Source organism: Novosphingobium piscinae, from assembly GCF_014230355.1.
Lineage (GTDB): Bacteria > Pseudomonadota > Alphaproteobacteria > Sphingomonadales > Sphingomonadaceae > Novosphingobium > Novosphingobium piscinae.
Genome location: NZ_JACLAX010000017.1, coordinates 1 through 56,594 on the forward strand (window position 1 = coordinate 1; position 56,594 = coordinate 56,594).

Sequence of the window (56,594 nt, forward strand, 5' to 3'; positions counted from 1 at the left end):
AATGCCGACGCCAAACTTCGCCAGCAGCTCCTTCGCCTGGTATTCGTGGATGTTCATCGCCGTGCCTCTTTCCGCAAATGAGGCCCCGCGGCAGGCAGCCGCAACGGGCAGGAAACCGGATTAAGCGGGCGGTTCAATCGCCCCGCCGGCTGCGCATAGGCGATGAACACGCCCTTGAAAAGGGCTATAAGCCGGGCGGACCAGCGGTGGACAGGGGCAAATCAGCAAATGCAAATCAATAGCAACAAGCGGGCGGTGAGCGGCGATGATTGATCGCCAGCGCCTGCACGACCTGGTCCGCGAGGCCGGGCGCATCGCGCTCGATGCCTGGCCGGGCAATGGCCATGCCCTGCAGGTCTGGGAGAAATCTCCCGACAACCCGGTCTGCGAGGCCGATCTCAGGGTCGATCGTTTCCTCCGCCGCGAACTGACCCGGCTGCTGCCCGCCGCCGGTTGGCTGTCAGAGGAGACCACTGACGCACCCGAGCGGCTGCAGGGCGGCCTGATCTGGCTGGTCGATCCGATTGATGGCACCCGCGACTATATCCGTGGGCGGACCGGCTGGGCGGTGTCGGTCGCGCTGATCAGCGCGGGGCGGCCGTTGTTCGGCCTGCTCTGCGCCCCCGCCCGGGGTGAGTTCTGGCATGCGGAGGCGGGGCAGGGGGCCTGGCGCAACGGCCGCCGGCTGGTCGCCAGCAGCCTTCGCAGCCTGGCCGGTGCGCGGGTCCCGGCGGACAGCCTCACCGCCGAGGACGCGGACCTGGTGCTGGTCGACAAGCCCAATTCCATCGCGCTGCGGATCGCCATGGTGGCCGCCGACGAGGCCGACCTCGTCGCGACGCTGCGCTGGGGCTGGGAATGGGACATCGGCGCCGCGGCGCTGATCGCGCGCGAGGCCGGCGCCGCGGTGAGCGACGCCTTCGGGGAGACGCTGGGCTACAACAAGCCCGACCCGCGCGCCTTCGGGGTGCTGGTGACCGCGCCGGCGATCCACGCCGCGGCGGTGGACCGCCTGGCCCAACGGGCGGCGCGGCTGTCGGCGGGGTAGGGGGATTGCGGCGGCGGTTGGCGCGCCGGCTTCGCCAGGCTCAGCCTGAGCGGAGCTTGGGAATGCTCCTGTTGAGATAGGCCATCCGGTAAGGTCGCCATCTTCCAACCGGCCCGACCATGCAAACCCGCTCAGGCTGAGCCTGTCGCAGCCCACGCGCTCGTGCCAGCCCCACGCACCAACCCCAACGGCGCCCCGGATCACCCCGGAGCGCCGCCCGTCACGCAAACAAGAGCTTACTGGCCGGACCGCGCCCGGGCGACGTCGTCGGTGGTCACCGGGACGATCTTGATCTCGACCCGGCGGTTCTTGCGGCGGCCCTCGTCGCTGGCGTTGTCGGCCACCGGCATGGTTTCGCCCATGCCCTGGCTGCGGATCCGTGCCGGTGCGACCCCCTGCATCGACAGGTAGTTGGCCACGGTGCGTGCGCGGTTCTCGGACAGGGTCTGGTTGTAGGCGTCCGAGCCGGTCGAATCGGTGTGGCCGTAGACGTCGATCAGGCTGTCCGGATACTGCTTGAGGCTCTCGGCCACCGTGTCGAGCGTGGCGCGGAACTGCGGCTTGAGGCTGTAGGAGCCGACGTCGAAGGTTACGCCCTCGGGCAGGTTGACGAGGATCGCCTGGCCGTTGTCGACCGCCGAGACATCCACGCCCGAACCCGCGGTCTGCTCGCGCAGCTGCTTGATCTGCTTGTCCATGGTGTAGCCCACCGCCGCTCCGGCGATGCCGCCGATCCCGGCGCCGATGATGCGCCCGGTGCCGCCGCCGATCAGGCCGCCGAGCAGCAGCCCGCCGAGCGCCCCGACGCCGCCGCCGATCGCCGTGCGCGACACCTTGCGCTCGCCGGTGTTCGGATCGGTGACGCAGGCCGAGAGGCTGAGCAGCGACACGGCGCAAAGGCTGGAGACAAACACGCGGCTCTTCTTCATGCGAGGTCCTTCCTGGCGGCCGGCGCAAATCCCGGCGATCCCCTAGACTGGTCCGCGCCATTACTCGCGCGGACCGCTTGCCCGTTATCTGGCGCGGGGAAGATGATCGCGCAATGAACGAGCACGTGGCAAGCAAAGTTCCCGATTACTTTCGGGTCGGACGGCCCGGACCGGTCCGGCGGCCGCGACCCCTTCGCTGCGCTGGTACTTTCTGCTAGCGCGGCAGGCGTGAATCCACCTGGCGCCCCGTTCCCCTGGTCCGACGTCCTCGTCATTGCCGCTCTGATTCTGCTCAACGGCGTGTTTTCGATGTCGGAGATGGCGATCGTCTCGGCCCGGCCTGCCCGGCTCAAGCTGGCGGCCGAGCGCGGTTCGCGCGGGGCGCGCTGCGCGCTCGCCCTGGCCGACAATCCCGGCAAGTTCCTGTCGACCGTGCAGATCGGTATCACCCTCGTCGGGATCATCGCCGGCGCCTATTCGGGCGCCAGCCTGGGCGGCCCGGTGGGCGAACGGCTGGCCGGCCTGGGCCTGCCGGCGCGCTATGCCGACGATGCCGGCTTTGCCCTGGTGATTGCAGCGACGACCTATCTCAGCCTGGTGGTGGGCGAGCTGGTCCCCAAACAGGTGGCCCTGCGCCTGGCCGAGCCGATCGCGGTGATCGCCGCCCAGCCGATGCGGGTGCTGGCCCGGGTCACCGCCCCGGTGGTCTGGCTCCTCGATGGCTCCTCGATCCTGCTGATGCGATTGATCGGCCTGCGCTCGGCGTCCGAGCAGGAGGTGACCGAGGAGGAGCTGCACATGATGTTCGCCGAGGCGACGCGCTCCGGCGTGATCGAGGAGGACGAACGCGCGATCATGACCGGGATCATGCGTCTGGCCGATCGCCCGGTGCGCGAGCTGATGACCCCGCGGACCGAGCTCGACACGATCGACCGCCGCGCCACCGAGGTCGACGTGCGGGCGCTGCTCAAGGAATCGCCGCATTCGCTCTGGCCGGTCACCGACGGTGCGCCGGACCGGATCGTCGGCGTGGTCAAGGCCAAGGACGTGCTCGCGGTGCTGCTGGCCGGGAAGCGCCTGCAGATCGCGCGCTTGATGCGCAAGGCCGAGATCGTGCCCGACCAGCTCGATGCGATGGACGCGCTGCGCATCCTCCAGAACGCCGACGTGGCCATGGCCATGGTCCATGACGAATACGGCCACCTCGAAGGGGTGGTAACCCCGGCCGACCTGCTGGCGGCGATCGTCGGCGATTTCGCCTCTTATCAGGACGAGGGCGCTGATCCGATGATCGTCACCCGCGAAGACGGCTCGCTGCTGGTGTCAGGGGCGCTCCCCGCCGATGCTCTGGCCAGCCGGTTCGCGATCGCCCTGCCCGATGACCGCGACTTCGCCACGGTGGCTGGCTTCGTCCTCTCGGTGCTGAAGCGCCTGCCCGCTGAGGGTGAGCACTTCCGCGAGCAGGGCTGGCGGATCGAGGTGGTCGACATGGACGGCCGCAAGATCGACAAGCTCCTGTTCGAGCGGGTCGAGCCCGAGGCCGCGGACGCGGGGTAGCCATTCCCTGGTTCGCCCACCGTCATCCCGAGACGGTTGCAGGACGATAGCGTGGCGGGTGCTGGCCCCTTGCGCCAGCGCCCGCCCACTTCCACCGTTCCAGTTTCAGCGGCCCAGCAGGTTGCGCGCCTGGCTGGCGATCTGCGCCAGCATCGCCGGGCTGGCGCCGAGTGCGGTCTGGGCCCGGGCGACCATCGCGCGGAACTGACGGATTGCGGTATCCTGCGCCGCCGCCCAGGCGGCGACCTCGCCGACCGGATTCTCGCTCCGTCCGGTGGCGTGCTGGCGCAGGAAATCGAGCCGCATCTGCTGGAAATCGCGCGCCAGTCCGGCCACCAGCAGGCGCTCCCAGGGGTCCGCCGGATCGAGCCGCGCGGCGGCCCCCTGAGCCCAGTCGAGTCCAAGGCGGAAGCCGAGATCGATGAAGGCGCGGGTCAGCGCCACCGGCTCGGCTCCGCCATCGCGGGCGAGCCGGGCGAGCCCGACCGATCCGTCAAGCGCATAGAGCCGTGCCACCTGGGCGGCCAGCGCTGCCGGAGCCCCGATTGCGGTGAGATCGGCCTCGCGCCGCGCTGCCAGGGTCAGGGTGTCGCCGGCCAGCAGCGCCTCGGCGGCCGCGGCGAGCGCCGTTACCCCGGGCTGCAGATCGGCGACCAGCGCGGAGGGCACCAGAGTGCCGCCACCCGCGCGCAGCAGATCGGCCATGTGCGCGCGCGTCGCCAGCGCAGCCTCGCTGAACAGGCGCAGCCGGGCCGGCTCGGGCATGGCACTGTCCTCGATCGCCTGCCATAATGCCGTCAGCCCGAACAGCTGCTCGGCGGCGTAGAAGGCGGCGACGACCTGCGCCGCGGTGGCGCCTTCCTCGTCCATCAGCTCGAACGGGTGGACCATGCCGATGCGGTTGACGATCCGGTTGGCCAGCCGTGTCGCGATGATCTCGCGGCGCAGCCGGTGCCCCTCGATCTCGGGTGCGAAGCGTTCGGCCATGGCGGCGGGGAAGGCCGCCAGGAGCTCGCTGCGCAGCGCCGGATCGTCGGGCAGGGCCGAGCGTTCGAGCGCGTCCTGCACGGCGAGCTTGGCGCTCGACAGGATCACCGCCAGCTCGGGCCGGGTCAGCCCTCGGCCCTCGGCGGCGCGACGGGTGAAGGTCTCGCGGTCGGCCAGACCCTCGGTGCGGCGGTCGAGCTGACCGTTCGCCTCGAGCACGTCGATCAGGCGCAGCTGGGTGGCGGCGACGGTCGGACCGCCCGCCTCGGCGATCGACAGGGCCAGTGCCTGGAGCCGGTTGTCCTCCAGCACCAGGCCGGCAACGGCATCGGTCATCTCGCCCAGCAGAGTGACCCGGTCGGGCTCGCTCAACCGGTTGGCGCGCTTGGCGGCGGCCAGCGCGATCTTGATGTTGACCTCCTTGTCCGAGCAGTCGACCCCGGCGGAGTTGTCGATGAAGTCGGTGTTGTTGCGCCCCCCGGCGAGCGCGAACTCGATCCGCCCGGCCTGGGTGCAGCCCAGGTTGGCGCCCTCGCCGATCACCCGCGCGCGCACCTCGCCGCCGTTGACGCGCAGCGCATCGTTGGCCGGATCGCCGACATCGACGTTGTTTTCGCTGGCGGCCTTCACATAGGTGCCGATCCCGCCGAACCACAGCAGGTCGACCGGGGCCTTGAGGATCGCCGTGATCAGGCTGTCGGGATCGATCGTCTCGGCTTCGATTCCCAGCGCGGCGCGCGCCTCGGGGCTGAGCGGGATCTCCTTCTGGCTGCGGGGGAAGACCCCGCCGCCCGGGCTGATCAGGGCCTTGTCGTAATCGTCCCAGCTCGAGCGGGGCAGGGCGAACAGCCGCGCGCGCTCGTCCCAGCTCTTCGCCGCGTCGGGGTTGGGATCGATGAACACGTGACGGTGGTCGAAGGCGGCGACCAGCCGGATCGCCCTGGACAGCAGCATGCCGTTGCCGAACACGTCGCCCGACATGTCGCCGCAGCCGACCACCCGGACCGGATCGGCCTGCACGTCAACGCCCAGTTCGAGGAAGTGGCGCTGCACCGACAGCCAGGCCCCGCGCGCGGTGATGCCCATGGCCTTGTGGTCATAGCCCTTCGATCCGCCGCTGGCGAAGGCATCGTCCAGCCAGAAGTCGACGCTGTCGGCAATGGCGTTGGCCGTGTCGGAGAAGGTCGCCGTGCCCTTGTCGGCGGCGACCACGAAGTAGGGGTCCTCACCGTCGCGCACTTCGACGCCCTGCGGGTGGACTACCCGGCCGTCGACGATGTTGTCGGTGATGGTCAGCAGCGTGCGGATGAACAGCTGGTAGCTGGCCTTGCCCTCGGCCAGCCAGCCGTCGCGGTCGCGCGTCGGGTCAGGCAGGCGCTTGGGATAGAAGCCGCCCTTGGCTCCGGTCGGCACGATCACCGCGTTCTTGACGCGCTGTGCCTTCATCAGGCCGAGGATTTCGGTGCGGAAATCGTCGCGCCGGTCGGACCAGCGGATCCCGCCGCGCGCCACCGGGCCGGAGCGCAGGTGGATGCCCTCGACCCGGCCGCCGTAGACCCAGATCTCGCGCCACGGCAACGGCTTGGGCAAGCCGGGCACCAGCCCCGAGTCGAGCTTGAAGGCCAGAGCCTCGGCGGCGTGGGGGGTGAAGGCGTTGGTCCGCAGGATCGCCTCGACCAGCGCGTGGTAGCGGCGCAGCAGGCGATCGTCGTTGATCGCGGCAACCTTGGCGAGGCCATCGCGGATTCGGGCTTCGGCCGCTGCCGCCAGCGTCTCGCGCTCGCCGCGCCCGGGTTCGTGGCGGGCGCGGAACAGGTCGACCAGCCCGAGCGTGACCTCGGGGGCATTGGCCAGGGCCTCGACCACCGTGGCCACGCCGAAGCTGAGCCCGGCCTGGCGCAAGTAGCGGTACCAGGCGCGCAGCCAGTTCGCCTCGCGCGCGGAGAGACCGGTGACGGTAATCAGCCGGTTGAAGGCGTCATCCTCGCCTTCGCCGTTGAGCACGGCGGCGAGGGCGTCCTCGACCATCGGCGCGTGGCTGGCGAGGTCAGCGCCCGCCGCAGCGGGAAGGTCGAGCAGGAAATCGTGGATCGTCGCCAGGGTCTCTCCGCGCGCGGCGAGGGTGGTGGGCACGTCCTCGATCACGCGGAAGCCGAAGTTCTCCAGCGCCGGGACCGCCTCGGTCAGGGCCAGCGAGCCGCGCCGCTGATAGAGCTTGAGCCGCAGGCGGGTGCCGTCGCGGTCATGCCGGTGGAAACGCACCGCGCGGCCGGTGCCGCGATCGCCCAGCCGGCGCAGGGTGGCGATGTCGACCGCGGCCTCGGCCGGGCCGTGGTCGCTGCGGTAGGCGAGCGGGAAGGCCTCGGCATAGCGCCCGGCCAGGGCGGCGGCGCGGGCTGGTTCCTCGGTACGGGCGATCTCGGCCTCGACCGCCGCGGCCCAGCCGCGCACCAGCGCCTGAAGCTGGGCATCGAGCGGTGCCTCCTCGGGCACGACCGCGTCGAGCTCGAGATCGAGCACGAAGCGCAGCAGCGCAACCGGGCCCTCGATCTCCATGGACCAGTCGAGCACCGGGGCGGCGCAGCCCTGCTCGACCAGGGCCTGGATCTGCAGGCGCGTGGCGGTGGAGATCGTCTCGCGCGGGAGCCAGACGAACACGAACAGATGCCGGGCCAGCGGCGCGGCGACGAGCACCAGCCGCGGCCGCGGACGGTCGATCAGGCTCATCATCGCCGTGGCGGTGCGCTCCAGATCAGCATCGTCGAACGAGATGACGATGTCGTGCGGCAGGGCCGTGAGGGCATGGACCAGCGCCTTGCCGGCGTGACCGCCCGGATCGAACCCGAACTTCTGGGTCAGCGCGACCAGGTGCTGACGCAGCCGGGGGACCTGCATCGGCGGGGCGGCCAGGGCCGCACTGGTCCAGATCCCGGCATGGACCGAGAGCGCGGTGACCCGGCCCTGCTCCACCACCGGGACCAGGAACAGGTCGAGCGGGGCGCGGCGGTGGACCGTGCTGAGCCGGTTCGACTTGACGATCAACGGCGCCCGCGCGCCGGGCCGCTCGAACCAGGCAAAGGCGCGTTCGAACGATTCCGTCCCAAGGATGCCGCTGGCCCCGCGCCGGCAGATCCCCAGCGCATCATGCTGGGTGCCGTCGCGCTGATGGATGACGTGGCCGAGCTGGGTCAGCATCCCGTCCTTGAGCCAGCGCAGCAGGGCCGCACCCTCGCTGTCGCTGGTGCGGTCGGCATCCGCTGCCATCGCGGCTTGCATCGCCGGCCAGTCGCGGACTGCGGCCTGGACGTCGCCGAGCGTGTCGGTGATGGCCGCGGCAAGCGCCTTGCGGCTGCGCGCGTCGACCCGTTCGGTCTCCATGTAGATCATCGATTCGCGGCGCTCGCCCACCGCCGCTGCGCCCTCGGGCAGGTCGGTCAGGTGGTGGTCGGCAGCGCGGCGCACCGCCAGCACCGGGTGGACCAGCCGATCTATCCCGATCCCGCGGGCTGTCACCGTGCTGGCCAGTGAATCGACGAGGAAGGGCATGTCGTCGTTGATCACGGCGATGCGCATGAAGCGGCGCTGCCCGGCGGCGTCGCCGGCCACGGTCTCGATCGCGATGGCCGGCTCGCCCGGCGCGCGTGTCGCGGCCGTGGTGAGGATGAAGCCGGCGACCGCAGCGAGCGCATCCTCGGCAAGCGGCTGGTCACCAGGCAGCATGGCGGCGCGCAGGCGCGCCGCCAGCACGGGGAGCAAGCCGGCGGCCGCCGGGTCCGACGAGGCCGTGGCGGGGGCGGGCGCGAGCTTGGTCATGGGATCGGTCCTCTCGAACGGTGTGGGCGGTTGGATCCGCCGGGTTGTGTTGTCACGCCGCAGCCCACCTCTAGCGCAGGGTTCTTACCGCTTGGCGTAGGGCCGGATCGGGATAGGTTCCGAGCCGGCCGGAAGGAATCAGGGAGCATTGCGCCGGGCACTCACGCTGGGCCGGGTCAGCCTGGGACGAAGGCGAGGGCCGCGCCGTTCATGCAATAGCGGTCTCCGGTGGGCATCGGCCCGTCGTTGAAAACGTGGCCGAGGTGACCGCCGCAGCGCGCGCAGAGCACCTCGACCCGCTCCATCCCGAGCGAGCTGTCGCGCGCGGTCACCACTGCGCCGGGCAGCGGCTTCCAGAAGCTGGGCCAGCCGGTGCCGCTCTCGAACTTGGTGGTCGAAGCGAACAGCCGGTGGCCATCAGCGGCGCAGCAGAAGGTGCCACGGCGGTGCTCGCGCAGCAGCGGTGACGAGCCTGGGCGTTCGGTTCCGGCCTCGCGCAGGATATGGAACTGTTCGGGGGTCAGCCGGCGGCGCCATTCGGCCTCGCCGAGCTGGAGGGGGAATGTCCGGGCAGGGCGGGCCTTGACCGGCGCGGTGCCGCGCAGGGCGACCAGCGCGGTCACGGCGGTGCCGCCCAGCAGGGTCAGGAAGGTGCGGCGGGAGGGGATCATCGCAGGGGCTTCCGGGGCTTGAGGCGATTCGTAGTTAACGTAACTTTCTTTCCCACGAAAGCACGTTTCGTACTGAGCGGCTCAGGTCCGGCCGAACAGCCGCGCGAGGCCTGCGCGCGGTTTCCCGTTGCCCCCACCCGCCGGGCCGGATTTCATCACGCGGCGGCGGAACAGCTGGGCGCCGAAGCGCACGAACAGCGCCACCCACAGCCCCTGCCAGCCGAGCGCGAGCAGGTGGGGGGTCAGCCCGGGCTCCATCGCGGCGCGGGCCAGCATGGTGAAGGGCGAACTGAACGGCAGCACCTCGGCTGCCCGCGCGCTCCACGAATGCGGTGCGCCGACCGCATAAGTGGCGAAGAAGAACACCAGCAGCTGCAGCATGGTGACCGGCATCGACAGGGTCTGCACCTCGCGCACGGTCGAGGCCATCGAACCGATCGTCAGGAACACCGCGCCGAGCAGCAGGTAAGCCATGGCGAAATAGACCACGCCCAGCAGCAGGAACAGCGGCCAGCCCACCGCCGGGGCCGGCAGATCGGCCAGGCTGTGCCCGCCGATCACCAGCACGCTGCCGGCGGCGATGCCCCACACTGCAATGCCGACAAACGAGACCGCCAGCATGGCGAACAGCTTGCCCAGGAACACGGCGTCCATCGGCACGGCTGCAGCGAGGATCTCGATGATCTTGTTGGCTTTTTCCTCGACCAGGTTGGACAGGACCATGCCTGCGAGCAGCATGGTGAGAAGGAACAGCACGGTCTGGCCGAGCTGCGCGGTGCGCATCCGCCCGACCTTGTCGAGCCCGGCGGGGACTGTCACCGGGGCGAGGGTGACCGGGGGCAGGGCGCGCGGAGATGGCTCGCGGGCGGCACCGGCGATCAGCCGCACCGGACCCTCCAGCGATTCGACGAGGCCTGAGGCGCCGGTCAGCACCGGGCGTTCGGGGGTCCCGGTCAGCAGCGCGTCGATCGCGCCATGCTGCGCGACCAGCACCGTCTGGGGCGAGGCCGGGTCGCGCGCGGGTGGGGCAACCGGCACCAGGTCGGGCAGCATCCCCGCCAGATCGCGGTCGATCCGCCGCGCCGCGCCGGTCATCGCGGCCGTGTCGGCCGGCGCCATCAGCACACCCAGCCGGGGCCGCCCGGCGGTCTGTTCGACCTGCTGGCCGACGCTGCTGGCCAGCGCGCTCACCGCGAGCATGAACAGCGGACCGATCAGGAAGGCGAGAAAGCTGCGCGAGAAGAGCACCGCATGGAAATCGCGCCGGGCGACAACCAGCGCCGCCTGCAAGGTGGAAAGCCGGCCTTGGCTGGACGGTGGGGTCATCGGCCCTGTTCCTCCTGGGGATTGGCTTCGAGCGCACGCGCCGCGGCCTCGCCGGCGATGGCGACGAAGGCATCGTGCAATCCGGCGCGTTCGATCGACAGCGAGAGGATCCCGGCCTCGCCCTGGATCAGCGCGCGCAGCAACGGCTCGATCCCGCTGTCAGGCAACGGGAAGTAGAAGAACGAGGAACCGTCGAGCTTGCGGTCATGCCGGGCCGCGGCCGGCAGGGCGGTGCGCCACGGACCCTCGGCGGCGCGCGTCTCAAGCCGGACCTGCGGGCGGATCCGGTCGCGCGCCAGGTCGACCGGGCCGGCAAAGGGCACCTTGCCCCCGGCGATGATCGCGATCTGGTCGCACAACCGTTCGGCATGGGCGATGACGTGGGTGGAGAAGATCACCGTCGTGCCGCGCTCGGCCAGGCCGCGCATCATCTTCTCGAGCTTGCCCTGGTTGAGCGCGTCGAGCCCGGAGAAGGGCTCGTCGAAGATCACCAGGCGCGGCTCGTGGACCAGGCAGGCGAGGATCTGGACCTGCTGCGCCATGCCCTTCGACATCTGCCGGATCTGCCGGTCGGCGGCATAGCCGAGGCCATGCTCCTCGAGCAACCGGCGCCCGCGGCGCTGGCCCTCGGCCCGCGGCAGCCCGCGTAGCGCGCCGACGAAGGCGATCGCCTCGTGCGCCTTCATCGCCGGATAGAGCCCGCGCTCCTCGGGCAGGTAGCCGATCGCATGGGCCACGTCGTGCGGCCGCTCGGCGCCCAGTATGCGGCGCACCCCTGCGTCGGGATCGATGATCCCCAGCAGCATCCGCAGCGTGGTGGTCTTGCCCGCGCCATTGGGGCCCAGCACGCCGTAGATCGCGCCCTCGGGCACGCTCAGGTCGACTCCGTCGACCGCGGTGAAGCCGTCGAAGCGCTTGACCAGACCGCGTGCCTCGATCGCCAGTGCGCGCCCGGGCGCCGGACCCGAAGCGGGGGCGGCCCCGTGCGAATCAGGCGCGTTGCCCGCCGCCTGCCAATTGCCTAGGTCCATCTTCATCGCTGTGCCCTGCTACGCCTGCGCTGTGAAGATGGACTACCCGGCTTTGGTTAACGATCCCGTCCCCGCCGCGCTGGTCGCGGAGCTGCGTGCCGAGGCTGCCCGGCTGGGCTTCGCGGCCTGCGGCATCGCCCCGGCGACCGCCCCCGCTGGCGCAGCGGTGCGGCTGCGCGCCTGGCTGGATGCCGGGATGCACGGCCAGATGGGCTGGATGGAGGAGCGCTTCGGGCACCGCCACGATCCGCAGGCGCTGTGGCCCGCAGCGCGCAGCGTGATCGCGCTCGGGATGAGCTATGCCCCGGCCGCCGACCCGCTGGCCCTGGCCGACCAGCCCGACCGGGCCCGGATTTCGGTCTATGCCCAAGGGGCCGACTATCATGACACGGTCAAGAAGGCGCTCAAGGCGCTGGCCCGCTGGTTGATCGAGGCGGCGGCCCGACACGGTCAGCCGGAGGCGTTGGTCAAGGCCTTCGTCGATACCGCGCCGGTCATGGAAAAGCCGCTCGGCCAGGCTGCTGGCTTGGGCTGGCAGGGCAAGCACACCAACCTGGTCAGCCGGGACCATGGCTCGTGGCTGTTTCTCGGCGCGATCTACACCACGCTGGCGCTGCCAGCCGATGCCCCCGCACCCGATCGCTGCGGCTCCTGCGAGGCCTGCCAGAGGGCCTGCCCGACCGATGCCTTCCCGGCGCCCTACCGGCTCGATGCCAGGCGCTGCATTTCCTACCTGACGATCGAGCACAAGGGCCCGGTGCCCGAGGACTTCCGCGCCGCATTGGGCAACCGCATCTATGGCTGCGACGATTGTCTCGCGGTGTGCCCCTGGAACAAGTTCGCAGAAAGCGCCCGCGCGATGCGGGCCTTCCTGCCCCGCGCCGAGCTTGCCGCGCCGAAGCTGGCCGACCTGCTCGCGCTCGACGATGCAGGCTTTCGTCGGCTGTTCTCGGGTTCGCCGATCAAGCGCATCGGACGCGATCGGTTTGTCCGAAATTGCCTATATGCCGCCGGGAACAGCGGGGATGCAGGCTTGGTGGAGCCGGTTCGAGCCTTGCTCGACGATCCGGACGAGGCGGTGGCCGACGCGGCGCGCTGGGCGCTGTCGCGGTTGACGTGAATTGGGTTCGCGTCCGCTGCGCCAAACGCCCTAGATCGTCAGGCCGGCACCAGATCCTTGAGCGGCACGGCAGCATCCGCCAGCTGTGCGGGATCGATCACCGCGCCCAGCTCGACCAGCTTGCGCGCCTGGACATAGTCCTTGACCGCATTGACGCAGTCCATCGCGATCAGCCGGCCGCCCTTCAGGTAGGCCACCGAGAACGAGCGCGCATCCGGATCGCCGCGCACCACGCTCTGGTCGTAGCCGGCCGAGATCCCGGCGGTCTGCAGCTTGAGGTCGTACTGGTTCGACCAGAACCACGGGAAGGCGCGGTAGGGCTTGGCCTCGCCGCAGATCGCCTTGGCGACGCAGGCCGCCTGGTCGTTGGCGTTCTGGACCGATTCGACCCGCATGACGAGGCCGCCGGCATAGTCGCAGGCGAAGCTCGCGCAGTCGCCCACGGCGTAGACGTCGGGCAGCGAGGTGCGGCAGAATTCGTCCACCTCCACTCCGTTGCCGCCCGCCGCGCCGGCGGCGATCAGCGGTCCGACCGCGGGGACGATGCCGATGCCGACGATCACCGCGTCGGCCGGGATCACGCTGCCATCGGCGAGCTTCACGCCGCTGACACGACCCTCGCCGACCAGACAGTCGACCGCCACGCCGGTGCGCAGGTCAACCCCGTGGGCCCGGTGCTCGGCCTCGTAGAAGGCGGACAGCTCGGGTCCAGCGACGCGCGCCAGCACGCGCGGCAGGGCCTCGAGCAGGGTGACCTGGCAGCCCAGCTTGGTGAGCACGGCGGCCGCCTCGAGCCCGATGTAGCCGCCGCCGATCACGACGATGTTGCGGACCCCGCCGTCGATCTCGCCCATCAGCTGGTCGCAGTCGATCCGGGTGCGCACCGCATGGACCCCGGCCAGATCGGCGCCGCGGCACGTCAGCTTGCGCGGATCGCCGCCGGTCGCCCAGATGAGCTTGCCATAGGTGAAGGCCGTTCCGTCCGAGAGGGTCAGGACCTTGCCGGCGGGATCGACCGCGGTGACCTCCACCCCCAGCTTCAGCGCCACGTCCTTCTCGCCCCAGAACTGCGGCGGACGGATGTAAAGCCGGTCGAAGCTCTTCTCGCGGGCGAAGTATTCCTTGGACAGGGGCGGGCGCTCGTAGGGCGGTTCGCTCTCGCGCCCGATCATGGTCACGGTGCCGGTGAACCCGGCCTGGCGCAGCACCAGCGCCGCCTGGGCCCCGGCATGGCCGGCCCCGACGATGACGACATCCGCTCCGCTCATGATTCGATCCCTCTCTCGCCTTCACGCTTGCGGTGCGCGCTTGAGCAAAATGCCCGGCACGTCAAGAGTCCGGAGCAAGGGATCGTGGTCGGCCGTGCGCGCGGCGGCGCCGTGGCGACGGTCAGCCCGAGACGACGACCTGCGCCTCGCGTCCATCGCCCTGCGGAGCGGCGATGATGTCGCGGGTGACCTCGCCCTTGGCGACCGTGTTGGTGCGCGGGTCACCCACGGCCGAGCGGATCCCCGGGGCCGGGGTGCCGGCGCGGCTGACCGCATTGCGCTCGATCTCGCTGCGCGGGGCCGAGCCGCCGAACAGGGCATCAAGCGCCTGCTGCTGGCCGCTGGCGTCGGCCGGGCGCGGCGCACCGGGCTGGGGCGGGGTCAGCGCGAAGTCGGGCGGAACCACCAGCGGGGCCTGGCGCTGGACGGCGAACTCGTCGGGGCGGGCGCGGCTCAGCAGCCCGCCGCCCGACCCGCAGCCGGCGAGCAGCAGCGAGGTCCCGGCCAGGACGAGAAGCGGGAGGGACTTGCGCATCAATTCAACTCTCCGAAGGCACGTGGGCGGCTGCGGCATCGTGCGGGCCGTCGTCGGCGCGCTTGTCGCGCGAAAGAAACGAGCGGGCAAGGATTATCAGGACGCCGATGCTGATTGCGGCATCGGCCAGGTTGAAGATCTGGAAGGGGCGGACCTCGCCGAAGTGGAGATCGGCATAGTCGACCACGAAACCCCGCGTCACCCGGTCATGGATGTTGCCCAGCGCCCCACCCAGCACCAGCCCGAGCGCGACACAGTCGGACCAGGTCCGCTCGCGCAGCAGCCAGACCAGGACCCCTGAGGCGATCAGCCCGGTCAGCCCGACCAGCAACCAGCGGCTCTCGGCGGAGGTGGCGCTGAGCAGCGAGAACGAAACACCGAAATTCATCGCCCAGCGCAGGTCGAACACCGGCAAGAGGTCGATCACCCCCACCTCCGGCAGGCGCAGCGGGCCAATCATCGCCCGCTTGACCAGCTGGTCGGCGAGCCACACCAGCCCGGCCGTGCCGAGCCCCGCCAGGCGATGACCGGCGATCGGGCTCAAGCCCCACCGCCCTCCGCGACGGCATGCTGCGCGACCACATCGGTGCAACGGCCGCACAGCGCGCCATCCTCGGCCACGTCGGGCAGGTGGCGCCAGCAGCGGCCGCACTTGGCGTCGGTGGTCGGGGCGATGGTCACCGCCTCGCCCTGCCCGTGCGACACTGTCGCGGTGATGAACAGTTCGGCAAGGTCGGCCGCGGACACGGCGTCGGGCACTCCGGCCGGCAGGGTCACCGCGGCGGCCAGGCTCGATCCGATCACCTTGTCGCGGCGCAGCGGCTCGATCGCCTCGGTCACCTGCTCGCGCAGTGCGCGCAGCGCGGTGTAACGCTCGCCCAGGGCGGGGTCGTGCCACGTGGCGGGCAGCGGATGGAGCTCCTCGAGATGCACGCTGCCGCGATCGGGGAAGCGGCTGGCCCAGACCTCCTCGGCGGTGAACACCAGCACCGGCGCGGCGTAGCGGACCAACGCCTGGAACAGGATATCCAGCACGGTGCGGTAGGCGCGGCGCTTGGGATCGCCCGGCGCATCGCAATAGAGGCAGTCCTTGCGGATATCGAAGAAGAAGGCCGACAGGTCCTCGTTGCAGAAGTCGATCAGCGTGCGGGTGTAGCCGTTGAAGTCGAAGTCGGCGATGGCCTGGCGCAGCGCGGCGTCGACCTCGCCCAGGCGGTGCAGCACATAGCGCTCAAGCTCGGGCATGGTGGCCGGTTCCACGCCCTCGCTCGCCCGGTCGAACCCGTCGAGCGCGCCGAGCAGGTAGCGGAAGGTGTTGCGCAGCTTGCGGTACTGGTCGGCCACGCCCTTCAGGATCTCGTCGCCGATGCGGTGGTCTTCGGTGTAGTCGACCGACAGCGCCCAGAGCCGGACGATATCTGCGCCGTAGGTCTCCATGACCTTCAGCGGATCGACCGTGTTGCCCAGCGACTTGGACATCTTCATGCCCTTGGCGTCCATGGTGAAGCCATGGGTCAGCACGGCCTTGTAGGGCGCCCGCCCGCGGGTCGCGCAGGCTTCGAGCAGGGATGACTGGAACCAGCCGCGGTGCTGGTCGGAGCCCTCCAGATAGAGGTCGGCCGGCCAGGACAGTTCGGGCCAGCGCCCGCTCTCCAGCACGAAGGCATGGGTCGAGCCCGAATCGAACCACACGTCGAGGATGTCGGTGACGCGCTCGTAGTCGGCCAGGTCATGCTGCTCGCCGAGCAGGGCTTCGGCGTTCTCGTCGCTCCAGGCATCGACCCCGCCCTCGCGCACGGCGGCGACGATGCGGGCGTTGACCGCCGGATCGACCAGATACTGGCCAGTCTTGCGGTGCACGAACAATGTGATCGGCACGCCCCAGGCGCGCTGGCGCGACAGCACCCAGTCGGGCCGACCCTCGACCATCGAACGGATGCGGTTGCGGCCCTTCTCCGGCACGAACCGGGTGGCGTCGATGGCCTGCAGCGCGGTCGCTCGCAGCGTGGTGCCCGCCCCTTCCAGCTCGCGCATGGCCTTCTCGATCTCGTCCAGGTGCTCGCCCTCGGGATCGATATGCTTGTCCATCGGCACGAACCACTGCGGGGTGCAGCGGTAGATCACCTTGGCCTTCGAGCGCCACGAATGCGGGTAGGAATGGCGATAGTCGGCCGAGGCGGCGACCAGCCCGCCCGCCGCGCGCAGCGCCGAGCAGATCGGGCCGTCGGGCGCGTTGAACTTGGGGTTGATCACCGAGCCCTCGCCGCCCAGCCACGGCCAGTCGGCACGGTAACGGCCATCACCCTCGACCGCGAAGACCGGCTCGATCTTGTTGGCCTTGCACAGGATGAAGTCGTCCTCGCCATGGTCGGGGGCCATGTGGACGAAGCCCGTGCCCGAATCGACCGTGACGAACTCGCCGCTCAGCAGCGGGCGCGGCGTGGCGAAGAACCCGCCCAGCGCGTGCATCGGGTGGCGCACCCGGGTGCCGGCCAGCGAGGCGCCCTTGATGAAGAAGTGCAGGTCGTGGGTCTCGTGGCCGATGCGGCGGACGAAGTCCTGCACCAGCGGTTCGGCGACCAGGTAGCGCTGCCCGCCGGTCTCGATCAGGTGGTAGTCGATATGCGGGCCATAGGCGACCGCCTGGTTGACCGGGATGGTCCAGGGCGTGGTGGTCCAGATCACCACGTGGGCGCCGACGAGGTCCGGATCGGGGGCTTCGATGATCTCGAAGGCGACGTCGATCTGGGTCGAGACGATGTCCTCGTACTCGACCTCGGCCTCGGCCAGCGCGGTCTTCTCGACCGGGCTCCACATCACCGGCTTGGCGCCGCGATAGAGCTGGCCGCTCTCGGCGAACTTCAGCAGCTCGCCGACGATTGTCGCCTCGGCCTGGAAGTCCATGGTGAGGTAGGGGTTGTCCCAGTCCCCGTTGACGCCGAGCCGCTTGAGCTGGGCGCGCTGGGTGTCCACCCACTTCTGCGCATAGGCGCGGCACTCGGCGCGGAACTCGGCCGCGGGAACTTCGTCCTTGTTGCGCTTCTGCTTGCGGTACTCCTCCTCGACCTTCCACTCGATCGGTAGGCCGTGGCAGTCCCACCCGGGCACGTAGGGCGCATCCTTGCCGAGCAGCGACTGGGTGCGCACCACCATGTCCTTGAGGATGTGGTTCAGCGCGTGGCCGACGTGGATGTCGCCATTGGCATAGGGCGGACCGTCGTGGAGGATGAAGGTCTCGCGCCCGGCCCGCGCGGCGCGCAGCTGGCCATAGAGGTCCTGCTCCTGCCAGCGCGCCAGGATGCCAGGCTCCTTCTGGGGCAGGCCGGCCTTCATCGGGAAATCGGTCTTCGGCAGGAAGACGGTCGATCGCCAATCGGGCGGGCTGGCAGGGTCGCGCTGTTCGGTCATGGTCCGCGGCCTTAGAACATTCGGCGAAAGAGTTGGAACCGGTTTTTCGCAGAGCCGTTGCCCGCCGCGCTGCCAACCGGGCTGGCGGCGCGGTCGCAGCAGGGCGATTGGCGCCCCGCCGCCCGCTCAGCCAGCCAGCACCGCGCGGGCCCGGGCGCAGTCGGCGGCGATGGCCGCGGTCAGCGCGGCGAGCCCGTCGTACTTCGCCTCCGGCCGCAGGAAGGCGTGGAATTCCACCGCGATATCCTGGCCGTAGAGGTCCTCGGCGAAGTCGAAGAAGTGCGGTTCGAGCAGCTCCTTGGGCGGATCGAAGCTGGGCCGCACGCCGAGGTTGGCGGCGCCGTCCAGCACCCGGCCGTCGGGCAGGCGGCCGCGCACCGCGTAGATGCCGTAACGCGGGCGCAGATAATGGCCCATTGGCAGGTTGGCGGTGGGAAAGCCGATCGTGCGCCCCAGCTTGTCGCCGTGCTGGACCTTGCCCTGCACGGTGAACGGCCGGCTCAGCAGCCGCGTTGCCGTGGCGCAGTCCCCTGCCTCGAGCGCGGCGCGGATGCGGGTCGACGAGACCGGCAGGCCGGCGTCGAGCACCGGGCCGACCGCACGCGCGGCGACCCCGTACTGGGCTCCGGACTCGGCCAGCACGGCCGTGGTGCCGCTACGGTCGCGGCCGAAGGTGAAATCCTCGCCGGTCACCACTCCGGCCACGCCGAAGCGCGCGTGCAGCATCTGCGCGATCCATTCGGGTCCGGTCATTGCCGCGACCGCGGCATCGAAGCGGATCACCAGCATGGCGGCGGCGCCGGCCGCGGCGAACAGCGCCTCGCGCTGGTCCAGCGTGGTCAGGCGGAACCACGGGGCGTCGGGCACGAAGAAGCGCCGGGGGTGGGGATCGAAGGTGGCGACGATCGCCGGCCGCCCCTCGGCCTCGGCCCAGCGCACCGCCTCGCCGACCACGGCCTGGTGGCCGAGGTGGAAGCCGTCGAAATTGCCCAGCGCCAGGATGGCGCCGCGCAGGTCGGCGGGAACGGGGAGCTGGCTGTCGAGACGGACCATCGCGGCGCCTATAGGTCGCGCACCAGCGTGACGAAAGCATAGCCCGGCGCCACGTCCGAAGGGACATGGCTCTCGCGGGCGATCTCGCGCCAGCCGGCGCCGAGCGGCGGCATGACGGTGTCCCCGGCCACCTCGGCCTGGACCTCGGTCAGCTCGAGCCGGCCGGCGCGGGGCAGGGCGAGCGCGAAGACCTCGGCCCCACCGATCACCGCCACCTCGCCCGGGCCGGCCAGCGCCAGGGCAGCCTCGAGGTCGTGCGCCACCTCGGCCCCCGGCGCGGACCAGGCGCGGTCGCGGGTCAGCACGATGTGACGCCGGCCGGGCAGCAGGCCGGGCAGCGAGACGAAGGTCTTGCGGCCCATCACCATCGGCTTGCCCATGGTCAGGGCCTTGAACCGCTTGAGATCGGCCGGGAGGTGCCACGGCAGCGTGCCGTCGCGGCCGATCGTGCCGTTGCGCGCGGCCGCGACGATCAGGAACAGGTCTTGCGCCATCGCCGCTCAGTCCAGCATCAACCGGGTGACGTGGCCCATCTTGCGCCCGGGCCGGGCCGCGGCCTTGCCGTAGAGGTGGAGGTGGTTGGCCGGATCGGCCAGCAGGGCTGGCCAGTCGTGCGCGGCATCGCCGATCAGGTTGTCCATCACCACGCCCGCCGCGGCCAGCCGGGTGTCGCCCAGCGGCAGTCCGCAGATCGCGCGGATGTGGTTCTCGAACTGGCTGGTGATCGCCCCCTCGATCGTCCAGTGGCCCGAGTTGTGGACCCGCGGGGCCATCTCGTTGAAGACCGGGCCATCGGCCGTGGCGAAGAACTCGAGCGTCAGCACGCCGACATAGTCGAGCGCCGCCGCGACCCGGGCAGCAAGGGCCCGCGCCGCAGCGACCTCGGCCTGGACCAGCGGCGCGGCGGGCACGGTCGAACGCGCCAGGATGCCGCCGGCATGGGCGTTCTCCGGGCTGTCCCAGAAGCGGATGTCGCCATCGGCGGCGCGGCACAGGATCACCGAGAACTCGGCCCGGAAGGTAACGAAGCCCTCGTAGATCAGCGGCTGGTCGGGCAGGTCGAGCCCATCCGCCGCCGCCGGAGTCATGATCCGCCACTGGCCCTTGCCGTCGTAGCCGTCGCGCCGGGTCTTGAGGATACCGGGCGTGCCGAGCGTGGCGATCGCCGCGGCCAACCCTGCGGCATCGTCCACTGCCGCGAAGGGCGCGGGCCGGCCGCCGAGACCGTGAACGAAGGTCTTTTCGGCGAGGCGATCCTGCGCCACCTCCAGCGCGCGCCGGTTCGGCAGCAGCAGCGCCTCGCCCAGCGCCGCGAGCGGCGCTACCGGCACGTTCTCGAACTCGTAGGTGATCACCGCGCAGTCGGCGGCGAAGGCGGCGAGCGCCGCGGCGTCGTCCCAGCCGGCGCAGGTGAAGCCGCCGCAGACCTCGGCCGCGATCGAATCCGCCTCTGGGGCATAGACGTGGCAGCGATAGCCGAGCTGCGCCGCAGCCATGGCGAGCATGCGGCCGAGTTGGCCGCCGCCGAGGATGCCGATGGTCTCGCCCGGCGGGATCATGCGATCCGGGTCCCGGGGCCGACGATGCGCGCAGGCCCTTCGGCGAAGCACAGGACATGCTTCGACGGGCTCAGCCCGAGCGGATGGTTTGCGCACAGGGGTTGGACATGCATGGGTTGGATAAGGGCGGTCACGCGCAAGGGCCGCCCGGCCTGAGCCTGCCGAAGGCCATGCGCCGCCTCAGCCCCGCGAACCACCTCAGGACGGCCTATCCGCGACCTTGGCGGTCTGCGCTGCGCGATAGGCCTTCAGCCGTTCGGCCAGCCCCTCGTCGTGAGTCGCCAGGATCGCGGCGGCGAGCAGCCCGGCATTGACCGCCCCGGCCTCGCCGATGGCGAGCGTGCCAACGGGGATCCCGGCCGGCATCTGGACGATCGACAGCAGGCTGTCCTGGCCCGACAGCGCGCGCGACTGCACCGGCACGCCCAGCACTGGCAGGTGGGTGAGGCTGGCCACCATGCCTGGCAGGTGCGCCGCGCCGCCGGCTCCCGCGATCACCACCTTGAAGCCCGCGTCGGCGGCGCCGGTGGCGAAGTCGAACAGGCGCTGCGGGGTGCGGTGCGCGGACACGATCCGCACGTCGGTGGCGACCTCCAGCCGGTCCAGCACGTCGGCCGCACCCTGCATCGTCGCCCAGTCGGACTGGCTGCCCATGATGATGGCGACGGGGGCGGGCCGGGCCATCTCAGCGCTCCGACAGGTAGTAGCGTTCGGTCGCGGCCAGGGCGGCGTCGAGCTCGTAGACGATCGGCTGGCCGGTCGGGATCTCCAGCCCGGTGATGTCGGCATCGGAAATGCCTGACAGGTGCTTGACCAGTGCGCGCAGCGAATTGCCGTGAGCGGCGACGATCACCGTCTCGCCGGCGCGCAGCTGCGGGGCGATCACGCCCTCGTAGTAGGGCAGGACCCGGGCGATCGTGTCCTTGAGGCTTTCGGTGCTGGGAATCGCGATCCCGGCATAGCGCGGATCGGCGGCCAGATCGAAAGCCCCGCCGGGCTCGAGCACCGGGGGCGGGATGTCGAAGCTGCGGCGCCAGATCTTGACCTGGTCATCGCCATGCTTTGCCGCGGTCTCGGCCTTGTCGAGCCCGGTCAGGCCACCATAGTGCCGCTCGTTCAGGCGCCAGTCCTTGGTTTCCGGGATCCACAGCCGCCCGGCGGCCTCGAGTGCGAGATGCAGCGTCTTGATCGCGCGGGTCTGCAGGCTGGTGAAGGCCACCGTGGGCAGGACCCCCTTGGCGGCGAGCAGCGCGCCGGCGGCGCGGGCCTCGGCCTCGCCCTGGGCGGTCAGGTTGACGTCCCACCAGCCGGTGAAGCGGTTTTCGAGGTTCCACTGGCTCTGGCCATGGCGAACGAGGATCAGGCGCGGCACGGTCTGGCAAACTCCCGGTTGTGGCGAGGGCAGGGCTGGACGGGGCAGCCCCTAGCCGCTGGGGTCCGGTTTGGAAAGGGCGCCATCCGATTCGCCCGCTGGATCCGCGGCGCCTTGCTCTGCGCCGTCGCCCGTGCCCCCGAGGGCCCGCGCCTGCACCTTGCGCCGCCGCAGGTTCTCGCGCAGCTTGGCAGCGAGCCGTTCCTCGCGGTTCGGCGGAGCGGACCCGCGCGGCATGTCGGGGGAGGGAATGGACGGGCTGGTCATGGTCCTTCCCTGCCGCGCCCGGGCGCAGACCGCAAGGTCCGCCCGCCGCGCCGCCTCGCGCCGAACGCAGCTTGACAAGCCCGGGCCACCCCGTCATTAGCGCCGCCCTGCCCGCGGCGCCTGTTCGGCCGGCGGGCCATCGCGGAAATGGTGTGCTGCTGTAGCTCAGTGGTAGAGCGCATCCTTGGTAAGGCTGAGGTCGGGAGTTCAATCCTCCCCAGCAGCACCATTTCCCCGCTTCCCTCCCGTGCCGTGGCGGCCTATGCCCCTAGATGCCGGTATTTCCGCCGCTGAGGGCCCCGCCTGCATGACTGCTTCCCCGCTGGCCGCCGGCTGCGATCTTGCCCGCCAGGCCACCGAACTGATCGCCGAAAGCTGGTGCCTCACGCTCGAATCGGCGGCGGTGATCTGGTTGCGGCTGGGCAAGCTCGCGGCGCTCGATGCCGCTGCCATGGCCGAGGGCGAGCGGATGGTCGAAGAAAAGATGCAGGCCGCGCTCGAGCATTCCGCCCGGCTGATGACCGGCGGTTTCGGGCTGGCGCCACAGAGCGTGGCGCGCGGCAGCCTGGCCTATTACCGCGGGCGCGTTGCGGACAACCGTCGCCGGCTGACCCGTCCGGCACGCACCGGACGCTGAACCGCACCCTTGCCGAACTCACGCGCGCAGCGCGGCCCATTCGGGATGGCGCTGGAACTGCGCGGCGACGTAGGAGCACTGCGGTTCGATCCGGAAGCCCTCGCGGCGCGCGTCCTCGATCAGCGCGTCAACCAGCCGCCGGGCGATGCCGCGGCCCTCGAGGGCGCGCGGCACCAGCGTGTGCTCGGCCACCCGCACCGCCGCCGCGCCGTCGCCCCGGACGATCCAGGTCAGCCGGGCGACCGCGTCGCTGTCCGGCACCTGCGCCCGGTACTCGCCGGCGTTGCCCCGATCGAGCCTGACAATGTCGATTTCGTCCATTCGCGGATCGATCCTTTCGTTCCTGCCCCGGTTAGCGGCTTGACCCGCCCCGGACTTGCCGCAATCTGCCAGCCTCCATGCAGTTTCTCTCCGATAACGCCGCCGCCGTCCACCCCGCCGTCTGGCGGGCTCTGCAGGATGCCGATGCCCCCGATGCGCCCTACGACGGCGATCGCTGGAGCGCGCGGCTCGATGCGGCCTTCGCCGACCTGTTTGGTCAGCCGTGCACCGCGCTATGGGTGGCGACCGGCACGGCTGCCAATTGTCTGGCACTGGCGGCGATGGTGCCGCCGCATGGCGCCGTGGTCTGTCACCGCGAGGCCCATATCGAGACCGACGAGGGCGGCGCGCCCGGCTTCTACCTGCACGGCGCCAAGCTGCTGCTGGCCGAGGGCGACGGCGCGCTGCTGACCCCGGCCTCGGTCGAGGCCGTGCTCGCCGGCATCCGCCCCGACGTGCACCAGGTCCAGCCCCAGGCGCTGTCGATCACCCAGGCCAGCGAATATGGCCGCGCCTACCGCCCGGCCGAGGTCGCCGCGCTGGGCGCGCTGGCGCGGGGGCGCGGGCTGCGCCTGCACATGGACGGCGCCCGCTTCGCCAATGCCGTCGCCCACCTCGGTTGTAGCCCGGCGGCGGCCAGCTGCGCCGGCGGGGTCGACGCGCTGTCGTTCGGCTTCGTCAAGAACGGCGGGATGGGGGCCGAGGCCGTGGTGTTCTTCGACCCCGCACTGGCGGCGGCCTCGCACCAGCGGCGCAAGCGCGCCGGCCATCTGCAAAGCAAGGGACGGTTCCTCGCTGCGCAGATCCTGGCGCTGCTCGAGCGCGACCTGTGGCTCGACAATGCCCGTGCCGCCAATGCCGCCGCAGCGGAACTCGCCGCGGCCTGTCCCGACCGGCTGCTCCATCCGGTCGAGGCCAACGAGGTCTTCGTGCGCTGCACCGCGGCCGAGCGAGCGGCGCTACGGGCCCAGGGCTTCGGCTTCTATGACTGGGGCGAAGACGCGGCCCGGCTGGTTACCGCATGGAACAGCCCGGCTGCCGCCGTCGGTGCGCTGTCCCGCGCGTTGGCCGCGCTGTGACCGTCACCGGGGCTCGGCCGGTGCCGGCAGCGCGCGGTGGGGCCATCGTTGCGTTCGTCATCGTTTCGGTCGTCTGGGGCTCGACCTGGCTGGTCATCAAGGACCAGATCAGTGTGGTCCCGCCCGCCTGGACCATCACCTGGCGCTTCGTCGTGGCCGGCCTCGGGATGATCGCAGTCGCCCTGGTCCGCCGCGAATCGCTGCGGCTGCCGCCGGGCGGGCAGGCCATGGCGGCGCTGGTCGGGCTGACGCAGTTCGCCGGCAACTACCAGTTCGTCTACCACGCCGAGGCCTATCTCACCTCGGGCGTGGTGGCGGTGCTGTTCGCACTGCTGATGGTGCCCAATGCGCTGCTCTCGGCCTGGTGGCTGGGTAGCGCGGTGACCGCGCGGTTCCTCGCGGGGTCGGCCGTGGCGGTGCTCGGTATCGCCCTGCTGCTCCTGCACGAATTGCGGTTGTCCCCGGCACCCGGCTCGGTCGTGATGGGCACGGCGCTGAGCCTGGCGGGACTGCTCTGCGCCTCCTGCGCCAATGTCGCCCAGGCCACGGAGCGGGCCCGCACCAGCGCGCCTGTGCCGTTCCTCGCCTGGGCCATGCTCTGGGGGGTCGGGCTCAATGCGCTGTGGGCGCTCGCCACGGTCGGTCCGCCGGTGTTCGATCCGCGTCCCGCCTACTGGGGCGGGGTCGCCTACCTCGCGATCCTCGGTTCGGTCCTGCCCTTCCCGCTCTACTTCAACCTGATCCGCGACATGGGCGCGGGCCGGGCGGCCTATACCTCGGTGGTCACACCGATCATCGCCATGGTGCTGTCCACCCTGTTCGAGGGCTATCACTGGAGCCTGCTGGCCGTGGCCGGATCGGTCCTGGCCATGGCCGGGCTGGTCATCGCCCTCGGCGCGCGGCGCGGCTAGCCGCCCGCGGCGAGCACCGCGCGCAGCCCTTCGCGATAGGTCGGATGGGCCGGCGCCCAGCCCAGCACGCGGCGGGCCTTGCGGTTGGTCACCCGGCGGTTCTCGGCATAGAAGGCGCGCGCCATCGGCGAGAGCCCGGCCTGGTCGAGCGGCAGCAGCGGCGGCAGGGGCAGGCCGGCGAGGCGCGCCGCCTCTTCGACCACGGCGTTCTGCGGGCAGGGCAGGTCGTCGGCCAGGTTGTAGGCCCCCGGCGGCCCGGCCAGCCCGGCGATCACCCCGGCGGCCAGATCGTCGACATGGATGCGGCTGAACACCTGCCCCGGGAGGTCGATGCGGTGGGCCTTGCCCTCGCGCAGCCGGTCGAATGGCGAACGGCCCGGGCCATAGATCCCCGGGAGGCGGAAGACGCGCGCTCCGCGCTCCAGCCAGGCGGCATCGCAGTCGGCGCGGGCGCTGCGGCGGCCGGTGCCGGTCGGGGCGGTCTCGTCGACCCAGGCGCCCGCGGCATCGCCATAGACCCCGGTCGAGGAAAGATAGCCCAGCCACCGGCCGGCCAGCGCGTCGCCATAGGCGGCCAGGACCGGATCGCGGCCTTCGCCCCCGGGCGGCACCGAGGAGAGCACGGCCTCGGCATCGGCCAACGCCAGCCGTACCGCGCCGCTGTCGTCGAACGCGAGGGTGCCGCTGCGGCCGGTCGAAAGCACCTCCCAGCCTTGCGCCGCGAGGCGCGCCGCAATCCTGCTGGCGGAAAAGCCCAGCCCGAAGATGAACATCCGGCGCATCGGGTGTTTCCATAGGGGCATGGGTGGCTTTCGGACAAGCAGCCAGTAAAGAAGACTGCCATGGACTTGATGCACACCGACGCCGCGCCGGCCCCTGCCGCCCCGCCCGTGATTCGCCGCGCCGATTATGCCCCGCCCGCCTGGCTGGTGCCCGAGGTGAGACTTGATGTGCGGCTGGGGCTCGATGCCACAACGATCCATGCCGAACTGAGCGTCGAGCGCAATCCCGCTGCCGCGGCCGCCCCGCTCCGCCTCGCCGGCGACGGTCTGGCCGCGCGGGCGGTGACGGTCGATGGACAGCCCAGTCAGGCCTGGCGGATGGACGGGTCCGACCTGGTGATCGACCTGCCGGGATCGGCTCACCGGATCGGCGTGGCAACCGCGCTCAATCCCGCCGCCAACAGCCAGCTGATGGGGCTCTACGCCTCGAACGGGATGCTCTGCACGCAGTGCGAGGCGGAGGGCTTCCGGCGCATCACCTTCCATCCTGACCGGCCCGACGTGCTGTCGGTCTACACCGTGCGGATGACCGCCAACCGTGGGCAGTTCCCGGTGCTGCTGGCCAACGGAAACTGCCTCGGCAGCGGCGACAATGGCGATGGCACCCACTGGGCCGAATGGCACGATCCCTGGCCCAAGCCATCCTACCTCTTCGCGCTGGTTGCCGGCGATCTCGTCGCCACGACCGACCGCTTCACCACCCGGTCTGGCCGCACGGTCGAACTCGCCATCTGGGTCCGCCCCGGCGACGAGGCCCGCACCGGGCATGCGATGCGCAGCCTGATCCACTCGATGCAGTGGGACGAGGAGGCCTTCGGGCGCGAGTACGACCTCGATCTGTTCAACATCGTCGCCGTGTCCGACTTCAACATGGGGGCGATGGAAAACAAGGGGCTCAACGTCTTCAACACCCGCTATGTCCTTGCCGATCCGGAAACCGCCACCGACGGCGATTATGACGCGGTCGAGGGGGTCATCGGGCACGAATACTTCCACAACTGGTCGGGCAACCGGGTGACCTGCCGCGACTGGTTCCAGCTCAGCCTCAAGGAAGGCTTCACCGTGCTGCGCGACCAGCTGTTCAGCGCAGCGATGGGGTCCGAGCCGGTCAAGCGGATCGAGGACGTGCGGGTGCTGCGTGCCGCGCAGTTCCCCGAGGATTCGGGCCCTCTGGCGCACCCGATCCGCCCCGATTCCTACCAGGAGATCTCGAACTTCTACACCGCCACCGTCTACAACAAGGGGGCCGAGGTGATCCGCATGATGCGCACCATGGCGGGCCCGGAGCGGTTCCGCGCCGGCTGCGACCTCTATTTCGACCGGCACGATGGCGAGGCCGCAACCTGCGAGGACTTCGTCTGCGCGATCGAGGATGGCACCGGACTGGACCTGACGCAGTTCCGCCTGTGGTACAGCCAGGCCGGGACGCCCCGGGTGACGGCGCGGCTCAGCCACGATGGCGAGACCGCGACGCTGCATCTCGCCCAGGAGGTGCCGCCGACGCCGGGTCAGCCGGTCAAGCAGCCGATGCCGATCCCGCTGCGCCTGGCGCTGTTCGATCGCGCCACCGGCCGCCATGCCGGAGAGCACCTGATCGTCCTGGATCGCGCCGCGGCAGACTTCACCTTTCCCGGCCACGCCAGCCGCCCCGTGCTGTCGCTCAACCGCGGCTATTCGGCGCCAGTCGCGCTCGACGCGGGTCAGTCGACCGAGGATCTGGTGTTCCTGGCCGCGCACGATGATGATCCCTTCGCCCGCTATGAGGCGCTGCAGAGCCTGATGGTCGGCCATCTCGCGGGGGTCGTCGCCGGCACGCTCGATGCCGCCGCCGCGGCCACCGGCCGCGCGGCGATTGCGGGCGCGCTGGCCGCAGTGCTCGATGATCCCGCGCTCGACGACCTGATGCGCGGCGAGCTGATGATCCTGCCGGCGGAGAGCTATCTCGCCGAGCAGTTCGCCGCGGCCGATCCCGTGGCGATCCGCCGGGCCCGCGAGGCGCTCAAGGGCTGGCTCGCGGGCGAACTGGCCGATCGCCTGACCGCCCTGCACGACCGGGCCGGCGCGGTGCCCTATGCGCTCGATGCCGCGGCGCGCGGTGCGCGCAAGGTCAAGACCCAGGCGCTGGTCTATCTCGCCGCGGGCCTGCCCGAGGAGGCCGCCCGCCGCGCCGCCGCGCAGTATGACGGGGCCGACAACATGACCGACCGGCAGGGCGCGCTGATGGTGCTGTGCGGGCTTGAAAGCCCGCTGCGCGAAGCGCGGCTGGCCGATTTCCACGCGCGCTATGCCGGCAACGCGCTGGTCATCGACAAGTGGTTCACGCTTCAGGCGGGTTCCCTCCATCCCGCCGCGCTCGAGCAGGTGCGCGCCCTTGCGGCGCATCCCGACATGACGCTGGCCAATCCCAACCGGGTGCGGTCGCTCTACATGGCCTTCGCCGCCAATGCCGGGGCGTTCCATGCCGCGGACGGCGCCGGCTACCGGATTATCGCCGACCTGATTCTCGCGCTGGATCCGCTCAATGCCCAGACCGCCGCCCGGTTCGTGCCCCCGCTCGGGCGCTGGCGGCGGATCGAGCCCGGGCGCGCCGCGCTGATGCGGGCCGAGCTCGAGCGCGTACTCGCCGCGCCACAACTGTCGCGCGATACCTTTGAGCAGGTCAGCCGCAGCCTTGGCTGAGGTCGAGGTCCTCCGCGCCGCGGCGCTGGGCGCGATCCCCCACGGCTTTCTCGGCCGGGCCGGCGGGCTGTCGACCGGGGTGGTCGCCGGGCTCAACGCCGGGCTTGGCGCAGGCGATGAACCGGCGACGGTCCAGGCCAACCGCCAGCGCGCGGTGGCCGCAGTGGCGCCGGGTGCGCGGCTGGTCACGGTGTACCAGGTCCATTCGCCTGACTGCGTGACCGTGCGCGAGCCCTGGTCAGAGGAGGCCCGGCCCGAGGCCGATGCCCTCGTCACCGACCGGCCGGGGCTGGCACTGGGGGTGGTCACCGCCGATTGCGCGCCGGTGCTGCTGGCCGATCGCACGGCGGGCGTGATCGGCGCTGCCCACGCCGGCTGGAAGGGTGCGTTCGGCGGAGTGACCGATGCCACCGTCGCGGCGATGGAGGCGCTCGGCGCGCGGCGTACCGCCATCGTCGCGGCGATCGGGCCGTGCATCGCGCAGGCCAGCTACGAGGTCGATGCGGAGTTTGTGGCGCGCTTCACCCGCGCCGATCCGGCATTGGTGCGGTTCTTCGCGCCGGGCCGCGCCGGCCACGCCCAGTTCGACCTGGCTGGCTATGTCGCCGCCCGGCTCACCGCCGCCGGCGTTGGCCAGGTCGAATGCCTCGGCGCGGACACCTATGCCCAGCCCGACCGGTTCTATTCGTTCCGCCGCGCCACCCATCGCGGAGAACCCGCCTATGGCCGGCAGATTTCGGTGATTTCCCTGCCCTGAAGGACACTCCCCCTGCGGCCCGTAAACGCCTATGGGGACCTCGTAAAAATGCGGTTGGCAGGGCTTGGTTTCGCGTCTATCAGGCCGGCCAAGTCGGGCCGGAGACCGCGTAAACGGCGCGTATCGCGCCACTTTAGGGTCGCCGGTCGTCTCGACCGATTGATATCGATAAGGCGTGGTCCGGCACCAGCCGGTTCGGGCCACCACAACAAGGCAAGGTCAACCATGGCAGATCATGCGGGCACTGAAGCCGTTCTTCCCCAGGGTGCCGAAGGCGCCGGGGAAGGAGTGCGTCGGCGCGACTTCATCAATATCGCCGCGGTCAGCGCCGCCGGTGTCGGCGGCGTGGTCACGCTGCTGCCGCTGATCTCGCAGATGGCGCCCTCGGCCGACGTCCTCGCCGAAAGCTCGACCGAGATCGACATCAGCGCGATCCAGCCGGGCCAGGCGATCAAGGCGATCTTCCGCAAGCAGCCGGTGTTCATCCGCAACCTGACGCCGGCCGAGATCGAGGACGCCAACAAGGTCGATGTCGGCTCGCTGCGCGATCCGGAATCGCTCAAGGACCGCACCAAGGAAGGCAAGGAAAACTGGCTGATCACCATGGGTGTCTGCACCCACCTCGGCTGCGTCCCGCTGGGCGCCGGCGAGGGTGAGGTGAAGGGCGAGTTTGGCGGCTACTTCTGCCCCTGCCACGGTTCGTCCTACGATACTGCCGCCCGCATCCGGAAGGGACCGGCTCCGAAGAACTTGATGGTTCCGGAGTACGCGTTCACCTCCGACACCATCGTCAAGATCGGCTGAGGTCACCACCATGAGCTTCCCCTGGGCCAACGAATACAAGCCTGGCAATCCGCTGACGCAGTGGCTTGACGAAAAGCTGCCGCTGCCGCGGTTCGTCTACAACGCCGTCGGCGCCGGCTATCCGGTGCCGCGCAATCTCAACTACGCCTGGAACTTCGGCGTGCTCGCCGGCTTCTGCCTGATGCTGCAGATCGTTACCGGCGTCGTTCTGGCCATGCACTACGCGGCCAATGCCGGCGTGGCCTTCGACTCGGTCGAGCACATCATGCGCGACGTGAACTGGGGCTGGATGCTGCGCTACGCGCACGCCAACGGCGCCTCGGCCTTCTTCGTGGTGGTGTACATCCACATTTTCCGCGGCTTCTTCTACGGGTCCTACAAGGCCCCGCGCGAGATGATCTGGCTGCTCGGCGTGGTCATCTTCCTGCTGATGATGGCCACCGCCTTCATGGGCTACGTGCTGCCCTGGGGCCAGATGTCGTTCTGGGGCGCCAAGGTGATCACCGGTCTGTTCGGTGCGATCCCGCTGGTCGGCGAGCCGATCCAGGTCTGGCTGCTCGGCGGCTTCGCCCCCGACAATGCCGCGCTGAACCGCTTCTTCTCGCTGCACTTCCTGCTGCCCTTCGTGATCGCCGCGGTGGTGGTCCTGCACATCTGGGCGCTGCACATCCCGGGCTCGTCGAACCCCACCGGGGTCGAGGTGAAGAACGAGAGCGACACCGTCCCGTTCCACCCTTACTACACCGCGAAGGATGGGTTCGGGCTGGGCGTGTTCCTGCTCGGCTACTGCACGATGCTGTTCTTCTTCCCCAACGCGCTGGGCCACCCGGACAACTACATCCCGGCCAACGCGATGAGCACCCCGGCGCACATCGTCCCCGAATGGTATTTCTGGCCGTTCTACGCGATCCTGCGTGCCTTCACCGCCGACTTCCTGATCATCCCGGCCAAGCTGATGGGCGTGCTCGCCATGTTCAGCGCGATCCTGGTGTGGTTCTTCCTCCCCTGGCTCGACCGTTCGCCGGTCCGCTCGGGCCACTTCCGCCCGGTGTTCAAGAAGTTCTACTTCGCGCTGGTGGTGGACGTGCTGGTGCTCGGCTACTGCGGTGGCGCTCCGGCTGAAGAGCCCTACGTGATGATCAGCCAGATCGCTTCGATCTACTACTTCGCCCACTTCCTGATCATCCTGCCGATCGTTTCGGCGATCGAGCAGCCCGAAGCTCTGCCGTTCTCGATCACCGAGGCAGTCCTGGGCAAGGATGAATCGGCCACGCTCGCCCCGGCGGCGGCACACTGAGCCGCAGCGAGACGGAAAGAGACCATCATGATCCGTATCATCTCGATCCTCGTCGGAGCGTTCTTCTCCGCCGCCCTCCTGTGGTCCTTCGGCACCGGCGCGGCCTCGTTCATCAAGGAGCCGCCGGCAGCCACGGCCGAGAAGCTGTTCCACGAGCACCCCAAGGCGATCCACTTCGCCTCGGACGGCGCCTTCGGGAAGTTCGACAACCAGCAGCTGCAGCGCGGCTTCAAGGTCTACAAGGAAGTCTGCGCCAACTGCCACGCGCTGAAGCACGTCGCCTTCCGTGACCTGAAGGCGATCGGCTACAACGACGATGAAGTGAAGGCCATCGCCAAGGGCTTCCAGATCCCGGTCTACAACCCGGCGACCGGCGAGCTGAACACCCGCGAGGGCCTGCCGACCGACCGCTTCCCGCCGGTGCTCTACGCCGGCCAGGGCAATCCGCCGGATCTCTCGCTGATCACCAAGGCGCGTCATGGCGGCGGCGCCTATGTCGCCTCGCTGCTCACCGGCTATGCCGAGCAGGCCGGCTACAAGAACGCGAAGGGGCAGGAACTGCTCAAGCTGTTCCCGGATGCGAAGACTCCGGACGGGCTCTACTTCAACCCCTACTTCGCCAACCTGAACCTCGCCATGCCGGCGCCGCTCGCGGCCGACGACCAGGTGACCTACACCGACGGGACCAAGGCCACCGTGGCGCAGATGTCCGAGGACGTGTCGGCGTTCCTGATCTGGACGGCCGAGCCCAAGCTCGACAAGCGCAAGCAGACCGGCTGGGCCGTGGTCGGCTTCCTGCTGTTCGCCACCGCGCTCGCCTACATGGCCTACCGCAACATCTGGGCCGGCAAGAAGGGTCACTGACCCTTCCCCGTACCCCGGACACGCCCACCAGAGGCCCCTCGCATCAGCCGATGCGGGGGGCCTTTCCCATGGAGCCGCCCATGACCCCCGATGATCTCAAGCAGCTGGTCCGCACGATCCCGGATTTCCCCCAGCCGGGCATCCTGTTCCGCGACATCACCACGCTGATCGGCCATGGAACCGGCTTTGCCCGCAGCATCGACCATCTTGCCGAACGGGCCGCCGCCTGCGCGGCCGACGCGATCGGCGGGATGGAGGCGCGCGGTTTCATCTTCGGCGCCGCAGTCGCCGCACGGCTCGGGCTCGGCTTCGTCCCGGTGCGCAAGCCGGGCAAGCTCCCGGTCCCCACCCTCGGGATCGATTACGCGCTGGAATACGGCGCCGACCGGCTGGAGATCGATCCTACGGCCATCTCTCCCGGGCAGCGCGTGGTGATCATCGACGACTTGATCGCCACCGGCGGCACGGCCCTCGCTGCCACGGCGCTACTCCGGCAGGCCGGGGCCTGCGTCGACCATGCGCTGTTCGCGATCGACCTGCCCGATCTCGGCGGTGCCGACCGCCTGCGCGCGGCCGGGGTCGCGGTCTCGACCCTCATGGCCTTCCCCGGGCACTGAACATCCCGGTCTTGCTGGACCGACGCGGCGGCAATCCCGCTTGACGAGCGACCCGTGCCGGTGGCAAGCGCACGGCCTGCACCACGGTGCTGCGGGTATAGCTTAGTGGTAAAGCTCCAGCCTTCCAAGCTGGCTATGCGGGTTCGATTCCCGCTACCCGCTCCAGCCCTGCGGGGCTGTCATCCTCCCTCACACATCACTGCCGGGACAGGTCAGCCTATTCTGCCTTGGCGGGCATCGGCGGAATCTCCGCTCCATCCCAGTGTTCATCGGCCCGGCCGTCAACGAACCGCCACATGTCGAACCAGGTCGTCGTATAGCTCCGGGAGGGATCGCGCGGATCCTTCATGTCCCGTACGAAACTGACCACGACAAAATCGCCTTCGGCCACCACCGCGACCACCGGGGATGTCATTCGCGCCGGGATCGGCTTGATTGGCAAACCCCACTGCTTGACCGCTTCCAGCAATCTGGCCCGGCCGGAGGCGACGAGCGGATTGTGCTGAATGTACCGCTCGGTCAGGTACGTTTCGGCGAGTTCCCAATGCCCCGCCTCGAGCAGATCGCGCACGATGTGCAGCGCAGCCTGCTTGTTGCGATGGAGCTTCGGGTCGGGGCTGGTGAACAGAGCCTCCTTGTCGGTCGCCGGCAGCACGGCGTCCTGCGCCAGCGCTGGCGCAGGCAGTGCGAGGGCGGCGGCCATTGCCAACCGGGCAAGCCATTGGGGCAGCGAGGTTGTCGTACAGGATCGGGTCATCGTCAGGCGGGCCTCCCCTTGCGGTTTCGAGCGAACGGGCCGGTTTCTGATAGGATCGCCACCGCCGCGCAAGCGATAGCGCCCACCGCGGGACCCTGGCCCCCGGAGTGGCCACGTTCGGCGAATGTCGGCGAGATGATGGCCAGACACGGGGAGAAAACTCCTGTCAGCATGACATGCGGCGGTGGTCCCGGCGGGCGGCCCGGATGACCCGACGGCGACCGGTTCACGCGGATGGCAGCACCCGGGCGAGCAGCTGGCGTTCGGCGCTCCCGGGGTCGCCGACAACGCGGCTCGGCCGGTCAAACAGCATGGTTTCCCGCCGATCCACCGTATAGGCCGGCCAGACCAGCCTGCGCCAGCCCGGACGGCCATGGTGCGCAAAGCGGAGCCAGGCGCGGCTGATCTGCTCGGACAGGGCGAAGGCGTCGGCACCCCCGCCATTGAGCCCGGCATCCTCGCGCACGTTCCGAAACGCCAGTGGCACCTCGATCCCGTGGGGCGCCTTCATGCGCCCGCCGAATACGGGACACTGCCAGTCGACCCGGTACATGAAGGTCGGCGCCCGGCCCAACGCTTGCCGTTTTTCGGCCATGTCGATCGAATTGATTCGCGTCGGAACATCGGCCGTGATCAGCGTGTAGAGATCCCAGGGCGACGCCATCGGATGGATCCGGCGATACCCCTCAAGCACCTCCGGCACGGCATTGCCCAGCCACGGCTGAAGCCGCGCCCCAAGCTCGGTCGCGGTCATCTGATCGGCGTTTGGCTCCCACATCAGCGAAACCGCCGCCATTTCCTGGCGGGTGCTGCCGAGCACGAGCGGAACGTCCGCCGACAGTTCCAGCGAATCGATCGGATGCCGGGGGATGATCTGTCCGTCGACCACCGGCGAGAAGCGCGCGGGCAGTCCCCAGAGCTGGCGCGGCGGGGCGGCCCAGACCGCGGCAAAGCCGGCGATCAGCCGGTCCAACGGCGCGGTTTGCAAGGCGCGGATGTCGCCCCGGGGCACGCCCATCGCGGCGAACAGGCGCTCGGTGTTGGTGGCCGCCTGCGCCGGCTTGAGCAGCCGCGGGCCCTGCCCGCTCTGGATGATCGCCCGGTGAAACAGGCCCTTGGCCGACGGCATCGCCATGAGCGTGGAAATCTTCTGCCCGCCGCCCGAATAGCCGAACAGGGTGACCATGCCGGGATCTCCCCCGAACGCCGCGATATTGTCCCGCACCCAGCGCAGCGCCAGCTCGATGTCGAGCATGCCCAGGTTGGCGGATTCGGCGAAATCGGGATCATCGAAGTGGGTGAAGCCGAGCACGTTGAGGCGGTGGTTGAGGCTGACGACGACGATGTCGCCGTCCCGTGCGAGGTTCGCGCCGTCATGCACCGCGGTCGCTGCCGAACCCGAGACGAACCCGCCGCCGTGGAGCCAGACCATGACCGGGCGACGGGCGCTGTCGGTGGCTGGGGTCCAGACGTTGAGGACCAGGCAATCCTCGCTGCGCAGCGGCTGCATCGACAGGTCGGATGCGACCAAGGCATAGGGATGATCACTCCGGGCAGGTGCCCGTTGCGGGGCGTCCGCTCCCCAGCCCAGGGCATCGCGCACTCCCGGCCATGGCGATGGAGGCACTGCGCGGCGGAACCGTTCAGCCGTGCCATAGGGAACGCCCAGGAAGGTGCGGATGCCTGCTCCGGTGAAGCCCCGCAGCTTGCCACTCGCGGTCTCGACCACCGGCCCGAGCAGGCGCTCCGCCCGCGCCAGCCCCGGGAAGGCTGCCGCGGTGGCCGTGGCTCCGGCACAGGTCAGAAAACGGCGACGCTGCATGTCACTGTTTCGCCCGCACCACGCTGGTGCCACCGATGCTGCCGCGGATGCTGACGATATGACCGTCCCGCAGGCCGTAGTAGACCGTTCCCCGGGTCACGATCGCATCGCCCTTCATCAAGGTGCCCGAGGGCATGTCCACCCCGTCCCGCGTGGCGAGTAGGTGGGTCGACAATTCGGCCGCCATCAGCCCGCGGTCATTGTCGATCACCACGGTCGAGGCGGTGACCGTTTCTTTCAATTGGAGCCGGATCTGGCGATAGAATGCGATGATGGCGTCCCGGCCCCGCAGCGTTCCGAACTTCGGATCATGCTCGAACACCACCTCCGGATCGTAGATGTCGGCATAGCGTTCGTCGCCGGCGTTGAAGCGTGCGAGGTACTCGGCATAGGCAGCCGGGGTCATTTCCGGCGCCGCGACCGCAGGGGTCGCGGCGGCCACAAGAGCGGTCAAGGCCAGCAGGCGCATCGGCAACCTCCTAGAACCGGAACCGCGCGCCGGCCGTGAAGGCGCGGCCCACCTGGTCGAACAGGATGCCGTTGGTGGCGGACGAGGCCCCTGGTGCGATGGGCGGATCGGTGTTGAACAGGTTGTTCACGACAACGTAGAGTTCCATCACGCCGTCGCCGAATGCCGGGATCGACTGGGTGATCGACAGGTTGGTGTAGAAACGCGAAGGGACGCTGTTGTCGTCGCTGCTGTTGGGCAGGCTGACGTTGTAACCCGGCTCGTCGGGCCCGATCAGCAGCACGTCGTAACGGCCTTGGCCGATGAAGCGGTTCTGGACCGTGATGCTGGTGCCACCCTTGCCCGCCCAGGTGAGATAACTGGTGAGCTGGAAATGCGGTACACCCGGCCCGGCGCCGAAGTTGGGATTGCCGGTCTGTCCTGCCAGATCGACCACCGAGTTCGTCGCCACGAAGCGGGTGGCGAGCTTGTCCACGTAGGTCGCCAGCCCCTTGAAGCTCAACATCCCGCCCGCCAGCTGATGCCGGTAGTTCAGCTCGAAATCGATTCCCCGGGTCTGCAACTGGTTGAGGTTGGCGAAGGTGTCGGAGATCAGTGTGATGGCGTTGGTCGAATCGCGCGTGACCCGGGCGCAGTCGGAGGCCGAACCACGTTGGCATTGCAGCAGGATGTTCGTCGCCCCGGTCGTGGCGATCACCCCCTTTACGCTGATGTCGTAGTAATCGACCGAAAGGAACAGGTCGCGCACCGGGTTGAGCACCAGCCCGACCGTGGTGGTGTCCGCGATTTCCGGCCGCAACAGCGGATTTCCGCCGGTCCGCGTCGGGACCAGCACTTGCCGGTTGTTGTTGAGCGGGTCGGTGACCGAGATCTGGCCGTTCACCAGCGGCGAGAACAGCTCGCTGACGTTGGGCGCGCGGATGTCACGGGACCGGGTGGCCCTGAACCGCAACAACGAGGCGGGTTGCCAGACGCCGCCCACTTTCCAGGTCGTGACATTGCCCGAGGTGGAGTAGTGCGTGCGCCGTACGGCACCGTTCAGGGTCAAGGCCTTGGCGAACGGCAGGTCGGCCAGCAGAGGGGCATTGAGTTCGGCGAAACCCTCGGTGACTGCGATACTGCCGGCGACGTTCGAGCCGTTGAAGGTGTAGAATGCCCCCGCCAGCGAGAGCGGGTCGGCGGTCGCCCGGAACGTGTCCTTGCGGTACTCGCCACCGGCCGCGAGCGCCAGCGGACCGCCGGGTAGCCGCACGAGATCGCCCCGCACTTCCGCTGCCGCGACATCTTGCCGGATGGTCTTGTCCTGTTGTGACGTGCCGGTCACGAAGGCAGCGGCGGCCGCGCTGAAGTTGCCGTAACCCAGCGGGTTGAAGGGCTGGCAACCGTTGCTCTGATTCCGGCAGATCACGGTACCCCCGGGGCCAGCCACGGCGTCGACCGCCTGCCGCAGACGCGCCGGGATCAGGTTGTTGAACTGTTGCTCCTTGTAGGTGGTCTCACCGTGCTGGAAATAGGCGTTCCAGTGCCAGCGATCGGCCAGGTCGCCCTTGATGCCGCCAACCACCCGGAACGTCGAAGTTTCCGAGCGCCCAAGCGAATTGCCCAGATCGTTCAGGGCTTTGCCGATGCTGATCGAGCCTGCCGGCCCGATCGCCGCGCGAACGCTGGCGGGCAGGAAGGGATTGTCGCCGCGCAGAACCAGCCCGCCGCCGGTGAACAGGCTGAAGCGCCCCTGCGCACCGACGTTGCGTCCCGTGATCGAGCCATACGACAGGTCGATGTAGGGTTGCACGGCGTCGGACAGCACGAACTCGGCATGCCCGTAGGCCGAATAGCGCCGGTACTGGCCCGCCATCAGAGGGCCCTTGAAGAAGGCGTTCTCGCCCGCACCGGTCCCGCCGGACTGGAAGAACCCGCGGTACTGGCCTGCCACGAACGGAACCAGCGACTGGCCATCGGCGCTGAACTGCTGGTCGTTGAGTGGTCCGCCGACGATCAGGCCATTGGCCGTGAGGAAGCCGGTACGACACCCCGGGACAATCAGGTTGGCGGGCTTGGTCGGGTCGACGAAGTTCGCCAGCTGACAGGACTCGGTCGCGCTCCAGTCGCGCGAGTAGTAGTCGCCCTGACCGCCGTTCTCCTCATACTCGGCTGCAGCGATCACCTTGCCTCGCCCATCGGCGAAGGCGGTGCCCCCGGCCAGCGAGGCATTGAAGCTGTCATTGTCGCCCGCCTGCGCAATCCCGCGCTGGATCTGTCCGCGCCAGCCCTTGAGGTTGGTATCTGTCACCAGATTGATGACGCCGGCCACCGCATCGGAGCCGTAGGCGGCGGAGGCACCGCCGGTGACGATCTCGGAGCGGGCGATGATCGCGCTGGGGACCAGGGCCAGATCGACCGAAGCGCGCGATGTGGACGGAACGAAGCGCCGTCCATCCACCAGCACAAGCGTGCGCGAAGCGCCCAGCCCCCGCAGGTTGGCGATGCGCGATCCGATGTTCTGCGGGCTAAGGGCAAAGGTCTGCGTCGGTGACGCGCTATTGAGCAGTGAGGGGAGCTGCAGCAAGGCATCGCCGACGTTCGGAATGCCCAGCGCCCGGATGACCGACTGATCCAGCACGGTGGTCGGCGCGGGCATGGCCGCGCCCGGCGCCACGGCGACCCGCGAGCCGGTGACAATGATCTCTGCGGCCTCGGCCTCTGTCGAGCCGGCGGCCTGTGCCGAGGCCTCGCTCGCGGCGATGGCCAGGCTGGCGGCCAGAACGGCCAGGCTGGTTGCGAACAGACGACGTTTGTGCGCGTTCAACAAGATCATCACTCTCTCCCTTATAAATGCGCACCGTTCTTTGCGGTACAATTGATTTTTTGTTATGCCAGAAGTCAGAAATTCAAAGATTTATTCTAAAATTTATGAATTAACTGAAGTCTTGATTGATCGTTATGCCGGTCCATCGGAGGCAAAATTGCCACGGCTTGAGTTTTGTCGTGGCGCGGTGATGGAAGGGTCTGGGATGGCCGCTTGTCCGGGCGAGGGCAGCGCCATCAACTGGCGCATCGTCGCTGCCGCCTGGTCGGCCAGCTCCTGGCCGTCTGCCGGCTCGATCCAGCGTCGGGCGACGGTCCGGCGGATACTGGCTCGAACCTGGTGGAGCCAGGCCTGGGGCGTGCCATAGATCGCGTCGAGTTCGGCCCGCGTGAAGGATTGGCGATAGCCCCACAGTTCGCAGATTCCGGGGCCGGTCATGCGATGCCGATAGCGGGCCAGTGGAACATCGACGTGCGGAGTTCGGACTCCGCCCAGCGCATTGCCGAAGCGATCCAGCGCGACTGCTGCTCCATCCTGGCTCGGATCGCGCACCGCGATGCGTTGCCCACGTGGTGGTGCGATTCCGCTGCGGGACCAGCGATCGAGGTTCCGGAAGGCTCCGCGCAGCAGGGCAGGCAAGGGTACGTCATTGCCTGGCATGGCGCGTTCGGCACAGTCATCCGACGAACCGAACCGGGCTCCACTGGTCTTGGCTGCGTCAACCGGGGCCGGCTTGCCGGCATCGCCACCGGCGTGGATGTGCGATGAGCCGGCCACCTCGTAACCTCGGAACAGGTCCGGCTTCCTGTCGCTGTCAGGGCGCCGCCGCAGGGTTCGAATCTCGCTTTCCGAAACCATGACCATCAGCGGAACGCCGATCGGACCCGGCGTCTGGCGTGGATCACCGGCGGGGATGGGCGCGGCACATTGATGGATCGGGGTGCTGGGCCGGGTGGCAGTGGCAGCCAGAAACCCATCGTACAGGGGCTTGCCGTTGCCCCCGAGCGCGGTCGGATGAATGGCTGCGGCATAGGTCAGGACGAAGGCGCCTGACTGCGAGTAGCCCGTCATGTACAGCCGCGACACTTTGAGGCCGCGCAGCGGGCCGGTGCGATCCCGCTGCTTGGCCAGGGCGCCCACCTGGCTGAGCACGTCCCAGATGAGGCCGTTTTCGGTCTGCGGCGTCGATTCGGCCGGCAGCCCCCCACGGGGCAGTGGCAGGCGGCTCTGGTCACAGGTCTGCGATCCGGACAGCGGGTTGGGGAAGCCGAGAGCCGCATAGCGGACCGGGTCGAATTGCTTGAGGCTCTCGATCGCCACGGGCTTCACGGTCACGCCGATCCAGACGTCGCCATGGCGCAGGTAGGTCGGGTAGACGGCGCCCCACATGATCGGCAGATCATGCCGCAGCGAGGGATTGAGCGGCTCGACGACCACGGTCCCGCTGAAGCGCCTGGCCCTGGCCGGGCGGCGCACGAGCAGGCGGGTCACATAGGGGCCGCGGGCCAGGGCGGTCAGCCGTCCCACTGCCGGCCAGGCGAGCACGCGGGCCTCGCCGCTGATAAAGTACTCCTCCTCGATGTAGCCACGGGCCGCAAGGTCGACCGGCTCGACAGCGCGGTCGGCGGCTCCCCACGGCACGGATGTGGCCGTGACCGGGATCGCGGCCGAAACCCGGGGCGGCACGATCCGTTGCGCCGTGACCGCCCTGCCCACCGGGGCGATGTTGCCGGGCTCGCCGGACAGCGCGGCGGCCGGCAGGGGCGCGGCAAGCACCAGGCTTGCCGCCACCCAAGGTTCAAGGGTGCGATGGGATCGCTGCACTGGCTGGCCCTCTCTCTCACTGTGACTGAAGACAGACCGTCCCATCCCGAAGGCGCCCCGGGGCAAGCCTTCAGCCGAAGTCGCGTGTTGCCTGATGCGTTACCGCAGGGGCTGCGATGACCGTTCGGGAGCGATGGCTACCGCCGCCCGAAACTGGACGCCGCGGTCACCGCACAACGAAGTAGTGAATTCTGTTTCCGCCCGGGGTCTTCTCCGCCACGCCCACGAACACGTGGCGCGCCAGCCATTCGTGGCGGCCGGCCGGCACCTCGAACTTGGGGGTGACGCGCATGTAGTACTCGGTGTCGGCCACGGCTTCCTGGCGCTTCATCCGCTCCATGGCTTCGGCACTGCCCCACCGATAACCGCGGTTCTGGAGATAGACCGGGGTGCCATCGTCGAGCTCCAGCAGATAGCGCGCATCGAAATCGATCACGCCGTCCGCACGCTTCAGCGCCCAGTCGCCCCCGCTCATCGGTACGACCTTGCCGTTGATGAGGCCCTGCACCACGCCGCTTGCGGCATAGACGGCCACACGATCCTGTCCGGTGAACGAGGGCGTCAGGTAGGTCGCGCGGGTCAGGGTGACGCTGATGGTGAAGGCATAGTCCAGCCGCGGAGCGGCCGGATGGGCCGGCAGGGGCTGGGTCCCCACCGGAGGTGTCGTGCCTGCGGGAGGACGAGCCGCAGCTTCGTCGACCTGCGCCGGTCGGACATCTTGCCCATCCCTGCGTGGCCCTGCGGCCGATGGCGCGGCGCCGACGGGGCAGACTGCCCATAGGGCAAGTCCGGCCAGCCAGATGCGCCGCCAACCTCCATTGATCCTGCTCGCCATGCGTGCCACCCTTTCGGCTGCGGAATGCCGCTGCCTTGCCGTTCATTGAGTCATCAATGGATTCTTGATAACTCAATGAAATTGACGATGCAAGCCTTTTGGCTCATGGCGATGGGATGCCCGGATCCTGAGTGCCCGGGACGAGCGAAGGCGCAGGAAAGGAGACAATGAACGATACGTCCGACATGAGCGAACAGGCCCGCGAGGACGCCGCGATCGATGCAGCAGAGCTGAAGGGCTGGCATATGCCGGGCCTCGACTTCCCGCTGATCCGGCTGGTGCTGATCGCCAAGGCCATGGACCGGCTTAACCAGCGGTCGTTGGCCGATCACGCGGGCATGACCATGGCGGAATGGCGGGTCCTCAGTCGGCTCGCCCCCGGTGCAGGGGCCACGGTGCGGGAGATCGCGGAACTGGCCTGGGCTGACCGAGCCGAAGTCAGCCGGGCTGCCAGTGCGCTGGAGCGCCGCGGCTTGCTCGCGCGCCGCGACAACCCGCGCGACGGCCGGGCGCCGTTGCTCTATTGTACCACCGCGGGCATGGCCGAGTATCACCGCGTGCGCCCCTTGCGTGCCGCGCACTACGACTGGATGGCCGGAAATCTCGATGCGGCGGAACGGGCCGAGTTCGACCGCTTGCTGACCAAGCTCATGCTGCGCATCGCCAGCGCAGCGGACCCGGATGCGCCGTCCCGCCCGGGTGTGCCTGCGCAGGGCTGAGCTCTGCGGCCCCGCGCGCCGGGTGAGGTTTGGCCCCGCAGACGCCTGATGGACCATTTCCGTTATCCGACCTCGTAGAAGCGCACCGTCACGGACTTGGCAAAGCGGGCGCCGGTGCAGAGGAACAGGCTGCGGTTGAGCCAGTCATAGCGGCCTGCCGGTGCGGTGAACCGGGGTGCAGCGCGGAAGTAGTAGCTATCGGGATCGACCGCTTCCCCGGCTGCCAGCCGTTGCATGACCTCCGGCGGACCGTGCCGCATGCCGTGGTTGCGGCACTCCAGCAGGACCCCGTCATCGGTCTCGAGCAGGTAATGCGCATCGACGATCGTCACGCCGTCGTTACGGGTGGTCTGCCAGTCATGCCCGGCCAGCACGCGCCCGCGCAGCCTCGGTCCGGCAAAGGGGCCGCCCGCCAGGATCGGGACGACCCGCGCGAGGCCGGCCGGGGTCGGCCCGATCTCCACCGGTGCGGCCAGCTCGCCGGTTGCCTCGAACAGGAAGGTCAGCCCCGGCTCTTTCATGCGCTCTCTCCCGGCGGCGGCCCGAACCGTTTTTTGGGCTTGCCATGACAGGGGGCGGTAGCTAGGAGACTATCGTTGACTTGTCAATGATGAGAAATCATGGGGAGAGGCCTGGCGATGCAGCGTTCCGGAACCGAGGCCGCGTCCGGATCGCGCGTGCCCGCCACGGCGTCCGGGACCGGCGGTGCCGCGTCGGCCCCAGCTTTCTCTTCCGCCTACCGGCGCTGGCTCCTGCTGCTGATCCTGCTGGCATCAGCCTTCGGCTACATCGACCGCGTGATCATCCAGACGCTGGGCCAGGCGATCAAGGAGGATCTCCGTCTGACCGATTTCCAGCTCGGAATCCTCGGCGGCCTAAGCTTCGCCCTGCTGTACTCGACGCTCGGCCTGCCGATCGCGCGGCTGGCCGAGCGGGCCAACCGCCTGCGCATCATCGCGGTGTCGATCGGGGTGTTCTCGGGGATGGCCCTGTTGTGCGGCACGGCGATGAGCTTTGCCCAGCTGTTCCTCTACAGGATCGGCGTGGGCATCGGCGAAGCGGGCGTCCAGGCGCCCAGCGTGTCGCTCCTCGGCGATCACTTTCCCGCCCACCGACGGGGGATGGCGCTGGGCATCATGAAGCTGGGCTCACCAGTTGGTTCGGTCACCGGTGCCGTGGCCGGCGGCTGGATCGCGCATGCCTACGGCTGGCGTGCCGCGCTGATTGCGATGGCCGCACCCGGCCTCGTGCTGGCCCTGCTCTACCTGCTCACACTGCGCGAGCCGCCACGCGGGCTGAGCGATGATGCGGGCGCGCCCGCCACCGACGAACCCTTGCCACCGTTCTCGCAGGTCATGCGGCTGATGCTGGCGCGCGCCGAGTTCCGCCACCTGCTGATCGGTCTCGCCCTCGCCACGATGGGCCTCTACTCGGCGGGGGCTTTCGTCACCGCCTTCTTCATCCGCGTGCATGGCCTGACCCTGGCGCAGGCTGGGCTCTACTTCGGCGTCCTGAGCGGGATTTCGGCAACCACCGGGATGCTGGTCGGCGGCTATGCCATCGATGCCATCGCCCGGCGCGGTCCGCAGTGGTACGGGCTGTTCCCGGCGCTCGGGCTGGTCATTGCGGCACCGCTGTACCTGGCCGGCTATTCCGTGGCCGACGCGCGGCTCAGCCTGGCCCTGCAGACCCTGGCAGGGGCCTTCCTGCTGTTCCACAACGTGCCGACGCTGGTGGCCTTCCAGAACATGGTCGGCCTGCGCATGCGGGCCTCGGCGGCCTTCGTGTTCTTTTTTGTCTCGACGCTCGTCGGCATCGGCTTTGGTCCGACCCTGCTGGGTTGGCTGAGCGACAGCTTCGCGGCACGCGCCTTCGGCGCAGGTGATTTCGCGCAGAGCTGCCCGGGCGGCAAGGCGGTTCTGGCCGACCTTGCGGGGCGTTGCCGGCAAGCCTCGGCGATAGGAGTCAGGCATGCCTTGATGGCGGCGGTGGCGCTGATGCTGTGGTCGGCCATCCACTACGCCATGGCAGCCCGGCGGATGACGATGGCCGCTGACAATCCAACAGGAAAGGCTTGACGGTGCAATTTCCCGCGACCCGCAACTTCACCGGCTATTTCGCTCCATCGGGGGTGGAGGCCGACGTCCGCGACCTGCGCGTCATCGCTGGCGCAGTTCCGGCCGATCTGGATGGCGCGTTCTACCGGGTCGCGCCCGACCCCCAGTTTCCCCCGCTGGGCGGGGATGACATCTGGTTCAACGGCGATGGCATGGTCACCCGTTTCCGATTTGCCGGTGGACGCGTTTCGCTGCGCCAGCGGTGGGTGCGCACCGACAAGTTTTTGCGTGAACAGGCCGCGGGCCGCGCGCTGTTCGGGGCCTATCGCAATCCCCTGACCGACGACCCGTCGGTTGAGGGCGAGATCCGTGGCACTGCCAATACCAATGTCGTCCTCCATGCCGGCAAGCTCCTGGCGCTCAAGGAGGACAGCCCGCCCGTGGCAATGGACCCGGAAACCCTCGAGACCTTGGGCACCTGGGATTTCGGGGGCCGGATGACCAGCCAGACCTTTACCGCCCATCCCAAGATCGATCCGGCCACCGGCGAAATGCTGGCCTTCGGCTATGCCGCCAAGGGCCTATGCACGCGGGACATGGTTTACTATGTCGTCGATCCGGCTGGTGACATCGTCCACGAGGCGTGGTTCGAGCTGCCCTACTACTGCATGATGCACGACTTCGGGATCACGCAGGATTACGTGATCTTCCATGTCGTTCCGATCGTCGGCAGCTGGGATCGGTTGCGCGAGGGCAAGCCCCATTTCGGCTTTGACACCAAGCTGCCGGTCTATCTGGGCATCATGCCGCGTCGCGGCCGGGCGGAGGAGTTGCGCTGGTTTCAGGCACCGACCGTGTTTGCCAGCCACGTGATGAATGCCCATAACGACGGCACCCGGGTCCATTTCGATACCGTGATGTCGGCGGGGAACATGTTTCCGTTCTTCCCCGACGTCGACGGGGCGCCGTTCTCGCCGGAGGCGGCGGCCGGGCGTCTGACCCGCTGGACCGTGGATCTGCAGGGTGACGATCCGACCATCCGGATGACGCGGCTGGCCGATGTGGTCGGCGAGTTTCCGCGCATCGACGACCGTTTCGCAGGTCGCCGCAACCGTTTCGGCTATCAGCTCGGGCAGGATCTGACCAAGCCGTTCGACATCCCCGGCGGGCACAGCGCCACCGGCTTCATCATGAACACGCTGGCCCGCATTGCCATCGATACCGGCGAGGTGGACAGCTGGTGGTGCGGGCCTCAGTCATCGCTGCAGGAACCCTGTTTCGTGCCCCGCACGCCCTATGCCGGGGAAGGCTACGGCTATCTCGTGGTGATCGAGAACCGGCTGGCCGAAATGGCCTCACGTCTGCTGCTGTTCGACGCGCAGACCCCCTCGCTCGGCCCGCTTGCCACGCTGGAGATCCCGTTCCGGATGCGCCCCGGGCTGCATGGCAACTGGGTGCCGGGCAGCACGATCGGCCAGGCCTGACACGTTCACAAGGGTTCAAGGATCAAACATGACTGATGCGGCTCCCGCCAGCTATCCCCAGCTGGCGATACATCTTGACGGCGCATGGCTCGGATCGGCCGGGCGCAAGACCTTCGACGTGGTCAACCCGGCCACCGGGGCCGTGCTCGGGGCGGTGCCGCTCGCGGACAGCGACGATCTCGACCGGGCGCTGGCGGCGGCTGCGCGCGGGTTCGGGCTGTGGCGCAAGGCCTCGGCCGATCAGCGCAGTGCCGTGCTGCGCGGCGCGGCCCTCCGGTTGCGTGAGCGCCGCGAGAGCATCGCGGCCAACGCCACCGCCGAGCAGGGCAAAACGCTCGCAGAAGCCCGCATCGAAGTGGAAATGGCCGCCCGCCTGTTCGAGTTCTACGCCGAGGAGACCTTCCGGCTCTATGGCCGGGCGCTGGTGCGTCCCACCGGCCAGCGCGCGCTCGTGGTGAGCGAGCCGGTCGGCCCGGTGGCAGCCTTTGCCCCCTGGAACTTTCCGATCTGCAACCCGGCGCGCAAGCTGGGTGCTCCGATTGCCGCCGGTTGCTCGGTGATCCTCAAGCCGGCCGAGGAAGCGCCGGCGTCGGCCATGGCTGTGCTCCAGGCGCTGATCGATGCCGGACTGCCCGCCGGTGTCGCCCAGCTGGTGTTCGGTGTGCCGGATGCGGTCTCGCGTCAGCTGCTGGCGAGCCCCGTGATCCGCAAGGTAAGCTTCACCGGATCGGTACCGGTCGGCCGGCAGTTGATGGAGCAGGCTGCGGCCACGCTGAAGCGGTCGACCATGGAACTGGGCGGCCACGCCCCGGCGATCATCTTCGAGGATGCCGATATCGAGCGGGCCGCCGACATCCTCGCGGCCTCCAAGTTCCGCAATGCCGGGCAGGTCTGCATCTCGCCAACCCGCTTCTACGTGCATGAGGCGGTCCACGATCGTTTCGTCGCGGCCTTTGCGCAGCGTATCGCCGTAATCCGCACCGGCAATGGCGCGCATGACGGAGTGACGATGGGGCCGATGGCCAACGCCCGCCGCCCGCAGGCGATCGGCATGCTGGTCGAGGATGCCGTGGCCCACGGTGCCCGGCTGCATGCAGGCGGCGGTCCGGGCGAGGGGCCGGGCTTCTTCTGGCAGCCCACCCTGCTGACCGACGTGCCGATGACGGCGCGGATCATGAACGACGAGCCGTTCGGGCCGGTGGCGATCACGGCGCGCTTTGCCGGCTTCGATGAAGTGGTGAGCCTCGCCAACCGTTTGCCGTTCGGACTCGCGGCCTATGCCTTCACCGAGAACGGACGCCGCGCCAACCTGATTGCCGACGCGCTCGAGGCCGGCATGGTCGGGATCAACGGCACGGCCGTGGGCGGTGCGGATGCCCCCTTCGGCGGGGTCAAGGACAGCGGCCACGGATCGGAAGACGGCCCCGAAGGGGTCATGGCTTGCCGCGTGATCAAGACCATCCATCAGCTGTAATCCGGGAAGGACAAGCGCATGACAGACCCCACGGCGAGACCGCAGACCGGCGGCACGCAGGGCTATCTCCGGATCGCCACCGAAGAGGCCTTTGCCACGCCGGAGATGATCGAGCTCTACCGCCAGCAGCTTGCCCTGCCGGACTGCGATCCCGGGGTGCGCAGCCTCGTCGGGTTCTATTTCACCCATGAAAGCCCGCGGGCCCGCTTTGTCCGCGAACGGCTGCTCGACATCGACGCCTTGCGGATTGCCGACATGGATGCTCGCGGCATCGACATGCAGGTCATCGGGCTGACCTCGCCCGGCCCCAACATGCTACCGGCCGACCAGGCGACCGCGCTGGCCGAGATCGCCAACGATCGGCTGGGCGAAGCCTGCGCGAAGCATCCCGACCGGTTCATCGGTCTGGCGGCCTGCGCGCCGCAGGATCCCGAGGCCGCCGCGCGCGAGATCGAGCGCAGCGTGGGCCGCTACGGCTTCAGGGGGGTGATCATCAATTCCCACATCCAGGGCGAGTATCTCGACCATCCGCGGTTCCGGCCGGTCCTGGCGACGATCGAGCGGCTGGGCATCCCGCTCTATCTTCATCCTCAGACCCCGCCGCGGGCGATGATCGGACCGCTGCTCGAAGCAGGGCTCGACGGGGCGATCTTCGGGTTCGGGGTGGAAACGGGCTTTCATGCCCTGCGGCTGATCACCAGTGGCACGCTCGACCGTTTCCCGGGGCTGCGCGTGGTCATCGGCCATATGGGCGAGGCCCTGCCCTTCTGGATGGCGCGGCTCGACTTCATGCACAACGCGCAGGTCACCTCGCAGCGCTACGAGATGCTAAAGCCGATCGCCAAGAAGCCATCCGATTACCTGCGCGAGAACTTCTACATCACCAATTCGGGGATGGCCTGGGAGCCGGTTATCCGCTTCACCCAGCAGGTCCTCGGCACCGACCGGGTGCTCTACGCGATGGACTATCCCTACCAGTGCCCGGTGGAGGAGGTGGCCATGCTTGACCGGATGGACATGTCCGATGCGGACAAGCGGCGTTTCTTTCAGACCAATGCGCAGGCCGTGTTCGGTTTGGAGATCACGGGCCGATGACACCGCACCCCCTGCTCGATCAGCCCGCGCCCGCCGAAGATCCCTTCGCCCTGCGCTGGACCCACGCCTTCGACATTCGGCTGGCCTTCGCCGAGCGCATGACCATCGGCCCGGTCGTCGCCGGCGGCCCCAGCCAGGCCTATACTCCGGTCGGCCAGGGCTCGACCGTGTCGGGGCCGCTGCTGAACGGGCGGGTGATCGATTTCAGCGGAGCCGACTGGCCGAGCGTGCGCAGCGATGGGGTGGTCGAGTTGGCGGCGCACTATCTGCTCGAGGCCGATGACGGCACGCCGATCTACATCCGCAATCTGGGCTATGTGCATGGACCGCAGGCTGATCAGGGCGTGCCCGCCTATTTTCGCTGTACGCCTTACTTCCGGGCCCCGGCGGGCGCCCATGACTGGCTGAACCGCAAGGTGCTCGTCGGTATCGGCCAGCGCCGGCCGAAGCTCACGGCAGACGATCCGCCCGATCATTCGCTGTTCCGTTACTACGTCATCCTTTGACGCGCGCGCCAGGCTCTACCAGGGCGGGGTGACACCGCGGCACCCGTCCCGGACAGCCCGGCCCATCCCGTAAAACACCGTAGGCACGGACTACCGGGTCCCAACACTTGTCGGCTAGGTCCGTGGCCCTGACAGCCGCGGAGTTTGCGGAACTCAGCCAAGCCGGGCAGGCCCGCCCGGCTTGAACCTGACGGGGCACGCATGAGCTTGCGGATCGGCCGATCCAGCCTGATCAAGAAGGCTGCCGAGGACACGGCCAGCGCCGCATCGTCTGCGCCGGCCTTCGCCCTTGGCCAGTCCTTCCTGGAAACCTTCGAGGCGGTCGGCGGCGGCTATTTCTGGACCGCCGACGCGGCCGGCTTGCTCGGCTATCTGTCGCCCCGGGCCCGGCGCGATCTGCTCGGCGAGGGCGGGAGCACGGCCGAGCCGGAGGCGCGGGTCCGCCTGGTTGATCTGTTCGAACCCCTGGTCCGGTCCGATGGCGAGACGGCGCGCACCTTGCCCTTCGCGCTGGCCCGCCGGACCCGTTTCGAAGGCCTCTTGGTGCGGCGGTCGACCCCCCGCGATGAGCAGATCTGGGAGGTGGCCGGCGAGGCCGTATTCGACCTGACCGGGGCGCATACCGGCTATCGCGGGATCCTGCGCGATGTCACCGCGCAGCAGCTGCACGCGCGGGCAAAGGACCAGCTCGACCGCTACGATCCGCTCACCGGCCTGATCAACCGCCAGACCATGGGCCGGCTGCTCGAGCAGATCCTCACCAGCTACGACGCCGGCGCGCGCACCTGCACGGTGATGCTGCTCGATCTCGACCGCTTCAAGCCGGTCAACGACGCGCTGGGCCAGGCGGTCGGCGACGCGCTGCTCAAGCAGGTGGCGGACCGGCTGGTCACCCTCATCGGCGACCGCGAGGCGATCTGCCGCCTGGGCAATGACGAATTCCAGATCGTGCTGCGCGACCAGGCCGGCCAGGACCACCTTGGCCGGCTCGCCGGGCGGATCGTCGACATGCTTTCGCAGCCCTACCGGATTGGCGAGCACCGCTGCACCATCGGCGCGTCGATCGGTATCGCGATCAGCCCGCGCGATGGCACCAACGCCGCGGAACTGACCCGCAATGCCGATCTCGCGCTCTATTCGGCCAAGCGTAGCGGGCGCGGCGGCTTCCGCTTCTTCACCACTGATTATCTCAAGGCCGCCACCGAGCGCCGGGCGCTGGAACAGGACCTGCTGCGCGCGCTCGAGCTCGACCAGTTCGAGCTGTACTACCAGCCGGTGGTCGAGGCTCGGACCGACCGCGTTGTCGCAGCCGAGGCCTTGCTGCGCTGGAACCATCCCGAGCGCGGGCTGATCTCGCCGGCGCAGTTCATTCCGCTGGCCGAAGAATCGGGCCTGATCGGCCCGCTCGGCGAGTTCGCCCTGCGGCGCGGCTGCGCCGATGCGCTGCACTGGCCGGCGATGCTGCGGGTGGCGATCAATGTCTCGCCGCTGCAGTTCGGCGACGAGGACGATTTCGTGAAAGTGGTGCAATGCGTGCTGCGCCAGACCGGTTTGCCGCCCGAGCGCCTCGAGCTCGAGATCACCGAAAGCGTGTTCCTGCAGAACGACGACAAGGTGCAGCGAATCTTCCGCGGCCTCAAGGCGCTGGGCGTCCGGCTTGCGCTTGACGATTTCGGCACCGGTTACTCGTCGCTCGGCTCTCTGCGTCAGTCACCCTTCGACAAGCTCAAGATCGACCAGAGCTTCATCCGCGGCGCGACCGAGCATGCCAGCCGCAACCGGCCGATCGTCGAGGCGACCGCCTCGATGGCCCAGGCCCTGCACATGGTGACCACGGCCGAGGGGGTGGAAACCTTTGACCAGCTCGATCTCGTGCGGGCGCAGCGGGTCACCTATGTCCAGGGCTACATCTACAGTCCCCCGCTCCCCGCCGACGTCTTCCTGACCCTCGCCCGCGACGACTGGACGATCGCCCCGGCCGGCCCGGCCTGCCAACGCGCCGAACGCGTGACCACCTATCGCGCGGTCGGACTGGTCCACCAGGACAGCTACCAGACCGCGACCCTGCGCAATCTCTCGAGTTCCGGGGCGCTGGTCGAAGGTGTCGCGGGCATCGCCCCGGGCGATCCGGTCGCGCTCGACATGGGCCATGGCCAGATCGTCGTGGCGCGCGCCGTGCGGACCGACGGGGCCCGGCTGGGCCTGGCTTTCGAGGTGCCGCTCGTCGCCGATGGCGCGGGCGGTCTGTGCACATTGCGACGGGTCTCGAGCTTCGATCTTCAGCAGGCCGGTCTGCCGGCGCCACCCGAGGCGCGCCGGCGCTAGCGCCCCGTGGCCGGGGCCGGTGCGGCCACCGGGGTGGCTGGGCCGAGCTGCGCCAGATAGCCTTGCGCGGTCTCGGCCAAGGGGCTGTCCGGCGCGACCCGGATCACCGATTCCCAGGATTTGCGTGCCGCCTCGGCGCGGCCGGCCAGCAGCGCGATGACCCCTGCCTCGAGCCCGATGTCAGGGTCGACCGGGCGCAGCTCGGCGGCGCGCTCGATCAGCGCCTGGGCCTCGGCGAGGCGACCCTGGCGGCGCGCCAACGTGGCCGAGAGCAGCCATGGCTCGGACTCGCCCGGAGCGGCGCCACGCGCCTCGGTGAGGGCCGCGCCAGCCTCGACCTGGCGGCCGAGCGCGACCAGCGCGCGCGCCCGGTCCAGCGCGATCGGGGCAATCAGCGCCGGATCGGCCAGGCCCTTGGCCTCGGTCCGCGCCGGATCGAGCGCGGCCAGGGCGCGGTCGGCCGCGCCCCGGGCCAGCGCTGCATTGCCGGCCATGGCGCCCAGCCGGGCGCGCAGCAGGCGATCGCTGCCGGCCTGGCCCAGCGCGGTCAGGAAGGCCTGCTCGGCACCGGCCCAGTCCTCGCCGCGCACCCGCGCCGTACCGAGGCACAGTCCGGCCTCGGCCGCGGCGTGCCCGCTCGCTCCGGCCAGCCAGGCCGTGGCGGCGTCCTGCCCGGCCGCAGCCGATTCCTCGACGGCCGCCAGGCACTCGCGCAGCCGCGCGGTCTCGGCCGGGCGCGCCGCCGGCGGCGTCGCGGGCCGCGTGCGGGGTGGGCGGCGGACCGGTTCGGGGAAGGGCGTGCCGGTGGTTCCCGGCGCGGTGAACGGCCCCACCTGGGCCACCAGCGGGAGCAACGCCGCGGCAAGGAGCGGGAGCAGGGGCATCGGGTACTCCGGTCAGAGCTTGGCGCGCAGGGCCTCGGCCGTGCGCAGCAACAGGGCCAGGTCCGGATCGCGCGACAGGCGGTGATCGCCGTCCTTGACCAGCGTCACCTGCACCGCGTCTGAACGCAGCGCCGCTGCCAGCCGCAGCGCGACCTCCCACGGCACGTCGGCGTCGCGCTGGCCGTGCAGCAGGTGGACCGGTCCGGCGAAGGCGATCGGCGCACCCAGCACGCGGTTGGCCTGACCATCGCGCCAGAACCCGGGGTGGGTCGGCGTCGGCTCGGACCCATAGGGATTGTCCTCATAGAGCACCTCGCCGGTCGCCAGCAGCGCCTGCTGCGCGGCATCGTAGCCCCATTCGGTGAAGTCGGGCGCGGCGGCGATACCGAGCAGACCGCGCACCTGGTGCGGGCGGGCCAGCGCCACCAGCAGCATCAGCCACCCGCCCATCGAGCTTCCCGCCAGCAGCAGCGGCCGGCCCGGACAGATCGCGTCGACCAGCGCCAGCACCTCGTCGCGCCAGCGCGAAAGCGTGCCGTCGGCGAAGCGGCCATCGCTCAGCCCGCAGCCCGCATAGTCGAGCAGCAGACAGCCACGTCCGGTGGCGAGGGCCTGGTCGAACAGGGCGACGGCCTTGCCACCGGCCATGTCGGACTTGTAGCCAGGCAGGAAGACCAGCACCGGATCGGGGGCGGTGCCGGGGGTGTGGCGGTAGGCCAGGCGGCGGCCGTCGGGCAGGGTGTGGAACTGCGGCATGGTCATGCCGTCCTGATGCGCCGCCGCGCGCGTGGCGACAAGCCCGCCGCGGAACCCGGTTGATGGCGCCCCCGCCCTGCTTTAGGGGGTCACCATGTCCGAACTCCTCAAGATCAGCCTGCCCGACGGTTCCGTGCGCGAGATGCCGCAGGGCTCGACTCCGGCCGACGTCGCCGCCGCGATCGGTCCCGGCCTGGCCAAGGCCGCGCTCGCGGCGCGGATCGATGGCGAGCTGGTCGACCTCACCCGGCCGTTCACCGGCGACGCCAGCCTGGCCCTGATCACCAGCCGCGACGAGGCCGAGGCGCTCGATCTGGCGCGGCACGACTATGCCCACGTCCTCGCCGAGGCGGTGCAGGCGCTGTTCCCGGGCACCCAGATCACGTTCGGACCGTCGACGGACGACGGATTCTACTACGACTTCGCGCCCAAGGACCGCCCCTTCACCGAGGAGGACCTGCCCGCGATCGAGGCCGAGATGCGCCGCATCATCACCGCCAACAAGCCGCTGCGCCGCGAAGTGTGGAGCCGTGAGCAGCTGATCAGCCGGTGGTGGCAGCAGGGCGAGAGCTTCAAGGCCGAATGGGCTGCCGAACTGCCCGAGGGCGAGGAGCTGACGGTCTACTGGTCGGGCGACGACTGGCTCGACATGTGCCGCGGCCCGCACCTGCCCAGCACCGGCAAGCTCGATCCCGCGGCGTTCAAGCTGACCCGGGTGTCGGGCGCCTACTGGCGCGGCGACCAGAAGAACGCGATGCTCAGCCGGATCTACGGGACCGGCTGGCTCAACAAGAAGCAGCTCGATGCGCACCTGACGCGCCTGGAGGAGGCGGCCAAGCGCGATCACCGCAAGCTGGGCGCCGAGATGGACCTGTTCCACCTCCAGCAGGAGGCCCACGGGTCGGTGTTCTGGCACCCCAAGGGCTACAAGGTGTGGCGCGAGCTCGAGGCCTATATGCGCCGCGCGATCGACGCGGCGGGCTACCGCGAGGTCAAGACCCCGCAGGTGATGGACGCGCGCCAGTGGGAGCAGTCCGGCCACTGGGGCAAGTACCGCGAGAACATGTTCGTGATCCCGGACGAGGTGCCCAACACCGAGGACGAGGGACCGATCGTCTCGAACGACGCGCAGTGGATGGCCTTGAAGCCGATGAACTGCCCGGCGCATGTGCTGATCTTCCGCCAGGGGCTGAAGTCCTACCGCGATCTGCCGCTGCGGCTTTACGAGAACGGGTGCTGCCACCGCAACGAGCCGCACGGCGCGCTGCACGGGCTGATGCGGGTGCGCCAGTTCACCCAGGACGATGCCCACATCTTCTGCCGCGAGGACCAGATCGTGGCCGAGGTCCGCGCCTTCTGCGAGCTGGCCGACCGGATCTACAAGGACTTCGGCTTCACCTATGCGATCAAGCTGGCGCTGCGCCCGGAGAAGCGCTTCGGCAGCGACGAACAGTGGGACCAGGCCGAGGATGAGCTGCGCAACGCCGTGGCCGAGGCCGGGCTGGCGACGCCCGAGTACGGCTGGGAGGAACTGCCGGGCGAGGGCGCGTTCTATGCGCCCAAGCTGGAATGGCACCTGACCGACGCGATCGGCCGCACCTGGCAGGTCGGCACGATCCAGTCGGACCGGGTCCTGCCCGAGCGGCTCGACGCCGCCTACATCGCCGAGGACGGCGAGAAGCACCGCCCGGTCATGCTGCACCGCGCGATCTTCGGCTCGTATGAGCGGTTCATCGGCATCCTGATCGAACACTTCGCCGGCAAGCTGCCGGTGTGGCTCGCTCCGGTCCAGGCAGTGGTCGCGACGATCGTCTCGGACGCCGACGACTATGCCCGCGACGTGGCGGCGCAGCTTGCCGCCGCCGGGATCCGGGTCGAGACCGACACCCGCAACGAGAAGATCAACTACAAGGTGCGCGAACACTCGCTGCAGAAGGTCCCGCACCTGCTGGTGGTGGGCAAGCGCGAGGCCGAGGAAGGCACCGTGGCGATCCGCACCCTGGGCGAGGAGCGCCAGCGCTTCGTGTCGCTGGCCGAGGCGATCGAACTGTTGAAGAGCGAGGCGACCCCGCCCGATCTGCGCTGAACCGGCTTGTCGTCGGGGCGGCGATCAGAAGACCGGTAGCGCGCGGTCAGCCAGGATCAGGGCAAGCGCGCAGCCACCGACGATGACCATGCGCAGCCGGTCCTGCAGGGCAGGGCGCAGCGGAGTCGCGGCAACAAGGGCGAGGGCGCGGGCCATGGCGGGATCATGCTCGGCGAGTCCTTGCCAAACCGTTAAGTGCCAAACCGGTAAGCCCGGCTGTGGAGGAAGGAGATGGCCATGGCATGCCGCATTGCCCCTGCGCTGGCTATGGCCGGTCTGCTGATCGGCAGCGCCAGCCCGCTTCCCGCCAGCGCCGGGACGTCCGCGCTGGTCGGGCACTACTACCTGTCCGGGGTGCGCGAAACCGGGTCCGAGCTGGTGCTCGGCGCGGACGGGCGCTTCGCCTGGTTCCTCAGCTATGGCGCGCTCGATCAGACCGCCGAGGGGACCTGGCGCCGCGAGGGTGATGCCGTGATCCTTGCGGCCGACCCGCCCGATCGCAGCAAGCCGCTGTTCGCCGCGCTCGATCGCGAGGACTGGAGCGTCGAGGCCGAGCAGGCGGTGCTTGACTTGCAGGCCGATGCCGCCGCCGCGGCCGCGCTGGCGCGGTGCCCGTTCCTGGCCGCGGGCGATGTTGCCATGGCCAGCGCTGCGCCGATGCTGGTTACGCCCGCCGATCCGCCCCCGTCCGTTGCCGCGCTGCGGGCCCGGGCCCTGGCCGCGCGCCAGCAGGCCGAAACCTTGCGCCGCGCTGCGGAGGCGGCTGCCCGGGAGGCAGTGGGCGATGCGGCGCACCCGCCTGCGCCGGAGCAGGTCGAATCGGCCCGTGCCGCGCTGGCCGCCTGGCGCGAGGCGCAGGGGGCCGCGCAGGACGCCGCGCGATCAGCCGGAGCGGCCGCATCCGACCTGCCCGAGGCGGCTTTGCCCGCGCCCTGCCTGGCAGCCCCGCCGGCCCGGGCCGACACGCTCCCGCCCGAGCGGTGGATCGGCGGCCTGGCGGTGCGCGTGGTCGAGCCGAACTACCGCCAGGGCATTGGCGGCGTCATCGTGACGGTCAGCTTTGCCAATGGCCAGGCCGAGCGGCTGGAAACCGGCCGGCGCGGGCTGGCGATCCGGCCCGGCCCGGCGCCAGCGGCGCTCACGGCGGTCACACTGGATCTCCCCGCCGCTCCGGGCCGCGCCCAGCGCTTCGCGGTCGCGCCGCTGCCGCGCGGGGTCCTGCATTTCGCGATCGATGGCCGGCAGCTGATCGAACCGCCTTTTGCCACCCTGCGGTTGCGGATCGACGGCGCGGCGCTGGTGCCCGATTCGCTCGGGCGCGGGCGGTATGAACGGGGGCGCTAGAATCTTGTCCCCTTACGGGGAAGCGGTACCGGCCCGTGCCCCCAGATGTGTCCGTTGAACCGCAGCGGGGTCTGGCGTCGGGCCAGACCGGACAACCGCTAGAGCCGCTTGCCGGTGCGGTCGATCAGGTCGATCCGGTAGCTGCAGCCGTACAGGGTCTTGCCCGGATGCGAGCTGACGTTCGAGATCGACCGCGCGATCACGGTATGGGTGCCGAAGCTCGCACCATCCGTGGCTGGTTCGGTTACGTCGGTCAGCACCTTCTGCCCCAGAAACTTGCGGAACGGCCGGCCGGCCTCGATCTCTGCCCGGGTCGCCCGGCCGGCCTGGACCAGCCCGGCGATCAGGCCTTCAGGATCGGCAGCGTTGGCCACGCCTTCTGGACCGGCCACCACGGCGGGATCGGCCAGGTCCAGCACGGCCAGGATCGCGCTGGAGCTGAACGCGATCCGCCGGGTGCTTTGGCCGGCCACCGTGATCGGGGCGGGCAGCTCGTATTCGGCCAGGAACGGGTTGTCGGTTTCGATCCTGCGCCAGTGCCGCTGCACCGCGATCCCGTCCTCGCCGTCGACCGCCAGGGCGAAGCCATTGTATTCGGGCGCGGTCAGGTGGCAGGCGATCGCGTCGACCTCGCTGACCCGGGCCGGATCGAACGTCTC

General features: G+C 69.6%; 49 protein-coding genes and 2 tRNA genes (1 of these 51 running past the window's edge). 23 read left to right on the plus strand and 28 right to left on the minus strand.

Annotation, left to right across the window (positions count from 1 at the left end; translation table 11 throughout):
- The first annotated feature begins 265 nt into the window (after positions 1–265).
- Positions 266–1,048, plus strand: coding sequence for a 3'(2'),5'-bisphosphate nucleotidase CysQ (locus tag H7F53_RS14055; RefSeq protein ID WP_185680138.1), 783 nt, complete (start codon positions 266–268; stop codon positions 1,046–1,048).
- Between the two features lie 236 nt (positions 1,049–1,284).
- Here H7F53_RS14055 and H7F53_RS14060 read toward each other — a convergent pair whose 3' ends face one another.
- Positions 1,285–1,977, minus strand: coding sequence for a YiaD family glycine zipper/OmpA-like lipoprotein (locus H7F53_RS14060; protein ID WP_185680139.1), 693 nt, complete (start codon positions 1,975–1,977; stop codon positions 1,285–1,287).
- A gap of 228 nt (positions 1,978–2,205) precedes the next feature.
- On the opposite strand from H7F53_RS14060, the gene H7F53_RS14065 reads away from it, so the two are divergent.
- Positions 2,206–3,534, plus strand: a complete 1,329-nt coding sequence (locus H7F53_RS14065) for a hemolysin family protein (RefSeq protein WP_343062082.1) — start codon at positions 2,206–2,208, stop codon at positions 3,532–3,534.
- A gap of 105 nt (positions 3,535–3,639) precedes the next feature.
- Here H7F53_RS14065 and H7F53_RS14070 read toward each other — a convergent pair whose 3' ends face one another.
- From H7F53_RS14070 to H7F53_RS14085, 4 genes are all read right to left on the minus strand, one after another.
- Positions 3,640–8,334, minus strand: a complete 4,695-nt coding sequence (locus H7F53_RS14070) for an NAD-glutamate dehydrogenase (RefSeq protein ID WP_185680140.1) — start codon at positions 8,332–8,334, stop codon at positions 3,640–3,642.
- 176 nt (positions 8,335–8,510) lie between these two features.
- Entirely contained in the window at positions 8,511–9,005 is a 495-nt protein-coding gene (msrB, locus tag H7F53_RS14075; RefSeq protein WP_185680141.1) for a peptide-methionine (R)-S-oxide reductase MsrB, read from the minus strand.
- Positions 9,006–9,086: 81 nt separating this feature from the next.
- Entirely contained in the window at positions 9,087–10,331 is a 1,245-nt protein-coding gene (locus H7F53_RS14080; protein WP_185680142.1) for an ABC transporter permease, read from the minus strand.
- Positions 10,328–11,368, minus strand: coding sequence for an ABC transporter ATP-binding protein (locus H7F53_RS14085; protein WP_185680143.1), 1,041 nt, complete (start codon positions 11,366–11,368; stop codon positions 10,328–10,330). The genes H7F53_RS14080 and H7F53_RS14085 overlap by 4 nt, the downstream gene beginning before the upstream one ends.
- 46 nt (positions 11,369–11,414) lie before the next feature.
- On the opposite strand from H7F53_RS14085, the gene queG reads away from it, so the two are divergent.
- Positions 11,415–12,482, plus strand: coding sequence for a tRNA epoxyqueuosine(34) reductase QueG (gene queG / locus H7F53_RS14090; protein WP_246438916.1), 1,068 nt, complete (start codon positions 11,415–11,417; stop codon positions 12,480–12,482).
- Between the two features lie 38 nt (positions 12,483–12,520).
- On the opposite strand, the gene H7F53_RS14095 is transcribed toward queG, so the two are convergent.
- From H7F53_RS14095 to H7F53_RS14140, 10 genes are all read right to left on the minus strand, one after another.
- On the minus strand, positions 12,521–13,750 hold the full coding sequence (locus tag H7F53_RS14095) for an NAD(P)/FAD-dependent oxidoreductase (RefSeq protein ID WP_185680145.1): 1,230 nt from the start codon (positions 13,748–13,750) through the stop codon (positions 12,521–12,523).
- 121 nt (positions 13,751–13,871) lie between these two features.
- Positions 13,872–14,285 (minus strand): DUF3035 domain-containing protein, encoded by a 414-nt coding sequence (locus tag H7F53_RS14100; RefSeq protein ID WP_185680146.1) that lies wholly within the window; start codon positions 14,283–14,285, stop codon positions 13,872–13,874.
- 4 nt (positions 14,286–14,289) lie between these two features.
- The gene (gene lspA / locus H7F53_RS14105) at positions 14,290–14,829 is read right to left on the minus strand and encodes a signal peptidase II (RefSeq protein WP_185680147.1); all 540 of its coding nucleotides are present in this window, start codon (positions 14,827–14,829) and stop codon (positions 14,290–14,292) included.
- Positions 14,826–17,693, minus strand: coding sequence for an isoleucine--tRNA ligase (gene ileS, locus H7F53_RS14110; RefSeq protein WP_185680148.1), 2,868 nt, complete (start codon positions 17,691–17,693; stop codon positions 14,826–14,828). Before ileS ends, lspA begins: the two co-directional genes overlap by 4 nt.
- A 126-nt stretch (positions 17,694–17,819) precedes the next feature.
- Positions 17,820–18,746, minus strand: a complete 927-nt coding sequence (locus H7F53_RS14115; RefSeq protein ID WP_185680149.1) for a bifunctional riboflavin kinase/FAD synthetase — start codon at positions 18,744–18,746, stop codon at positions 17,820–17,822.
- 8 nt (positions 18,747–18,754) lie between these two features.
- A complete protein-coding gene (locus tag H7F53_RS14120; protein ID WP_185680150.1) occupies positions 18,755–19,240 on the minus strand; it encodes a dihydrofolate reductase in 486 nt (161 codons plus the stop codon).
- 6 nt (positions 19,241–19,246) lie between these two features.
- A complete protein-coding gene (locus H7F53_RS14125; RefSeq protein WP_185680151.1) occupies positions 19,247–20,305 on the minus strand; it encodes a 5-(carboxyamino)imidazole ribonucleotide synthase in 1,059 nt (352 codons plus the stop codon).
- A 198-nt stretch (positions 20,306–20,503) separates the two neighbouring features.
- Positions 20,504–20,989 carry a 5-(carboxyamino)imidazole ribonucleotide mutase gene (gene purE, locus H7F53_RS14130; protein ID WP_185680152.1) on the minus strand — a complete coding sequence of 162 codons (486 nt, stop codon included), beginning with the start codon at positions 20,987–20,989 and terminating at the stop codon, positions 20,504–20,506.
- 1 nt (position 20,990) lies between these two features.
- The gene (gene gpmA, locus H7F53_RS14135; protein WP_185680153.1) at positions 20,991–21,677 is read right to left on the minus strand and encodes a 2,3-diphosphoglycerate-dependent phosphoglycerate mutase; all 687 of its coding nucleotides are present in this window, start codon (positions 21,675–21,677) and stop codon (positions 20,991–20,993) included.
- Positions 21,678–21,728: 51 nt separating this feature from the next.
- A complete protein-coding gene (locus tag H7F53_RS14140) occupies positions 21,729–21,944 on the minus strand; it encodes a hypothetical protein (RefSeq protein ID WP_185680154.1) in 216 nt (71 codons plus the stop codon).
- Between the two features lie 154 nt (positions 21,945–22,098).
- On the opposite strand from H7F53_RS14140, the gene H7F53_RS14145 reads away from it, so the two are divergent.
- Positions 22,099–22,173, plus strand: a tRNA-Thr gene (locus H7F53_RS14145).
- A 78-nt stretch (positions 22,174–22,251) separates the two neighbouring features.
- The gene (locus tag H7F53_RS14150; RefSeq protein ID WP_185680155.1) at positions 22,252–22,581 is read left to right on the plus strand and encodes a hypothetical protein; all 330 of its coding nucleotides are present in this window, start codon (positions 22,252–22,254) and stop codon (positions 22,579–22,581) included.
- Positions 22,582–22,599: 18 nt separating this feature from the next.
- Here H7F53_RS14150 and H7F53_RS14155 read toward each other — a convergent pair whose 3' ends face one another.
- The gene (locus H7F53_RS14155) at positions 22,600–22,902 is read right to left on the minus strand and encodes a GNAT family N-acetyltransferase (protein WP_185680156.1); all 303 of its coding nucleotides are present in this window, start codon (positions 22,900–22,902) and stop codon (positions 22,600–22,602) included.
- 77 nt (positions 22,903–22,979) lie between these two features.
- Between H7F53_RS14155 and H7F53_RS14160 the strand changes: the two genes are divergently transcribed.
- Complete coding sequence (locus H7F53_RS14160) at positions 22,980–23,981, plus strand: threonine aldolase family protein (protein ID WP_185680157.1); 1,002 nt, start codon at positions 22,980–22,982, stop codon at positions 23,979–23,981.
- A 20-nt stretch (positions 23,982–24,001) separates the two neighbouring features.
- A complete protein-coding gene (locus tag H7F53_RS14165; RefSeq protein ID WP_343062083.1) occupies positions 24,002–24,892 on the plus strand; it encodes a DMT family transporter in 891 nt (296 codons plus the stop codon).
- On the opposite strand, the gene H7F53_RS14170 is transcribed toward H7F53_RS14165, so the two are convergent.
- A complete protein-coding gene (locus tag H7F53_RS14170) occupies positions 24,889–25,674 on the minus strand; it encodes a Rossmann-fold NAD(P)-binding domain-containing protein (protein ID WP_185680159.1) in 786 nt (261 codons plus the stop codon). The two genes, H7F53_RS14165 and H7F53_RS14170, sit on opposite strands and share 4 nt — an antisense overlap.
- A gap of 60 nt (positions 25,675–25,734) precedes the next feature.
- Between H7F53_RS14170 and pepN the strand changes: the two genes are divergently transcribed.
- From pepN to H7F53_RS14205, 7 genes are all read left to right on the plus strand, one after another.
- Positions 25,735–28,353, plus strand: coding sequence for an aminopeptidase N (gene pepN / locus H7F53_RS14175; protein ID WP_185680160.1), 2,619 nt, complete (start codon positions 25,735–25,737; stop codon positions 28,351–28,353).
- The gene (pgeF, locus tag H7F53_RS14180; protein ID WP_185680161.1) at positions 28,346–29,110 is read left to right on the plus strand and encodes a peptidoglycan editing factor PgeF; all 765 of its coding nucleotides are present in this window, start codon (positions 28,346–28,348) and stop codon (positions 29,108–29,110) included. Before pepN ends, pgeF begins: the two co-directional genes overlap by 8 nt.
- Before the next feature lie 225 nt (positions 29,111–29,335).
- Positions 29,336–29,914, plus strand: a complete 579-nt coding sequence (gene petA / locus H7F53_RS14185; protein WP_185680162.1) for a ubiquinol-cytochrome c reductase iron-sulfur subunit — start codon at positions 29,336–29,338, stop codon at positions 29,912–29,914.
- Between the two features lie 10 nt (positions 29,915–29,924).
- Positions 29,925–31,211, plus strand: coding sequence for a cytochrome b (locus H7F53_RS14190; RefSeq protein WP_185680163.1), 1,287 nt, complete (start codon positions 29,925–29,927; stop codon positions 31,209–31,211).
- A gap of 27 nt (positions 31,212–31,238) precedes the next feature.
- Entirely contained in the window at positions 31,239–32,075 is an 837-nt protein-coding gene (locus tag H7F53_RS14195) for a cytochrome c1 (protein WP_185680164.1), read from the plus strand.
- Positions 32,076–32,155: 80 nt separating this feature from the next.
- Positions 32,156–32,692 carry an adenine phosphoribosyltransferase gene (locus H7F53_RS14200; protein WP_185680165.1) on the plus strand — a complete coding sequence of 179 codons (537 nt, stop codon included), beginning with the start codon at positions 32,156–32,158 and terminating at the stop codon, positions 32,690–32,692.
- 91 nt (positions 32,693–32,783) lie between these two features.
- A tRNA-Gly gene (locus H7F53_RS14205) sits at positions 32,784–32,857 on the plus strand.
- 52 nt (positions 32,858–32,909) lie between these two features.
- Here the strand turns inward: H7F53_RS14205 and H7F53_RS14210 are convergent.
- From H7F53_RS14210 to H7F53_RS14235, 6 genes are all read right to left on the minus strand, one after another.
- Complete coding sequence (locus tag H7F53_RS14210) at positions 32,910–33,395, minus strand: nuclear transport factor 2 family protein (RefSeq protein ID WP_246438917.1); 486 nt, start codon at positions 33,393–33,395, stop codon at positions 32,910–32,912.
- Positions 33,396–33,675: 280 nt separating this feature from the next.
- Complete coding sequence (locus H7F53_RS14215) at positions 33,676–35,271, minus strand: carboxylesterase/lipase family protein (protein WP_185680167.1); 1,596 nt, start codon at positions 35,269–35,271, stop codon at positions 33,676–33,678.
- A 1-nt stretch (position 35,272) separates the two neighbouring features.
- On the minus strand, positions 35,273–35,740 hold the full coding sequence (locus H7F53_RS14220) for a nuclear transport factor 2 family protein (RefSeq protein ID WP_185680168.1): 468 nt from the start codon (positions 35,738–35,740) through the stop codon (positions 35,273–35,275).
- Positions 35,741–35,750: 10 nt separating this feature from the next.
- Positions 35,751–38,555, minus strand: a complete 2,805-nt coding sequence (locus H7F53_RS14225) for a TonB-dependent receptor domain-containing protein (RefSeq protein ID WP_185680169.1) — start codon at positions 38,553–38,555, stop codon at positions 35,751–35,753.
- A 123-nt stretch (positions 38,556–38,678) separates the two neighbouring features.
- The gene (locus tag H7F53_RS14230; RefSeq protein WP_185680170.1) at positions 38,679–40,370 is read right to left on the minus strand and encodes an alpha/beta hydrolase domain-containing protein; all 1,692 of its coding nucleotides are present in this window, start codon (positions 40,368–40,370) and stop codon (positions 38,679–38,681) included.
- Positions 40,371–40,536: 166 nt separating this feature from the next.
- Positions 40,537–41,025 carry a DUF3237 family protein gene (locus H7F53_RS14235; RefSeq protein WP_185680171.1) on the minus strand — a complete coding sequence of 163 codons (489 nt, stop codon included), beginning with the start codon at positions 41,023–41,025 and terminating at the stop codon, positions 40,537–40,539.
- 347 nt (positions 41,026–41,372) lie between these two features.
- On the opposite strand from H7F53_RS14235, the gene H7F53_RS14240 reads away from it, so the two are divergent.
- On the plus strand, positions 41,373–41,924 hold the full coding sequence (locus tag H7F53_RS14240; RefSeq protein ID WP_185680172.1) for a MarR family winged helix-turn-helix transcriptional regulator: 552 nt from the start codon (positions 41,373–41,375) through the stop codon (positions 41,922–41,924).
- Between the two features lie 62 nt (positions 41,925–41,986).
- Here H7F53_RS14240 and H7F53_RS14245 read toward each other — a convergent pair whose 3' ends face one another.
- On the minus strand, positions 41,987–42,445 hold the full coding sequence (locus tag H7F53_RS14245; protein ID WP_185680173.1) for a DUF3237 domain-containing protein: 459 nt from the start codon (positions 42,443–42,445) through the stop codon (positions 41,987–41,989).
- Between the two features lie 117 nt (positions 42,446–42,562).
- Here H7F53_RS14245 and H7F53_RS14250 point away from each other — a divergent pair, with 117 nt between their 5' ends.
- From H7F53_RS14250 to H7F53_RS14275, 6 genes are all read left to right on the plus strand, one after another.
- Positions 42,563–44,002, plus strand: a complete 1,440-nt coding sequence (locus H7F53_RS14250) for a spinster family MFS transporter (protein WP_185680174.1) — start codon at positions 42,563–42,565, stop codon at positions 44,000–44,002.
- Positions 44,003–44,004: 2 nt separating this feature from the next.
- Entirely contained in the window at positions 44,005–45,465 is a 1,461-nt protein-coding gene (locus H7F53_RS14255) for a carotenoid oxygenase family protein (protein ID WP_185680175.1), read from the plus strand.
- Between the two features lie 28 nt (positions 45,466–45,493).
- On the plus strand, positions 45,494–46,939 hold the full coding sequence (locus tag H7F53_RS14260) for an NAD-dependent succinate-semialdehyde dehydrogenase (protein WP_185680176.1): 1,446 nt from the start codon (positions 45,494–45,496) through the stop codon (positions 46,937–46,939).
- A gap of 18 nt (positions 46,940–46,957) precedes the next feature.
- On the plus strand, positions 46,958–48,034 hold the full coding sequence (locus H7F53_RS14265; RefSeq protein WP_185680177.1) for an amidohydrolase family protein: 1,077 nt from the start codon (positions 46,958–46,960) through the stop codon (positions 48,032–48,034).
- The gene (locus H7F53_RS14270; RefSeq protein ID WP_185680178.1) at positions 48,031–48,540 is read left to right on the plus strand and encodes a DUF3237 domain-containing protein; all 510 of its coding nucleotides are present in this window, start codon (positions 48,031–48,033) and stop codon (positions 48,538–48,540) included. Before H7F53_RS14265 ends, H7F53_RS14270 begins: the two co-directional genes overlap by 4 nt.
- A gap of 201 nt (positions 48,541–48,741) precedes the next feature.
- Positions 48,742–50,865, plus strand: a complete 2,124-nt coding sequence (locus tag H7F53_RS14275; protein ID WP_185680179.1) for a putative bifunctional diguanylate cyclase/phosphodiesterase — start codon at positions 48,742–48,744, stop codon at positions 50,863–50,865.
- On the opposite strand, the gene H7F53_RS14280 is transcribed toward H7F53_RS14275, so the two are convergent.
- Complete coding sequence (locus H7F53_RS14280) at positions 50,862–51,749, minus strand: tetratricopeptide repeat protein (RefSeq protein ID WP_185680180.1); 888 nt, start codon at positions 51,747–51,749, stop codon at positions 50,862–50,864. The genes H7F53_RS14275 and H7F53_RS14280 overlap by 4 nt on opposite strands.
- A 12-nt stretch (positions 51,750–51,761) precedes the next feature.
- On the minus strand, positions 51,762–52,511 hold the full coding sequence (locus tag H7F53_RS14285) for an alpha/beta hydrolase (protein WP_185680181.1): 750 nt from the start codon (positions 52,509–52,511) through the stop codon (positions 51,762–51,764).
- An 88-nt stretch (positions 52,512–52,599) separates the two neighbouring features.
- Here H7F53_RS14285 and thrS point away from each other — a divergent pair, with 88 nt between their 5' ends.
- On the plus strand, positions 52,600–54,591 hold the full coding sequence (gene thrS, locus H7F53_RS14290) for a threonine--tRNA ligase (RefSeq protein WP_185680182.1): 1,992 nt from the start codon (positions 52,600–52,602) through the stop codon (positions 54,589–54,591).
- 24 nt (positions 54,592–54,615) lie between these two features.
- Here the strand turns inward: thrS and H7F53_RS17860 are convergent, their stop codons facing one another.
- On the minus strand, positions 54,616–54,747 hold the full coding sequence (locus H7F53_RS17860; protein WP_281384811.1) for a hypothetical protein: 132 nt from the start codon (positions 54,745–54,747) through the stop codon (positions 54,616–54,618).
- Between the two features lie 81 nt (positions 54,748–54,828).
- Between H7F53_RS17860 and H7F53_RS14295 the strand changes: the two genes are divergently transcribed.
- Positions 54,829–55,935, plus strand: coding sequence for a hypothetical protein (locus tag H7F53_RS14295; protein ID WP_185680183.1), 1,107 nt, complete (start codon positions 54,829–54,831; stop codon positions 55,933–55,935).
- Between the two features lie 98 nt (positions 55,936–56,033).
- Here the strand turns inward: H7F53_RS14295 and H7F53_RS14300 are convergent, their stop codons facing one another.
- A protein-coding gene (locus H7F53_RS14300; protein WP_185680184.1) for a hypothetical protein crosses the window boundary here: on the minus strand, positions 56,034–56,594 show its 3' portion. It continues 66 nt past the right edge of the window; only the last 561 of its 627 coding nucleotides appear in the window; its start codon lies beyond the right edge, outside the window; the stop codon is at positions 56,034–56,036.

What these genes read in the sequence shown, in the direction of transcription:
- H7F53_RS14055 (WP_185680138.1), top strand. Translation starts at nt 266, where the DNA reads ATGATTGATCGCCAGCGCCTGCACGACCTGGTCCGCGAGGCCGGGCGC.
- H7F53_RS14060 (WP_185680139.1), bottom strand. Translation starts at nt 1,977, where the DNA reads ATGAAGAAGAGCCGCGTGTTTGTCTCCAGCCTTTGCGCCGTGTCGCTG.
- H7F53_RS14070 (WP_185680140.1), bottom strand. Translation starts at nt 8,334, where the DNA reads ATGACCAAGCTCGCGCCCGCCCCCGCCACGGCCTCGTCGGACCCGGCG.
- msrB (WP_185680141.1), bottom strand. Translation starts at nt 9,005, where the DNA reads ATGATCCCCTCCCGCCGCACCTTCCTGACCCTGCTGGGCGGCACCGCC.
- H7F53_RS14080 (WP_185680142.1), bottom strand. Translation starts at nt 10,331, where the DNA reads ATGACCCCACCGTCCAGCCAAGGCCGGCTTTCCACCTTGCAGGCGGCG.
- H7F53_RS14085 (WP_185680143.1), bottom strand. Translation starts at nt 11,368, where the DNA reads ATGAAGATGGACCTAGGCAATTGGCAGGCGGCGGGCAACGCGCCTGAT.
- H7F53_RS14095 (WP_185680145.1), bottom strand. Translation starts at nt 13,750, where the DNA reads ATGAGCGGAGCGGATGTCGTCATCGTCGGGGCCGGCCATGCCGGGGCC.
- H7F53_RS14100 (WP_185680146.1), bottom strand. Translation starts at nt 14,285, where the DNA reads ATGCGCAAGTCCCTCCCGCTTCTCGTCCTGGCCGGGACCTCGCTGCTG.
- ileS (WP_185680148.1), bottom strand. Translation starts at nt 17,693, where the DNA reads ATGACCGAACAGCGCGACCCTGCCAGCCCGCCCGATTGGCGATCGACC.
- H7F53_RS14115 (WP_185680149.1), bottom strand. Translation starts at nt 18,746, where the DNA reads ATGGTCCGTCTCGACAGCCAGCTCCCCGTTCCCGCCGACCTGCGCGGC.
- H7F53_RS14120 (WP_185680150.1), bottom strand. Translation starts at nt 19,240, where the DNA reads ATGGCGCAAGACCTGTTCCTGATCGTCGCGGCCGCGCGCAACGGCACG.
- H7F53_RS14125 (WP_185680151.1), bottom strand. Translation starts at nt 20,305, where the DNA reads ATGATCCCGCCGGGCGAGACCATCGGCATCCTCGGCGGCGGCCAACTC.
- purE (WP_185680152.1), bottom strand. Translation starts at nt 20,989, where the DNA reads ATGGCCCGGCCCGCCCCCGTCGCCATCATCATGGGCAGCCAGTCCGAC.
- H7F53_RS14140 (WP_185680154.1), bottom strand. Translation starts at nt 21,944, where the DNA reads ATGACCAGCCCGTCCATTCCCTCCCCCGACATGCCGCGCGGGTCCGCT.
- H7F53_RS14150 (WP_185680155.1), top strand. Translation starts at nt 22,252, where the DNA reads ATGACTGCTTCCCCGCTGGCCGCCGGCTGCGATCTTGCCCGCCAGGCC.
- H7F53_RS14155 (WP_185680156.1), bottom strand. Translation starts at nt 22,902, where the DNA reads ATGGACGAAATCGACATTGTCAGGCTCGATCGGGGCAACGCCGGCGAG.
- H7F53_RS14160 (WP_185680157.1), top strand. Translation starts at nt 22,980, where the DNA reads ATGCAGTTTCTCTCCGATAACGCCGCCGCCGTCCACCCCGCCGTCTGG.
- H7F53_RS14170 (WP_185680159.1), bottom strand. Translation starts at nt 25,674, where the DNA reads ATGCGCCGGATGTTCATCTTCGGGCTGGGCTTTTCCGCCAGCAGGATT.
- pepN (WP_185680160.1), top strand. Translation starts at nt 25,735, where the DNA reads ATGGACTTGATGCACACCGACGCCGCGCCGGCCCCTGCCGCCCCGCCC.
- petA (WP_185680162.1), top strand. Translation starts at nt 29,336, where the DNA reads ATGGCAGATCATGCGGGCACTGAAGCCGTTCTTCCCCAGGGTGCCGAA.
- H7F53_RS14190 (WP_185680163.1), top strand. Translation starts at nt 29,925, where the DNA reads ATGAGCTTCCCCTGGGCCAACGAATACAAGCCTGGCAATCCGCTGACG.
- H7F53_RS14195 (WP_185680164.1), top strand. Translation starts at nt 31,239, where the DNA reads ATGATCCGTATCATCTCGATCCTCGTCGGAGCGTTCTTCTCCGCCGCC.
- H7F53_RS14200 (WP_185680165.1), top strand. Translation starts at nt 32,156, where the DNA reads ATGACCCCCGATGATCTCAAGCAGCTGGTCCGCACGATCCCGGATTTC.
- H7F53_RS14210 (WP_246438917.1), bottom strand. Translation starts at nt 33,395, where the DNA reads ATGGCCGCCGCCCTCGCACTGCCTGCGCCAGCGCTGGCGCAGGACGCC.
- H7F53_RS14215 (WP_185680167.1), bottom strand. Translation starts at nt 35,271, where the DNA reads ATGCAGCGTCGCCGTTTTCTGACCTGTGCCGGAGCCACGGCCACCGCG.
- H7F53_RS14220 (WP_185680168.1), bottom strand. Translation starts at nt 35,740, where the DNA reads ATGCGCCTGCTGGCCTTGACCGCTCTTGTGGCCGCCGCGACCCCTGCG.
- H7F53_RS14225 (WP_185680169.1), bottom strand. Translation starts at nt 38,555, where the DNA reads ATGATCTTGTTGAACGCGCACAAACGTCGTCTGTTCGCAACCAGCCTG.
- H7F53_RS14240 (WP_185680172.1), top strand. Translation starts at nt 41,373, where the DNA reads ATGAACGATACGTCCGACATGAGCGAACAGGCCCGCGAGGACGCCGCG.
- H7F53_RS14245 (WP_185680173.1), bottom strand. Translation starts at nt 42,445, where the DNA reads ATGAAAGAGCCGGGGCTGACCTTCCTGTTCGAGGCAACCGGCGAGCTG.
- H7F53_RS14250 (WP_185680174.1), top strand. Translation starts at nt 42,563, where the DNA reads ATGCAGCGTTCCGGAACCGAGGCCGCGTCCGGATCGCGCGTGCCCGCC.
- H7F53_RS14260 (WP_185680176.1), top strand. Translation starts at nt 45,494, where the DNA reads ATGACTGATGCGGCTCCCGCCAGCTATCCCCAGCTGGCGATACATCTT.
- H7F53_RS14265 (WP_185680177.1), top strand. Translation starts at nt 46,958, where the DNA reads ATGACAGACCCCACGGCGAGACCGCAGACCGGCGGCACGCAGGGCTAT.
- H7F53_RS14270 (WP_185680178.1), top strand. Translation starts at nt 48,031, where the DNA reads ATGACACCGCACCCCCTGCTCGATCAGCCCGCGCCCGCCGAAGATCCC.
- H7F53_RS14275 (WP_185680179.1), top strand. Translation starts at nt 48,742, where the DNA reads ATGAGCTTGCGGATCGGCCGATCCAGCCTGATCAAGAAGGCTGCCGAG.
- H7F53_RS14280 (WP_185680180.1), bottom strand. Translation starts at nt 51,749, where the DNA reads ATGCCCCTGCTCCCGCTCCTTGCCGCGGCGTTGCTCCCGCTGGTGGCC.
- H7F53_RS14285 (WP_185680181.1), bottom strand. Translation starts at nt 52,511, where the DNA reads ATGACCATGCCGCAGTTCCACACCCTGCCCGACGGCCGCCGCCTGGCC.
- thrS (WP_185680182.1), top strand. Translation starts at nt 52,600, where the DNA reads ATGTCCGAACTCCTCAAGATCAGCCTGCCCGACGGTTCCGTGCGCGAG.
- H7F53_RS17860 (WP_281384811.1), bottom strand. Translation starts at nt 54,747, where the DNA reads ATGGCCCGCGCCCTCGCCCTTGTTGCCGCGACTCCGCTGCGCCCTGCC.
- H7F53_RS14295 (WP_185680183.1), top strand. Translation starts at nt 54,829, where the DNA reads ATGGCATGCCGCATTGCCCCTGCGCTGGCTATGGCCGGTCTGCTGATC.